The following is a 57,671-nucleotide window of genomic DNA, read 5'->3' as shown; positions in this document are numbered from 1 at the left end:
GTGTGCCGGCCGAGCAATCGGGCGAAGCTGCCCCAGCCGCGCGGGTGCGGGTGCGTGCCGAGGTAGATGCCGTCGCTGCCTCCCATGTGCCTGCTGTCGCGGACGAGCACCGCGAGGTCGTCGACCGGACGCGGGTCGGGTACGGGCATCACCGCGGTGACCGCCAGGTCCGAATCCGCGAGCAGGTCGAGCAGGAACGTGTGCACGTCGGCGTCCACCCGGGCGGCGGCGTCCACGGGGGTCAGGCCGGCGGCCCAGGCGTGGCGCTCCGCGGCGACGAAGGCCAGCCGGAGCCGCCCCTCCCAGCCGGGACCCGTGGCCGGCACCGACGCGACGGACGGCATCCATTCCCTGAGCAGCCAGGCCCGGTAGGCCGGGTCGCGCAGCCGGGCCACGGCCACGTTGACGGGCTCCCTCAACAGGTCCGGTGGGAGCACCGGCATCGACAGCAGCGTGCAGCCCGCGCGGTACGGGTACGCGTCGTACGTCAGCGCGACGCCGTCCACGGCCGCCTCGTCGAGCAGCGCGACGAGCGTGTCACCGGGACCGTGGTAGTGCGAGAGATGCCCGCGGACGCCGCTCGCGCGGCAGATCTCGACCACCTCCGTCACCCCGCCCGCTGCCGCGTGCTCGTAGCCGCCGCGCATGTGGGTGACGTAGGTGCCGCTGGCCTCCGCGACCGGGACGCAGAGGCGGGCGATCTCGGCGGCGTCGGCGAACAGGCCGGGGACGTAGTCGAGGCCGGTCGAGAGCCCGACGGCACCCTCGGCGAGACCGCGACGCACCAGCGCCTCCATCGCGACGAGCTCGTCATCCGTCGGCGCACGGTCGTCGTCGCCGAGCACCTCGTGGCGCACCGTGCCATGTGGCACCAGGTAGGCGACGTTGACCGGCACTGCACCGTCGTACGCCGCGAGCAGCGACGCGACACCGCCACAGCCGTACGCCGGGTGCGGACCGAGCAGGGCACCGAAGTACGTCGTGGCGTACGAACCGTCGCCCGGCGCGTACGAGACGCCGTCCTGCCCGGCGACGACGCTCGTGACGCCCTGCCGGAGCAGCGCACGCTGCACCTCGGACTCGAAGACGGTGGCGTCCGCATGGGAGTGCACGTCGACGAGACCCGGCAGGACGTACCGGTCCGCGCAGTCGACGACATCGGCATCGGCGATGCCGGCGAGACCCGTGCCGACGCCGGCGATCCGGTTCCCCACCACCAGCACGTCCGCGCGGGTCGGTTCGCCGCCGCGCCCGTCGACGACCCGGCCGCCGCGCAGCACGACCGCGGGCAGCCCGGTCACCCGTCACCTCCGGCGATGACGATGTCGTCGGTCAGCGCGACGTTGCCCGCCAGCAGCCCGCCGTCGACCGGAAGCGCGGCGCCGGTGATCCAGGCGGCCTGCGCCGAGCACAGGAAGAGGATCGCCTCGGCGACGTCGGCCGGCGCCCCCACCCGGCCGAGCGGGTACCACTTCGTCACCCGGTCGAGCACCGTGGGATCGACCGCGAGGCGGGTGTCCCAGACCGGCGTGTGGATCGTGCCGGGCAGCACTGCGTTGCACCGCACCCCGCGGCCGCCGTAGCGCACCGCGATGCTGCGGGTGAGGCTCAGCATGCCCGCCTTCGCCGCGCTGTACGCCTCGTTGCCCGCGTACGTCACGGCGTTGACCGACGCCACGTTGAGGATCGCTCCCCCGCCGCGCTCGATCATCGCCGGCAGCGCCGCCTGGGAGCAGAGGAACGTGCCCTTCAGCGTGACCGCCACCTCGCGGTCCCAGTGCTCCTCGGTCAGGTGGGCGAAGTCCGCGTCGTCGCACGCCGCGGCGTTGTTGACGAGCACGTCGACCGGTCCCACGCCGGCCGCCAGCGCCGCGAACGTCTCCCTGACCCGCGGGCCGTCGGTGACGTCGAGGCGGACGCCCCGCGCCCAGCCGTCACGCTCCGCCTGCCGGCGCACCGCCTCGTCGTCGAGATCGGCGCCGACGACGACCGCGCCCTCCGCGACGAACCGCCGGCACAGCTCCGCGCCGATACCACCGACCGCACCGGTGACGAGGACCACCCGACCGTCGAAGCGCACGACGCCTCACCTCCCGGCTCAGAAGAACGTGTGGACGAAGTCGACGACCGTCGTGCCCTCCACGACGGGGATCACCTGCCACCGCTCGAAGGACGTGCACGGGTGCGAGATGCCGCTGCCGACCCAGTCGCCGACATCCAGCTCCGCTCCCTCGCGTATCTCGACGAACGCATGCTGGTCGTTCAGCGCCGTCACTCGCATGCCGCGCAATGGCGTGGGGACGTCGTCGCGCGGCCGGCTGCGCAGCCGCGGGTTCGGCAGGCCCGCGTCGTACGACACGTCCCTGCGGCCCATCGTCAACAGCGCCAGGCCAGGCTCGGGTCGCGAGCACACCTGCCCCCAGGCACGAAGGGCCGGCGTGAAGTCCGGAGCGCCCGGCACGTCCCGAGCGCACGGCGCGAGCCGGGAGTACATGCCCTCGTCGTGGGTCAGGTAGCACCCGCTGCGCAGCAGCACCCGCACCGGGACGTCGAGCCGCGAGCCGACGTCACCGAGCACCTCGACGACCCGGTCGAAGTAGGCGCTGCCGCCGGCGGAGACGACGACCTCGTCGCGCCCGGTGAACAGGCCCGCCTTCGCGAGCCGCAGCACCACGTCGTGCATGCGGTCGAGCATCCGGTCGACCCCCGCCACGGCGCCGGTCACCGTCTCGCCCTGACGACCCCCTCGAACGCGGACACGCCTGCGAGCCGCAACGCCGAACAGCCGGCGACGGCGCGCGCCACCTCCTCCGCGGTGTCCGCGTCGCGGCAGCCCCCACGGCCCGGCGAGGTGCCGAGCTCGACGAGGACGTCGACGGGCCGCGCGGCGCCGCCCGCGCGCAGGCCGGCGTCGGCCTCGTGGACGCCCGCGACCGAGTCGACCCAGAACAGTAACCTGCAGTCCTGGTCGGCCGCCATCTCGGCGGCGAGCCAGCCGAGGCCGGCGGCGCCGGCGATCTCGTTGGCGATCACGACGGTGCTCACCCCGAACGCCCGCGCGACCCGCGCCTGTGCGATGTTCGCGACGGTGATGGCCCACGCCCCCGCGTCGAGCTGGCGCGCCCACAGCGCCGGCGCCATCGTCGTCTTGCCGTGCGGCGCGAGCGAGACGCCCTGCTCCGCGCACCAGCGCGCCATGGCGGCGACGTTCGCCTCGAGCGCCGTGCGGTCCAGCGCCAGCAGCGGGCTGGTGAACCCGCCTCTGAGCAGGTCGCGCCGCTGCGCCGCGAGCTCGGCGTACGTCAGCTCGCCGGCGTCGACCGGCATGCCCTTGACCAGCGGTCCGATCCGCTGCTCCGCCAGCGCGGCGATCCTCGCCCGGTCGATGCTCGCGTTCATCCACACCCCTCTTCGATCGCGCGCAGGTGCGCGGTCATCGCCTCACGTGCTCTCGTGCCGTCGCCCGCGAGGACGGACGCGACGATCTGCGCGTGCGCTCGGTCGCGCAGCTCGTGACAGGTGACCTGGTGCGTCATCGCGACGAGCTGACCGACGAGGGCGACGAGCACCGAGTTGTGCGTCGCCTCCGCGATCGCGCGGTGGAGCCTGTCCGGGTCGGCAGGTTCGTCTCCCGAGCTGATCCCCCGCTGCTCGTCGAGGAGCCGCCGCAGCGCCTGCTCGTCCGAGGTGGTGCGCGCGGACGCCGCGACCTCGGCGCAGAACGGCTCGACCGCGATCCTGGCGACGAATACGTCGAGCGTGCTGTGGTCGCCGACCATCGCGGCCTCCGCACGCATGACCGCGGCCCTGGACCGGGCCTCGCCCGTCACGAACGTGCCCTTGCCGACCCGCACCTCGAGGACGCCGGCGTGCTCCAGGATGCGCAGTGCCTCGCGCACCGAGCTGCGCCCGACACCGAACTGCTCGGCGAGCAACCGCTCCGCCGGCAGCGAGTCGCCCGCGGCCAGCCGGCCGGCACGGATGCCGCCGACGATCTCCTCGACGATGGCGTCGTGCAGCCGCGACCTCGTGATGGTGCCGAAAACGTCCAACGTGTTGATCCCACCAAGCCCGCGCCGGAGCAAGCCGTGACCACGCAGAACCTATCAGGCCACCGGATCCTCCCAGCCGGCTTCGAGGACGTCTTGCAGTGGAAGCCCGTCTCCGATGATGGCTACAGCTCGTCGCACCCGACCGCTGACTTCGAGCGCACATCTTCCGCTCAGCCATCTCCATCCACTAATGTGAATCGAAATTTCATCCCGGTAAACCCTGGCCAGGACCCTGGGACCTGACGGCAGGTCGCCGCTTCGTCGATTCACCGGCGGCGCCCGCTCTGGAGGGTTTATCCCATGAGGCAACGGTTCCTGCGCACACGGCGCATTCTGGTCGTCCTGGTCGCCATCGGACTGATGGCCACCTTGACGTCGAGCATCTATCCGCAAGAGGTTCGTGGATCGACACAAGCTGTTTCCGCGTATGAAACATCGGCCTACACGACGGTCAACGCGGATGGCACCGTCACGGCCGACGGAAAGCGCATGTCCATCGGCGACATCGTCGACGTCGCGAGGAACGGCGCGAAGATCCGGCTCACCTCGGGAGCTCGGCAACGCTCGCTCAATGCCTACTACCTGCTTCTCCAGGGCGCACGAGAGGGCGTGCCCGTCTACTGGTTCAACCGGGCCGCCGGCTCGGGACGGCAGGAAGTGATCTTCTCTGGCGACCCGCTGTCGACGAAGGTCACCTCGGATTCACCGACCTGTCCGACCACCGGACAGCGTTGTTCCAACCGGGACTATCTGCTCCAGAGCCAGCTGAGGAACTTCAGGTCCGGCGCGACCGGAGGATCAGGTCCCGAGGCCAGCCGCGAGGTCGTGCGGGCGATGATGGCCTTCCGCGTCAACACGATGAGCTACGAAGCGGCCAGCCCCCAACTCACGCAGATGCTGGTCGACCTGCTCAACAAGGACGTCACGCCGGTCGTCCAGTCGCGGGGGTCGCCGGGCGAAGGTGACCTGCCGCAGCTCGGCAACGTCGCGGCGACGATGGTGGGAGTCGGGTACGCGTACTTCCACGGCAAGCGGATGACCGCGAAGCGTGCCCTGGCCGAGGCGGGCCTGAAGCCGCTCCAGGACCAGCCCGCACAGCCACTGGCGCCCGGTGCGCCGTTCGCCGCTGACGAAGCCGCCCTCACCAGCAGCAACGCGTACTCGATGGGACAGGCCGCGTTGCACGTCCACGACGCGCAACAGGCACTGAACTGGCAGGACCTGCTCTACGCCATGGATCTCCAGGCGATGAACAGCAGCATCACCCCCCTCGCCGCGCCGGTGCGCGCCATCCGCCCCGACCCGCAATGGAAGGCGACCGCCGCGCGCGTGCTCGACATGATCAAGGGCAGTTACCTCCTCGCCAGGGACGAGGAGTCCGAGGACGGCGTACCGAAGCGGATCATCCAGGATCCGGAGAGTCTGCGTGCGATGAGCCAGCGCAACGCCGCGGCGTGGACCGCCTGGAAACAGCTGCGCGATGCCCTGCTGATCCAGATCAACGCCTCCGACCACAACCCGTCCGTGGCACCGGGCTGGTCGCCGAGTTCGGCGCCCGAGCTCAACGAACCGTGGCTCAAGCAGTACTACGTCAAGGGCGGCCCGAACACCGAGCGCTGTGTGGGCAAGGGCCTCGGCGGCACCGGATGCGGGCACGGCTACATACTCTCCAACGCGAACTGGGATCCCTACCCGGTCGCCAACGAGATCGAGGCGCTGACCAACGCGCTCGCGAACTGCGCGGTCACCGACGCGATGGTGCCGTTGCGGTTCGAGAGCACGTTCTTCACGGTCATCGAGCCCTCGTACGGGCTGACGGCACAGCAGCAGACCCGCGCGGCACCGAGAGCGGACAGCTACGCCCTCGCTGACCTGCTGCAGTCGGTGCACACACACCAGAACCCGATACCGGTGGAGGGGAACTCCATCGTGGCGAACGTCGAGGATCTGCAGGCCTCGACCTCGCTCAAGGTTGCGGCCCTGAAGGCCATGCTCACCGACCTCGGACGGTTGCAGGCACAGAGCCTGTTGACTGCCACGTACTGGCTGAACATCCGGGAGATCCAGGGCGAGAAGCTGAACATGGACCGGTCGTTCGGCACCGCTCCGACAGCGGCATGGAAGGCGTTCCGGAAGGTGGTGCCGTGGCAGTCGAAGAACCGGCCACCGAAGCCGCCGGGCGAGATCGCCTACAGTTTCCTCCGCTCCCACCCCGCGACGACCTACTACCCGCGCGCCGTGTCGCCGCCCTGACGACGACGCCGGTCAGGGGGCGTCAGCGGGACCGGCCGCGGCGCTCCCTGACCCGCAGGCTCAGCTTCACCGGGGTGCCCTCGAAGCCGAACTCCTCGCGTAGCCGGCGCTCGAGGAACCGCAGGTAACCGGCCTCGAGCGGGCCGCTGGTGAACAGGACGAAGTGCGGCGGCGCGATGCCGGCCTGGGTCGCGAACAGCACCTTCGGCTGCTTGCCGCCGCGCACCGGCGGCGGCGTCGCCGCGACGACGTCGGACAGCCACCCGTTGAGGCGCCCGGTCGTCACGCGGGTCTCCCAACCCGCGAGCGCGGTGTCGAGCGCGGTGACGAGGCGGTTGACGTGCCAGCCGCTGCCCGCCGAGAGGTTCACCCGCGGTGCCCACCTGACCCGGACGAGCTGACGGTCGATCTCGCGCTCGAGGAGCTCCTTGCGCTCGTCGTCGAGCAGGTCCCACTTGTTGAAGACGAGGACGAGGGCGCGTCCGGCATCGCCGGCCGCCGACAGGATCCGGAGATCCTGCTCGGCGAGTGGTTCGCTGGCGTCGACGAGCACGACGGCGACCTCGGCGGACTCCAGCGCCTGCTCGGTGCGCAGGTACGAGTAGTACTCGCTGCCCGACGCCTCCCTGACCCGCCGCCTGATGCCCGCCGTGTCGACGAACCGCCAGGTGCGGCCGCCGAGCTCGATCAGCTCGTCGACCGGGTCGCGGGTCGTGCCGGCGACCGCGTCGACCAGCACCCGCTCGGCGCCCGCCAGCTTGTTGAGCAGGCTCGACTTGCCGACGTTGGGCTTGCCCACGATGGCGACCCGCCGCGGGCCGCCCTCCTCCTCGGACATGTCGGGCGGCGGCTCCGGCAGCCGGTCGAACACGACGTCGAGCAGGTCGCCGCTCCCCCGGCCGTGCAACGCGCTCACCGGCACCGGCTCGCCGAGGCCGAGGCTCCACAGCGAGGTCGCGTCGGCCTCGGCCCGCTGGTCGTCGACCTTGTTGGCCGCGAGCACGACCGGCTTGCCGGAGCGCTGCAGCAGGCGCCCGACCGCGGCGTCCTCCTCGGTGATGCCGACGAGGGTGTCGACGACGAACAGCACGAGGTCTGCCATGTCGACGGCGAGCTTCGCCTGGTCGGTGATCTGCGCCGCGAGGCCGCGGCCGTCGACCTGCCAGCCGCCGGTGTCGAGCAGGACGAACCGGCGTCCGCGCCAATCGGCGTCGTACGCGACGCGGTCGCGGGTGACGCCGGGCACGTCCTCGACGACCGCCTCGCGACGGCCGAGGATGCGGTTCACGAGCGTCGACTTGCCGACGTTGGGTCGCCCGACCACGGCGACCACCGGCGCCACCGTCGTCGCGTCTGCCTGCGTTGTCTCAGTCACCGAGTTGCCGCCCTGCCAGCTTCGCCGCGGCCTCGTGGTGTTCCACCAGCCGGACCCGCACGTCCTCCGCTGCTTCGGCGAGCACGCGGCGGGAGGCACGGTCACCGTAGGCCCCGACCTCGAACGCCTCGCCGAACACGACGTCGACCGGGGACCTGAGCTTCGGCAGCTTACGCCCGTCGAGTGACTCGGCGATCCCCAGGCAGACCACGGGCACGACCGGCGCCTGCGCCCGCAGGGCGAGCCAGGTCAGGCCGTGCCGCACCTGACCGAAGTCGCCCTGGCCCCTGGTGCCCTCGGGGAACACGCCAAGCACCTCGCCGCGCCGCAGCCAGCTCATGCACGTGCGCAGCGCGCCGCGGTCGGGAGTGCCGCGCCTGATCGGGATCTGCCCGACCTGGCGGAGGACCACGCCGAGCGCGCCGCTGAACATCTCCGCCTTGACGAGGAACCGCGCGGGGCGCGGGCAGGCGCCGTACACCACCGGGCCGTCGAGGATGTTGCGGTGGTTGATCGCGAGGATGACCGGTCCGCTCGCCGGGACGTGCTCGCGGCCGTGGACGCGCACCCGGTACGTCGCGGCCGAGAGGAGCCTCGCGAACTGCCGGCCGGGCCTGATGGCCCTCGGGTGCTCGGTCTGCCGCAACGGGAGGCCGGTTCCTGTGCTCATGCCGCGTGCACGAGCGAGAGCACGCGGTCGATGACCTCTTCGAGGCCGAGCGCGGTCGAGTCGATCTCGACGGCGTCGCCGGCCTTGGTCAGTGGCGAGGCCGCCCTGGTCGAGTCGAGCCGGTCGCGCCTGGCGAGGTCGGCCTGCGTCACCTCGACCGCGGTGCCGAGGCGTGCGTGGACGTCGTCGGTGCGCCGCGCGGCCCGCGTCCCCTCGTCTGCGACGAGGAAGACCTTGACCGTGGCGTTGGGCGCGACGACCGTGCCGATGTCGCGTCCCTCGACGACGATGGCACCGTTGCCGATCAGCGCGCGCTGCAGGGCCACGAGCCGCCTGCGCACCTCGGGCACGGCGCTCACCGCGCTCACGGCGTTGGTCACCTCACGGGTGCGGATCTCCTCGGCGACGTCGACGCCGTCGACCGTGATCGACGGGTTCGCCGGGTCGGCGGTGACCTCGAGGACGGGGTGGTCGGTGGCAGCCGCGACCGCCGCGGGGTCGTCGACAGGGATCGCACGGTCGAGCATCCACCACGTCATCGCGCGGTACATGGCGCCGGTGTCGAGATAGCGGTAGCCGAGCTTGCTCGCGACACCGCGAGCGACGCTGGACTTGCCGCTGCCGGACGGGCCGTCGACCGCGATCACGACGTGGGACTGGTCGGCGGGCAACGTACTCTCCTTCGACGGACATGCGGGAGGGATGGCGGGCTGGTACGAAGATTACCCGGGCACGTCCCAGCCTGACGCGCGCAGCCCCGCCACCAGGGTGTCTCTGGTCTCCGGCCGCACGCTGAGCTCCACGACACCGACGAGCGCACCTGGCGAGTGCTCGAGCGCGATGTCCTCGACGTTGACACCGGTGGTGTCCGCGTCGTGGAACAGCCGGGCGAGCTGCCCCGGCTCGTCCGGCAGCATCACCGTGACGACGGCGTACGTGCGGGTCGGTCCGCCGTGCTTGCCGGGCAGCGCCATGCGGCCGGTGACACCGCGCTCCAGCAGCGCGCGCACGTCGCCGGCGGCGGCCTCGTCGCCGGTGGCGACCGCCCGCAACGCGACGGCCATCGCGTCGAGGTCGCGCGACGCGGCGGCCAGCGTGTCGGCGACCGCGACGGCGTTGCCGGACAGGATCGAGGTCCACAGCGCCGGATCGCCGTCGGCCACCCGGGTGACGTCGCGCACGCCCTGGCCGGCGAGGCGGGTGTCGGCGTCCGGCAGCCGGGCCGCCATGACGCTCGCCAGCACGTGCGGCGCGTGTGACGTCGCGGCGACCGCGGCGTCGTGGTCGTCCTCGTCCATCACCAGCGGGTCGGCACCCAACGACCGGGCGAACGCGGTCACCACGGCGACGACGTCGGGACGGGCGTCGCCCGGGCACACCGCCCACGGCCGGCCGAGGAACAGGTCGCTCGCGGCCGCCTTCGGCCCGGACAGCTCCCTGCCGGCGAGTGGATGCCCGCCGGCGTACGTGGTCAGGTCACAGCCGAGGGCGCGCGCGTCGCGGCGCGGCCCGGCCTTCACGCTCGCGACGTCGGTGTAGACCGCGCCGGCGTCACGGCGCTGCCAGCGCGCCAGCTCCGCCCCCACGAGGTGTGGCGGCACGGCGAGCAGCACCAGATCGACGGGCCCTGTGCCGTCGTCGTACGGCGTGCCCGCACCCATCTGCGCGGCCAGCGCGAGGTGATGGGGCGTCGTGTCGTACAGGTAGACCTCCGCGCCCGTCGCGCGCGCGGCGAGCGCCGCCGACGTGCCCATCAGTCCCGTACCGACGACGAGCAGCCGCTTGGGCGCGGCGGCGATCGCATCCTCAGGACCACTCACAAGGCGACCTCCTGGTAGAGCAGACCCACTTCCCGGGTCGTCAGGTCACGCAGGGTCCCCGACGGCAGGTCACCGAGCGACACCGGCCCGACCCGGGTGCGGACGAGCCGCGTCACGGGATGGTCGACCGCCGCGAGCAGCCGGCGGACGATCCTGTTGCGGCCCTCGTGCAGGACCAGCTCGACGAGCGTGCGTCCGCTCGCGCGCTGCACGATCCGGAACTCGTCGACCGCGACCGGACCGTCGTCGAGCTCGACACCCGCGCGCAGCCGGTCGCCCAACCTGTTCGGCACCGTACCGGTCACCTCGGCGACGTAGGTCTTGCGCACCTCGTAGCTCGGGTGCGCCAGCCGGTTGGCCAGCTCACCGTCGTTGGTCAGCAGCAGCAGACCCTCGGTCGCGGTATCGAGCCGCCCGACGTGGAACAGCCGCTCGGGTCGGTCGGCGACGTAGTCGGACAGGTCGGTACGGCCCTCCGGGTCGTCCATCGTGCTCACGACGCCCTCGGGCTTGTTGAGGGCCAGGTAGGCGAGGTCGGGCGCCGACGGTATGCGCATGCCGTCGACCCGCACCACCGCGGTGTTCTCGTCGACGCGGGCACCGAGCGCGGCGACGACGCCGTCGACCGTCACCCGGCCGGCGGCGATGAGGTCCTCGCACGCACGGCGGCTGCCGAACCCGGCCTGGGCCAGCACCCGCTGCAGCCGTATCGCCGAGGTGGCGTCGTCGGTCAACCTGCGACGTCCTCGTTGTCGGCGAGCTCGTCGATCGCGGGCAGGTAGGGGGCGATGTCGGGCAGGTCGTCGACGCTCTGCACGTCGATCCGCTCGAGGAAGTACGACGTGGTGCGGTAGAGGATCGCGTTGCTCTCCTGCTCGGTGCCGGCCTCCTCGATCAGGCCGCGGCTGACGAGCGTGCGGATCACGCCGTCGCAGTTGACGCCGCGGATCGCCGAGACACGCGCCCTGCTCACCGGCTGCCGGTACGCGACCACGGCCAGGGTCTCCAGCGCCGCATGGGTGAGCCGCGCCTGCTGGCCGTCGAGCACGAACCGCTCGACGACCGGCGCGCATTCGGTGCGGCTGTAGTAACGCCAGCCGCCCGCGACCTCACGCAGGTCGAACCCGCGGCCGGCGGCGGTGTACTCCTCGGCGAGCCCGCGCAGCGTCGCGTCGACCTCCGCCCGCGGCGTCTCGAGCACCTGGGCCAACTGGACCGTCGGCACGGGCTCGTCGACGATCATCAGGACGGCCTCGAGCGCGCTGGCAAGCGGCGGCAGGTCGCCGCCGACCACCGGCGGGCTCGCCGGCTCCTGCTCGGTGACGGACTCCTCCGCGGGAGCGTCGTCGGCCCCGCCGGCAGGGGTCTCGTCCGCCGGCTGGTCCGCCTCGTCCGCGGTCGGTTCGTCGTGGTGCGGTGCGGTGCCGTTGGTCGACTCGTCCGCGAGCCCGGGCACGGCCTCGACCTGGCCGTCCGGCTCATCCGTGCTCATCACTGTCTCCTCGTTCCTCACCCGCGTCGGACTCGGCCGCGTCGGACTCGGCCGCGTCGCCCTGCGCTGGTTCGTCGTACTCGTCGTCGACCTCGACACTGCCCGCGTCGCTCCCCGTCCACCTGACGTTGAGCTCGCCCAGCGGCGTCACCTGCTCGAACGACACGACGCCCTCGCGGAACAGCTCCAGCAGGGCGAGGAAGCGTCCGATCACCTCGAAGGGTGCCGTGCAGTCCGAGGTGAGCGTGCGGAACGTCGTCTGCCTGCTCTCCCTGAGCCGCTCGACGATGATCGCCGCCTGCTCCCTGACGCTGATCTTCGGGTAGTGGATGTGGTCGACGCCCACGGTCTCGGGCAGCCGCGGCCGCATCGCCGCCGCCGCGAGCTTCGCCAGCTCGTGCGGGCCGATCGCGAGGATCACCTCGGGCAGCATGTCGGCGTACTGGGGCTCCAGGCTCACGCTGCGCGGGAACCTGCGGCTCGCCTCGGCCATCCGCCCGGCGAAGTCGGCTGCGACCTGCTTGTACGCCTTGTACTGCATCAGCCGAGCGAAGAGCAGGTCGCGCGCCTCCAGCAGGGCGAGGTCCTCCTCGTCGTCGATGTCGGCCTGCGGGAGCAGCCGGGCGGCCTTGAGGTCGAGCAGGGTGGCCGCGACGACGAGGAAGTGCGTGGTCTGCTCGAGATCCCACTCCGAGCCGAACGCCCCGATGTACGCGATGAAGTCGTCGGTGACCTTCGACAGAGCGACCTCGGTGACGTCGAGCTTGTGCTTGGAGATCAGCCCGAGGAGCAGGTCGAACGGGCCGTCGAACACGTCGAGGTGCACCTCGAAGGGCGGGCGCGCCATCGGCGCCAGTGGCTCGCCGCCGGGCGAGAGCTGCTCCTCGGTCACGGCAGGCACGGTAACCGACGTATCGAGGGCCGTCATACGCGACCGCCTCCTCGCTCCCCTCCGGAAGGCGCCGCGGCCACGCACGGCGCGGTGCTCGCCACATCGCGGCCCCTACCTCCGGCTCGCTCGTCAGCTCCTTCGCTGATGGCTGCCGTCAACACCCGTCCCGTAGCCGCTGCACGAGGACGCTGTCGGTGCCGTTCTCCTCGAGGTCCTCCAGCAGCGCGGCGAGGGCCTCACGGACGATCCGGCCCCGGTCGACGGGCAGCCCGTGGTGCCGGCGCAGGGTCAGCCGTGCCTGCTCCAGGTCGAACAGCTCGTCGGCCGAGACGTAGACCGTGATCTTCTCGTCGTGCTTCTCTCTGCCGGTCCCCCGCCGCGCCGGCGCGGGACCGGTGGGACGCAGGTCTGCGGCGCGCTCGGCGCCTGGCACGAGCCGGACCGGCGAGGCGCCCTCGGCGCCGGCGGCCTCCGGTTGGGCGACGAGGGCGTGCCGGAAGAACTCGTCCGCGCCGGGGAGGCTCACGCGTCGTGCCATCGGGCGAGCACCTCCTTCGCGAGGTTGCGGTACGCCTTGGCACCGTTGGAGTTGGGTGCGCTGATGTTGATCGGCTCACCCGCGACGCTTGCGTCGGGGAAGCGGACCGTGCGGTTGACGACGGTGTGGAACACCGTGTCGCCGAACGCCTCCACCAGCCGTGCCAGGACCTCCTTGGTATGCAGGGTGCGCGAGTCGTACATCGTGGCGAGGACGCCCTCGATCGCGAGATCGGGGTTGAGCCGCTCCTGCACCTTGTGGATCGTCTCCATCAGCAGGGCAACGCCGCGCAGCGCGAAGAACTCGCACTCCAGCGGGACGATCACGCTGTCGCTCGCGGTGAGCGCGTTGATCGTGAGCAGGCCGAGGGACGGCTGGCAGTCGATGAGGATGACGTCGTAGTGCGGGACCGCCTCTCGCAGCACGCGGGACAGCGCCTGCTCCCTCGCCACCTCGCCGACGAGCTGCACCTCGGCCGCGGACAGGTCGATGTTGCTCGGCAGCAGGTCGAGCCCGGCGACACCGGACGGCTTGATCACCTGGTCGAGCCCGACGTCGCGCTCCATCAGCAGGTTGTAGATGGTGCTGGTGAGGTCGTGCGGATTCGCGCCGAGACCGACCGACAACGCGCCCTGCGGGTCGAAGTCGACGAGCAGCACCTTGCGGCCGTACTCCGCGAGGGTGGCGCCGAGGCTGATCGTGGTCGTGGTCTTGCCGACGCCGCCCTTCTGGTTGCACAGCGAGACGATGCGCGCGGGGCCGTGCTCGGTCAGGGGCGGCGGCTCGGGGAACCGCGGCATCAGCCGGCCGGTGGGGCCGTACCGCGAGGACCTGCGCGGCTGCTCCGTGTCGTTGGCCGGGGCCATGAGGGCCTCGTCCTCCGGCTCGACGGGCAGGGTCGGCGCGGGGATGACGGGACGGTCGAGGACGGGGTCTTCGGGACGGTGCGGGCTCGGTGGCGCAACGCGGGTGGGGTCAGGCAGACCGGCGCGAACGTCGTCCGGATGCTGACCGGTGCGGGAAGGCATCGCTCGTACCTGGCTCGGATCGGTCAAGACGCTTCACCCTCCAGATGCGTGTGCTTCGGGGGCGGATCCCTCTGCACGTGAGACTAGGAACAGCGCACGCGAACGGCGTGGAGGCGCGCCGGATGTCGCGAAGTTTCTCTGTCGACAAATCGATTGAGTGCTAAAGAGCCACGAGCGGCGTGGCCGCCGGGCGGAGACCATGATCACGCAAAGTTGATCTTGAAGCAAATCGGGTACACGTGGCTCAGCGGGCGCGCGGGTGCGAGAGGGCGTAGACCTCGCGGAGCCGGTCGACCGTGACCAGCGTGTAGACCTGCGTCGTCGCGACCGACGCGTGGCCGAGCAGCTCCTGGACGACCCGGATGTCGGCGCCGCCGTCGAGCAGGTGGGTGGCGAACGAGTGGCGCAGCGTGTGCGGCGAGACGCCCTTCAGCCGTGCGCGGCCGGCGGCACGCTGCAGCACCGTCCAGGCGCTCTGCCGGCTGAGCCGGCCGCCGCGCGCATTGAGGAACAGCGCCGGCGTGCCGCGCCCGCGCGGAGCGAGCACTGGTCGCGAGCGGACGAGGCAGGCCTCGACGGCGCGGGCGGCATACGTGCCCACCGGCACCATCCGCTCCTTGCCGCCCTTGCCGCGGAGCAGGACCGAGGCGTTGCCGAGATCGAGGTCGTCGACGTCGAGCCCGACGGCCTCGGAGATGCGCGCGCCCGTGCCGTACAGCACCTCGAGCAGGGCGCGGTCGCGTATCCGCAGCGGGTCGTCCACCTCGGTGGTGTCGTCGCCGAGCCCCCCGGCCGCGACCAGCAGCCGCTCGACCTCGTCCACCCCGATGGCCTTCGGCAGCCGCTTCGGCAGCGCGGGCGGTCGCACCTCGCGTGCCGGGTCGTCGGCGGCGAGGCCCTCGCGGACGGCGAACTTGTGCAGCCCGCGCACCGCGACGACGGCGCGCGCGGCCGAGCTCGCGCCGAGCGCGGGGTGCTCGTCGTCGCCCTCGCGCAGCGCCATCAGGAACGCCGCGACGTCCTCCCTGCCGACCGTGGCGAGGTCGGCGACGCCGCGAGCGGTCAGCACCTCGAGGTACCTGCGCAGGTCGCGCTCGTACGACTGGAGCGTGTTGGCGGCGAGCCCGCGCTCGACGGCGAGGTGGTCGAGGTAGGTGCGCACGCCGTCGGCGAGCGCCCGCGGGGTCTCACGGCCGCTCCCCTCGCCCACCGCCGCCCGACCTGCCTGTGCGCTCACTGCGCGAGCATCCGCGAGGCGTCGACCCACGGCAAGCCGTGCGCCTCGCCGACCGGTCCATAGGTCACCTGCCCGTCGCAGGTGTTGAGTCCCCTGGCGAGGCTCGGGTCGTCGGCGAGCGCGCGCCGCCAGCCCTTGTCGGCCAGCGCGACGGCGTACGGCAGGGTTACGTTGGTGAGCGCGTGGGTGGAGGTGTTGGGCACCGCGCCCGGCATGTTCGCGACGCAGTAGAAGAGCGAGTCGTGCACGCGGAACGTCGGCTCGGCGTGGGTGGTCGGCCTGGTGTCCTCGAAGCACCCGCCCTGGTCGACGGAGATGTCGACAAGGACGCTGCCCGGCTTCATCCGCGACACCAGCTCGTTGCTGACCAGGCGCGGCGCCTTCGCGCCGGGCACGAGCACCGCGCCGATGACGAGGTCGGCGTCGACCACGGCCCGCTCGATCTCGTAGGTGTTGGACGCGACCGTCTGCAGGTGGCCGCGGTAGACGCGGTCGGCCTGGCGCAGCGTCTCGATGTTCCGGTCGAGCAGCAGCACCTCGGCCTGCATGCCGAGGGCGATCGTCGCGGCGTTGCGGCCCGAGACGCCCGCGCCGATCACCACGACCTTGGCCGCGTACACGCCGGACACGCCCCCGAGGAGCACGCCGCGGCCGCCCGAGGCACGCTGCAGGCAGTACGCGCCGGCCTGCGGAGCCATGCGTCCGGCGACCTCGCTCATCGGCGCCAGCAGCGGCAGCGAGCCATCGGGCAGCTGCACGGTCTCGTACGCGATGCCGGTCACCTCGTGGTCGACCAGCTCCTGCGTGCACTCGCGGGACGCGGCGAGGTGCAGGTACGTGAAGAGCGTCTGTCCCGCCCGCATGCGGTGGAACTCCTCCGCGATCGGCTCCTTGACCTTGAGGATCAGGTCGCCGTCGCCCCACACGTCGTCGGCGGTGGGCAGGATCCGCGCGCCGGCCGCCTCGAACTCACCGTTGGTGATCGAGGACCCCGTCCCGGCGTCGGCCTCGATCACGACGTCGTGGCCGTGCCGGACGAGCTCGTGCACGCCGGCCGGAGTGATCGCCACCCGGTACTCGTGTGTCTTGGTCTCCCGGGGGATCCCGACCTTCACGCCGCCACCTCCTCGATCTCGGCCGGAGTCTAGACTCCGGGTGTCACGACGGAGCGTCGGCGCGGGTGAAGATGTGCCCCTTTGTGTGAGATCCTCATCGCCCAACGGGGCCCTCACGCCCCACCGAGGCGGCCGACAGGCCAAGATGGAGCCATGGCAGGACGACACAAGGCCCCCCGTGGCAGGCGCGCCCGCAGCGACGCGCCGCACGTCGACGCCCCTGTCAGCCCGCCTCCCACGCCCGAGTACGGCGCTCCGGCCCCACCCGAGTACGTCGCGCCGGCGCTGCCCGACCAGCACACTCCGGGCCCGCCAGACCATTACGCTCCGTCCCCTCCCTGGGCCGGTGCGTCACCGCCGCACCCACCGGCCCCGCCCGTCGCGCACGAACCGGCACCGGAGACCGCCGCCATCACCGTCACCGTCACCGACGATCGACGCGCCTCCTGGTGGACGACCATGACGGCGGCCACCGGCATCGCCCTCGTCGCGGTGGTCCTGGGTGTCGTGCTCACGATCACCGACGTCGTCGTCGACTGGCGCGAACCGGTCGCCGGCGGGGCGCTCGTCCTCGCGCCGTTCCTCGTCTGGCAGGTCGTCAACCGGGTGCACCGGCGCTGGCTCGCCTTCGGGGCCGCCTACGTCGCGCTCCTGGTCCTCGGCAGCGGCATCGCCCTGCTGGGCGATCTCGTCATCCCGCACACTGCCGCCGGGTTCGCGGCTGCGGCCGTCAGCGTGGTCGGCGGGGGTGTCGCGTTCGTCCTGACGTCCCGGCTGTCGCTGGGCCGCAGGAGCCAGGAGCCGTCGCAGGACGGCCGGCACGAGCAGGTCGAGAGCACCGCCTTCGAGGCACCGCAGGCGCAGCGCGAGACGACACCACCGCCGTTCGGCGAGGTGCACTGGCAGCAACCGCCCCCGACCGGGCGTGCCCCAGACGAGAGCGACACCGACCTGTTGCCCCGGGTGCTGCCCACCGAGCGCAGGAACGAACGCGAGGACGACTCGCTCGCCGGCTGACGCGTACCACCGGTCAGCCGACGGAGGTGTAGGCGACCACCCCGCGGTGCATCGCGCCGACCGCGGCCCGCGCGGCGTCGTGGACGGTGTCGTCCCCGCCCCTGGTCGCATCGGCCACCTGGCCGAGCAGGTCGAGCACCTGCTTGCTCCAGCGGACGAAGTCGCCGGGTGCCAGACCCGTCTCGTCGAGGACGGTGTCGAGTCGCGCTCCGGACGCCCACCGGTACGTCGCCCAGCAGAACCCGAGGTCGGGCTCCCGCTGGAACGACACGCCGTGCTCGCCCTCGACCTCCTCCAGCTCGCCCCACAGCCGCACCATGGCGCCGAGGGTCGCGCGGACGTCGCCGGGCGGCAGCCGCGGCGACGCCGCGTCGTCGGACTGCCGGGACTCGAAGACGAGCGTGGAGACGCAGGCCGCGAGGTCGGCGGGCGACAGGCTCGTCCATAGCCCTTCACGCAGGCACTCGGACGTCAACAGGTCGAGCTCGGCGTAGAGCCGGCCCAGGCGCTCGCCGTCCGCGGTGACCTGGTCGCCGACGAGGTAGCCGAGCCGGTCGAGCACGCCGCAGACCCGGTCGAACGTCCTGGCGATGAGGTTGGTGCGTCCCTCCACCCTGCGCTGCAGGCCCTCGGTGTCGCGGCGCAGCCGGGCGTACCGCTCGGCCCAGCGTGCGTGGTCCTCCCGGTCGGGGCAGCCGTGGCACGGGTGGGACCGCAGGCCCTCCCGCAGTCGGCCGATCTCGCCGTCATCGGCGCCGTCACGTTGGCGACGGGCGGCCTGCCTGGCCTCCGTCACGTCGAACCCCTTGGCCCGCAGCGTGGCGACCAGGTCGCGGCGCGCCTGCGGTGACCGGCGGTCGAAGCCCTTGGGGATGCGCAGCTGCCCCTGCGGCTCCACGGGGACGGGGAAGTCGACGAGCGTCAGGCGCTTCACCTGCCGCTCCGAGGTCAGGACGACCGGTCGCGGCTCGTCGGGACCCGCGGACCTGCCGGGATCGAGGACGACGGCGAGACCCGACCGGCGTCCGGCCGGCACCACGATCACGTCGCCCGGCCGGAGCTTCTCCAGCGAGTCCGCCGCCGCGGCGCGCCGCTGGGCGGCGGACTCCCTGGCCTGGCGCGACTCGCGGTCGGACAGCTCACGGCGCAGGGCGGCGTACTCGGCGAAGTCGCCGAGCTCGCAGTGCATCGCCTGCTCGTAGCCGCGCAGCGCCTCCTCGTTGCGGCTGACCTTCCTGGCGAGACCGACCACGGCGCGGTCTGCCTGGAACTGGGCGAAGCTCTCCTCGAGCATCGTGCGGGCACGGTCACGCCCCACCTGGCCGACGAGGTTGACCGCCATGTTGTACGAGGGCCGGAAGCTCGACCGCAGCGGATACGTCCGCGTGCTCGCGAGCCCGCCGAGCGCCTCGGGTTCGAGGTCGGGGTTGAACAGCACGACCCCGTGGCCCTCGACGTCGATCCCGCGCCGGCCCGCACGCCCGGTCAGCTGGGTGTACTCCCCCGGCGTGATGTCGGCGTGGGTCTCGCCGTTCCACTTCCGCAGCTGCTCCAGCACCACCGACCTGGCCGGCATGTTGACCCCGAGCGCCAGGGTCTCGGTGGCGAACACGGCCTTGATCAGGCCGCGCGCGAAGAGGGTCTCGGTGACCTCCTTGAACGTCGGCAGCATGCCCGCATGGTGCGCGGCGATCCCGCGGGTCAGGCCCTCGAGCCATTCGCCGAACCCCAGCACCTGGCGGTCTTCCTCGGGGATGTCGGTGCACCGCTCCTCCGCGTACGCCCGTACGGCGGCGGCCTCGTCGGCGTCGTTGAGCCGCAGCCCGCCGTACAGGCAGGACAGGACGGCCGCGTCGCAGCCGGCACGGCTGAAGATGAAGTAGATCGCGGGGAGCAGACCCTGCCGGTCGAGGCGCTCGACCACGTGCATCCGGCTCGGCGGCCGGAACCGCCGGGCGCCGCGGTGCTGCCTGCCGCGGCCGCGTCCGCCGCGACCGCGTCCCCCGCCGCGCTCCCACCGCGACGACCGGGAGTCGTCGCGCGCGAGCCTGACCAGGTCGGGGTTGACCTTCTTCTCGCCGGCGTCCACGAAGAGGTCGTACAGCCTGTTCCCGGCGAGCACATGCTGCCACAACGGGACGGGCCGCTTCTCCTCGACGACGACGTCGGTCTCGCCGCGCACCTCCTTGAGCCACTCGCCGAACTCCTCGGCGTTGCTCACGGTCGCCGACAGCGCGACCAGCCGCACGGACTCGGGGAGGTGGATGATGCACTCCTCCCACACGGCGCCCCGGAAGCGGTCGGACAGGTAGTGCACCTCGTCCATCACGACGTAGCTGAGACCGCGTAGCGTGCCAGAGCCGGCGTACAGCATGTTGCGGAGCACCTCGGTGGTCATCACGACGACGGGTGCCTCGCCGTTGATGCTGTTGTCGCCGGTCAGCAGGCCGACCGCGCCGGCGCCGTGCCGGCGGACGAGGTCGGCGTACTTCTGGTTCGACAGTGCCTTGATCGGCGTGGTGTAGAAGCACTTCGTGCCGGTCTCGAGCGCGAGGTGGACCGCGAACTCGCCGACGACGGTCTTGCCGGCGCCGGTCGGGGCGGCCACGAGGACACCACGTCCGTCCTCGAGCGCCTCGCACGCCTCGACCTGGAACGGGTCGAGGCCGAAGTCGTAGAGCTGCTTGAACCGGCCCAGCGTCGTCCTGGCTTCGACGGCCCTCCGCTGGGCAGCGGCATACCGCTCCGCGGGAGAGGTCACCGCTCCAGCCTAGTGGACACTAAGGGGTGATGACCCGCAGTGCGTTCGGGACGACCTCGCAGTGGACCGGCAGCGGCCCGACGCGCTCGCCGTCGGCGTACGCCAGCACCCCCGCGGACGCGAGACCGACCCGGCGCGCCGTGTACGTGCTGACCGCGGGGTGATCGACGTGGGTGCCCTTGTACAGCTTCGGCATGAGGAGCGGCACGACCCGACGGGGCACCGGCGCGATCACCGTCACGTGGAACAACCCGTCGTCGGGCACAGCATCGGGACAGATCCGCAGACCCCCGCCGTACTGCCCGGTGTTGCCGACGGACACGAACATCGCCTCGAGCTGCCGCTCCTCACCGTCGAGCTCCAGCAGGAACCGCAACGGCCGGAACGCGCGCAGCTCGAGCGCGATCGCCACGTTGTACCGCATCCGGCCGCGCGGCCAGCGCATCGTGTTGGTGCGCTCGTTGACCGCGGAGTCGAACCCCGCGTACAGCACCCCGGCGAAGTACTCCGCTCCCACCCGGCCGAGGTCGATCGTACGGACCCGGCCGGCGAGCAGGGTCGCGGTCGCTTCGGCGGTGTCGACCGGCACGTCGAGCGCCCGCGCGACGTCGTTGCCCGTCCCGGCGGGGACGAGGCCGAGCGGGACCTCGGTGCCGGCCAGCGCCTGCACCGCCAGATGGAGGAGGCCGTCGCCACCCACCGCGACCAGCATCTCCGGCTCCTCGCCGGCGACCTTGCGTGCCACGTCGAGCGCCTCGTCGGCGTCACGACCCTGCACCATGCGCACGGACACCCCGGCCCCCCTGAGCCGGTCGGCGGCCTCCCTGGCCACCCGCAGGCCGTGGCCCTTGCCTGACGTGGGGTTGACCAGCAGCACCGCCTCGGAACGCATGGCCGGACTCTATCCGCCCGTCGGTGGGGAGACAGCCCGTGACCAGTCCTCTTTCTCCAGTGCGCTCAGGTCGCGTTCGGCGGCCGGTTCACCACGAGCGCGGGTCAGGCGTCCGTGCGGTTCATCTCCAGGGGGGAGGCCTGGTCGTCGTCGAGCTCGTCGTAGGCAGCCTCGACGCTGCCGACGCCGCGACGCCGGTCGTTGAGGTACGCGAGCAGCACCGACGCCTCGAACAGGACCGTCATCGACAGGCCCAGGGCGAGCATGCTGAACGGGTCCTGGCTGGGCGTGGCGACCGCGGCGAACACGAAGATCAGCAGGATGGCGCGGCGCTGCCACTGCTTGAGCCTGGCGAACGTCAGCACGCCGGCGAGGTTGAGCAGCAGGATCAGCAGCGGCAGCTCGAACGCCACGCCGAAGATCGCGATCATGGCGGCGGTGTAGGTCATGTACTGATCGATGCCGATCAGCGTGCCGTACTCGTCCGGTACGAAGGAGAGGAGAAGGGCGAGGCCCTTCGACATCACCAGGTAGGCGAGCACCGCACCGAGGAGGAACAACGGCACCGCGGTCAGCACGAACGCCAGCGACCACTTCCGCTCGTTGCGCCGCAGCCCCGGGGTCACGAAGCCCCAGATCTGGTAGAACCACACCGGCGACGACACGACCACGGCCACCAGCGCCGACACCTTCAACCGGATCAGGAACGGCTGGAAGATGCTCGTGAAGTACAGCGGACAGCCGGGAGTGCCACCCACGTCCTCGATCGCCCCCGCCGGCGGCGGCTGCACCTGAGCGTCCCCGGACATCTCACAGAACGGCCCGGTCAGGAACCCGAAGATCGGCTTGTAGAGGAACCACGCCACGATCGTCAGCACGAGGATCGCAAGCAGCGCGATCGCAAGCCGGTTGCGCAGCTCACGCAGATGCTCGCCGAGCGTCATGCGCCCCTCGGGATCGCCCGAACGCGGCGAGCGGAACACCCCGAGCAGGCGGACGAGTGGAGAGGCCACCGGGTCCGCCGCCTACCTAACGCTGCTCGGCGGCGCGCTGCGTCTGACCCGACTCCGACGACTGCCCCGGACGCCACTCGTCCCCGGGCTTGGTCTCCGACAGCTGCTGCGGCGACTCGGCGGGCTTGGCGTCCTTGTCCTTCTCCTCGGTCGCGTCGTCGTCCTGCATGCCCTTGACCTCGGACTTGAAGATGCGCATCGACCGCCCCACCGACCGCGCGAAGGTCGGGAGCTTCGTCGCGCCGAAGAGCACGACGAGTGCAACGGCGATGATGATGAGCTCCGGGGCCCCAATGTTCGGCATCTGGTCCTCCAGGTTCGCGGCCCGCAGGTCGCACGATTGCCGGATCTTCATGCTACTCCGCCCCGACGATACCCACCCACCTCGCCGAGTGACAGCACGCAGGGCGAACGTTCGATCCGCGTCTACCTGACGGTACGGCCGTCTCGTGCCTCATACGCGGCAAGCGCGGCGCGCGCGTCATCTCGGACCTGCGCGACGAGGTCCGGCGGGTCGACCACCCGGCCCGTGCTGCCCAACCGCAGGGCCAACCGCCGCACCCATCGCGTGTCGGGCGTGCGGAGTGCGACCTGCAGTCCTCCGTCCTCACTCTCCGTCACGGACTCGCAGGGGTAGTAGTCGGCCACCCACCGCGCCGCGCGGCCGAGCTCGAACGTGACGAGCGTGTCCTGCATGGACGGGCGGAACAGCCCTTCGTCGATCTCCCGCGGCTGCGCGGTCGGGGGGATCTCCGCGGGATCGCCCGTCTCGGCGATCTCGACCACCCGGTCGAGCCGGAACAGGCGGACGTCGTCGACCCTGCGGCACCAGCCCTCGAGGTACGACCTGCCGTCGGCGACGAGCAGTCGGATCGGGTCGACGTCACGCTCGGTGACCTCGTCGCGGCCCGGCACGTAGTACGACAGGTGCAGCCGCCGCTGCCCCTCCAGGGCGCGCCGGACGACCGGGACGACGCGATCCTCGCTCTCGACCTCGACGGCGACCTGGCCGGTCTCGCCCACGGCGTCGGTGGCGGCGCGCTCGAGCTTGGCGACGGTGCGGTCGAGCGCGTCGCGATCGGCGAGGCCGGAGATCTCGGCCAGCGTGCGCAGCGCGACCAGGAGGGCCGCCGCCTCGCCGAGATCGAGACGCAACGGCCTGGCGATCGTGTCAGCGTTGCTGATCGTGATCGCGCCGCCCTCGTAGTCGACCTCGATGAGGTCGGCCGGGGTGTATCCGGGCAGCCCGGACACGAACACCAGGTCGAGGTCGTCGATCAGCTGCTCCTCCGACACGCCGAAGGTGCGTGCCGCGTCGGCCAGGGCCACGCCCTGGTGCTGCTGGAGGTAAGGCACGAGCGCGAGCAGCCGCGCGAGCCGCCGGCTGCTGGTGTCGGACGTCACCGCGCCTCCCCGTACGCCACGGCCTCGAGCCGCTCCAGCACGGCCTTGCGCAGGTCGTCGGGCTCCAGCACGACGACGTCGGCACCGTGTGCGGCGACCATGTCACCGAACCAGTCGGTGCCGGTGAACTCGACGTCGACCTCGTCCCAACCGTCACCCTCGACGAGCCGGGCGGACTGCCGGCGCAGCGCGAAGCCGGCGCCGGCGCGGACCCGCAGGGTCGCGGTGCGCCACGCCGCCCGCTCGGCGTAGTGGCTCACGACCCGCCGGACGTCGGCGCCCTCCGGCACGGTGACCGTGCCCGGCTGACCGGCGCGCGTGACCTCGCCGACGACGCGGTCGAGACGGAACACGCGCTCCGCCGCGCGGTCGCGGTCGTAGCCCGCGACGTACCACCGGCCGCGTCGTGACACGACGCCCCACGGCTCGATCGTGCGGGTGGCGGGCTGCTCGGCAGACGGCCGCTGGTACCCGAACCGCACCGGGTAGCGGTTGAGCACGGCCTGCCAGAACGGGAGGAACGCCGGCTCGCGTGCCCCCACCCTGGGCTCGATGCCGGGCATCGAGGAGTCGACGTCGATGCCGGCGGCCCGCAGCTTGAGCATCGCGCTCGACGCGGCCTGCGCGAGCGTGGCGTGCTGCCAGGTACGGGCCGCGAGCCCGAGGACCGCGGCCTCGTCGGGAGCGAACGTCAGTTCCGGCAGCTCGTAGACGTCGCGCCTGATCCGGTAGCCGGGGTTGCCCTCCCAGTCCTCCACCGTCTCCAGCGGGATGCCCAGCTCGCGGAGCTCGTCCTTGTCGCGCTCGAACATCCGCTTGAACGCGTCGAGCCCGCTGTCGGCGTATCCCTGCACCGACTCCCTGATGTGCTCCGCACTGATCGGCTGCCGGGTCGCGAGCAGGCACAGGACGAGGTTGAACAGCCGCTCGGTCTTCTTCCGCGACGCGACCATCACCCTCCCTCCACCGGCGCAGACTGTGACGCTAACAAAGCTCGCGGCGAGACGCCGGTACCCTTCCGGCGTGGTGCGGTGGAGAAGCGGTCTCGTCGTCGCGCAACGTCGCGAGTGGACGGGTGCGCTGGAGCTCGAGGTCGACGTCCGCGGCGAGGGCAGCCTACGCGCGCTCGCGTACACCGACGTCGTCGGACGTCCGCGACCCGGCGACACTGTCGTGCTCAACACCGGCGCCCTCGCCCTCGGCCTCGGTACGGGCGGGTACGCGCTCGTGGTCGCCGCGCCGGACCGGTTGCCGGCAGACGAGCCGCCGCGGCCCGGCCACCTGGTCAAGGCCCGCTACACACCGTCACAGCAGATCGTCCTCGGGGTCGACGAGCAGGACTCCGCGCACCACGAGGTGCTGCGGGACGCCGACGACCTCGGCGGGATGCCGGTCGTGGTCGCCGACCTCCACTCCGCCCTGCCCGCGATCCTCGCGGCGCTCCGCCTCGACCGCCCGGACCTCAGGGCCGCCTACGTCATGACCGACGGCGGCGCCCTGCCGCTGGCGTTCTCCCGCACCGTCGCGGCCCTGCGCGACGCGGGCTGGCTGGCCGGCACGGTCACGGTCGGACAGGCGTACGGCGGCGACCTCGAGGCCGTGACGGTGCACACCGGGCTGCTCGCCGCGCGCCTCGTGCTCGGCGTCGACGTTGCGATCGTCACCCAGGGGCCCGGCAACCTCGGCACGGGCACGCGCTGGGGATTCTCCGGGGTGGCCAGCGGCGAGGCGGTCAACGCCACCGCGACGCTCTCCGGGCGCCCTGTCGGCACGCTGCGCGTCTCCGCCGCCGACCCCCGCGAACGGCACCGGGGCGTGTCGCACCACAGCCTCACCGCGTACGGACGCGTGGCGCTCGCCGCGGCCGACATCCCGGTCCCCCGGCTGCCCACCGGCGAGTTCGCCACCCGGGTACGCGAGCAGGCGGCGACGCTCGGCGTGCGGCACCGGATCGTGGACGTCGACGTCGACGGGCTCGACCAGGCGCTACGCGCGACGCCCGTGCGCCTCTCGTCGATGGGACGCGGCCTCGACGAGGACCGCGCCTACTTCCTCGCCGCGGCGGCCGGCGGCCGGCACGCGGCGTCGCTCGTCAGAGCTTCGTCAGCTTCGTGACGACGAAGACCTCACCCATCATGCAGTGGCTCACCATGCCCTTGGGCGCGTGGCGGCCGGTGACGCGGACCTTGCCGAGGTTCTCGCTCGAGCCGCCCTTGGCGAGGGCCTTCGCCTCGTCGCCGGCGAGCTCGTAGGTCTTGCCCTTCGCCCGCAGGCCCACGCAGCCGGGCTCGACACCACGGACCGCGGTGCCGGTGATCGTCACGGTCTTGCCGGTGACCGTCGGCTTGGTGTGCGACGGCTCGCTGGGCTCGGGGCCGCTCGACGAGCCGGACGGCCCGGTCGACGGTTCGGTGGCCGATGTCGCCGGCACGGACGTCGAGGCGGACGACGAGGCACCGTCGGCCGATCCGCCTGCCCCGTCCGTCCCGCCGCACCCGGCGAGGAGGACGGCCGACGCCGCGACCGCGACGCCGAACGGCAGAAGTACGCGATGTGCACTCATGCCCACTAGAACGTCCCGCCACCCCGAAATGGTTGTCGCCCCGCTCTGCCCTCGCCGGGGTCCCCAGCGAGGTCAGGGGTTGACGGCGAGGAACAGGAACGCCGCGAGCAGGACGAGGTGGACGCCGCCCTGGAGTCGGGTGGCGCGGCCCGGCACCACGGTGAGGACGCTCACCACGACGGTCAGCGCGAGCAGCACCAGCTGCGTGGCGCCGAGCCCGAGCAACAACGGTCCGTCGAGCCAGATCGACGCCAGCGCGATCGCGGGGATGGTGAGCCCGATGCTCGCCATCGCCGACCCGTACGCGAGGTTGAGGCTGATCTGCACCCGCTGCCGGTGGCCCGCGCGGACGGCGGCGAGGGTCTCAGGGAGCAGCACGAGCAGGGCGATCACGACGCCGACGAAGGAATGCGGGAACCCCGCGGCTCCGACGCCGGCCTCGATCGCCGGCGACTCGACCTTTGCCAGGCCGACGACGGCGACGAGCGCCGCGAGCAGCAGGCCGAGGCTCGCCAGCGTCGCGCGTCCGGTCGGTGGCGCCGCGTGCTCCCCCGCCCCGCCGGTGCCGACGGGCAGGAAGAAGTCGCGATGCTGAACCGTCTGGGTGATCACGAACATGCCGTACAGCGCCAGCGACGCGAACGCGGCGAACGTGAGCTGGGCGGGCGAGAACTCCGGCCCCGGGCGCGAGGTGAACGTCGGCAGCACGAGGCTCAGCACGGCCAGCGTGGTGACGGTCGCGAGCGCGGCGCCGGTGCCCTCGGCGTTGAACAGGGTGGTGCCGTGGCGCATGGCGCCGACGAGCAGCGAGAGCCCGATGATGCCGTTGCACGTGATCATCACCGCCGCGAACACGGTGTCGCGTGCCAGCGACTCCGTCCCCGATCCGCCGAGACCATGAGCGTGACGATCAGGGCGACCTCGATCACCGTGACGGCGACGGCGAGCACCAGCGACCCGAACGGCTCGCCTACCCGCAGGGCGACGACCTCGGCGTGGTGCACCGCCGCGAGCACGCCCCCGGCGAGGACCACGGCGACCAGTCCCACCACGACGGGCGCGAGGTCCCTGCCCCAGCACAGGACGAGGACGACGAGCGCGAGCAGCGGGGCGACGACGGTCCACCACGACAGCGGTGAACGGGTCGCGCCGGCCATGGGGTCACTGTGTCAGACCGGCACGCCATCGCCCGGCGACCCACGCCGACGCACGGTCAGCCCGGTAGCCCCGCACGCCGGCGGTGCCGCGGTCTCACGCCGACCGCGAATCCGCCGAGAGCGAGCGGCGGGCCGCGACGCGGGACGCGGCCCGGGCGAAGGCGGCGACCGCGAGCGACGTGGTGCCCTCCGGCCAGGCCAGCACCAGGGTCGTCGTGGGAGCGTCGCGCACCGGCACGCAGACGACGTCGCGGCGCAGCTGGTCGGCGGCCGACTCGGGCACCACGGCGACCATGCGGCCGAGCGCGACGAGCTGGGCGAGGTGGCCGCCGTCGTGGACGGGCGGGCCGTCGGATGGCCCTCGCCCCGGCCAGACCGGCAGCGGCTCGTCGTCCAGGTCGGCCAGGCTCACGCTCGCCCAGCCCGCGAGCCGGTGGTCGCGCGAGACGACCAGCACCTGGCCTTCGTCCACGAGTTCTTCGGTGTCGAAGCCCTGCAGGTCGTTGCGCGGCCGGTGCAGCAATGCGAGATCGGCCGTGCCATCGCGCAGGAGAGCCTCGCGTTCGTCGAAGCGGCAGACGACGTCGACCGGGTGCGCGTCCGGTTCCCGTTCGTACTCCGCGAGGATGTCCGGCAGCAGGCCCGCGTCACCGCTGGGCTTCATCACCAGCACGAGCCGGCGGGCGACGCGGCCCGCGCGCTGCGTGCGCCGAGCGGCGGCGGCCACGGCGGCCAACGCCCTGCGACCGTCCGTGAGGAGGACCTCGCCGGCGTCGGTGAGTGAGATCCGGCGGCCGCTCCTGTCCACCAGCGGGACGCCGAGGCGCCGCTCGAGACGCTGGATCGCCCGCGACAGGGGCGGCTGCGCGATGCCGAGACGCTCCGCGGCACGGCCGAAGTGCAGCTCCTCCGCGACGGCAATGAAGTACCTGAGCTCGCGCGTCTCGAGGTCGTCCATACCCCCAGGGTATCGGTCCTGACCAGATCGGTCCTGGCTTCTCGCCCGTGCTCGGTGATGGAGTCGAGAGCATGGACGACATCGACATCTCCGCCCCGCGGACCGCCCTGGTCACCGGCGCGAACAAGGGCATCGGACACGAGATCGCCCGTCGGCTCGCCACCCTCGGCATGACCGTCTTCCTCGGCTCCAGGGACCCGGTCCGCGGTGCCGAGGCGGCTGCGGCGCTGCGCGCGGCCGGGCACGACGTGCGCCCGGTGACGCTGGACGTCACCGACCGTGCGATAGTCGACGCGGCCGCCGCACACCTCGCCGGCACCGTCGACCGCCTCGACGTGCTCGTCAACAACGCCGGGGTCGCCGGTGGCAGCGGTGCCCTCGCGCCGAGCACCGCCGTACCGGACGAGGTCGTCGACGTCTTCGCGACCAACGTGTTCGGTGTCCTGGCGGTCACGAACGCCATGCTCCCCCTGCTGCGCAGGTCGGCCGCGGCGCGGATCGTCAACGTCTCGAGCGACGTCGGCTCGATCGGCCAGATGACCGACCCGGACCACTACCTGTCACGCATGCCGGCCTCCGCGGGCTACGCCGTGTCCAAGACGGCGCTCAACGCGCTCACCGTCCAGTACGCCAAGGACCTGCGGGCGGAGGGGATCCTGGTCAACGCCGCGGCGCCCGGCGCGTGCCTCACCGACTTCACCCGGCATCTCGGCCTGCCGCTCACCAGGACCGCCGCCGACGGTGCGGCCATCGCGGTCCGGCTCGCGACGCTCGGCGCCGACGGCACGACAGGCGGGTTCTTCGACGACGACGGACCGGTGCCCTGGTGAGGACGGCGTGGCGGCGGCGCCGTCACATGCCGGCGATGAGCTTCTCGACCCGCTCGTCGACGGCGCGGAAGGGGTCCTTGCACAGGACGGTGCGCTGTGCCTGGTCGTTGAGCTTCAGGTGGACCCAGTCGACCGTGAAGTCCCTGCGCCGCTCCTGCGCCCTGCGGATGAACTCGCCGCGCAGGCGCGCGCGGGTAGTCTGCGGCGGGACCGACTTGGCCTCGAAGACGTCGATGTCGCGGCACACCCGTGCGACCGCTCCCCTGCGCTGCAGCATGTAGTACAGGCCGCGGTTGCGGTTGACGTCGTGGTACGCGAGGTCGAGCTGGGCGACGCGCGGCGACATCAGGGCGAGGCCGTGCTTCGCCCGGTAGCGCTCGATCAGCCGGTACTTGGTGACCCAGTCGATCTCGCGCTCGACGAGGTCGAGGTCGCCACCCGACACCGCCTTCAGCGTGCGGCCCCACAGGTCGAGCACCCGCTCGTCGGTCTCGGACGCGCCGTACCGGTCGACGAAGTCCATCGCGCGCTCGTAGTACTCGCCCTGGATGTCGAGCGCGCTCGCCTCGCGGCCGTTCGCCAGCCGGATCAGCCGCCGGCCGGTGATGTCGTGGCTGACCTCGCGGATCGCCCTGATCGGGTTTTCCAGGCCGAGGTCGCGGATCGACACCCCGGACTCGACCATGCGCAGCACGAGGTCGGTGGCGCCGACCTTCAGCAGCGCAGTCGTCTCGCTCATGTTGGAGTCGCCGACGATCACGTGGAGCCGGCGGAACCGTTCCGCGTCGGCGTGCGGTTCGTCGCGGGTGTTGATGATCGGACGCGACCTCGTGGTCGCCGACGACACGCCCTCCCAGATGTGCTCGGCGCGCTGGCTGACGCAGTACAGCGCGCCGCGCGAGGTCATCAGCACCTTGCCCGCACCGCAGATGATCTGGCGCGTGACGAGGAACGGGATCAGGACGTCGGCCAGCCGGCCGAACTCGCCGTGCCTGCCCACCAGGTAGTTCTCGTGGCAGCCGTAGGAGTTGCCGGCCGAGTCGGTGTTGTTCTTGAACAGGTAGATGTCGCCGGCGATGCCCTCCTCGCGCAGCCGCCGCTCGGCGTCGACGAGCAGGCCCTCGAGCACCCGCTCGCCGGCCTTGTCGTGGACGACGAGCTGGGTGACGTCGTCACACTCCGGCGTCGCGTACTCGGGGTGACTGCCGACGTCGAGGTAGAGCCGCGCGCCGTTGCGGAGGAAGACGTTGCTGCTGCGCCCCCAGGACACCACGCGACGGAACAGGTAGCGCGCCACCTCGTCCGGCGACAGGCGTCGCTGCCCGCGGAACGTGCACGTGACGCCGTACTCGTTCTCGAGACCGAAGATTCGCCTGTCCACGTGCACAGGCTACGTGGTCGAACCGACCGGTGAGGCGCGGCGACGCGATGTCGGCGGAATCTTCGCGCTCTCGTGACCGACGGCCGGCGACGCCTACGAGGTCGTCGGGCCGGTGCCGTTGCCGCCGTCGACGCCACCCTGGTCGTCCTCGCCCGCCGGTGTCTCGTCCGTCCCGTCCTGGGTGTCGGTGTCGGTGTCGGTGGCCTCGGGCTCGGGCTCGGCGGGTTGCGCGGTCTCGGCGAGCAGGCGTTCGAGAGCGGCGCCCTGGATGCGACGGAACGTGCGACCCTGCCGGGTGCGGTCGAGCACCCCCACCTCGAGCTCGTCGGCTCCCAGCTCGCGGCTGCCACCGTTCCCCTGGCTCCCGAGCGCCGTCACCGCGGCACGCAGCACGGCGGCGAGCGACTGGCCGCTCTGGTAGTGCTCGGACAGCGCGGACGCCACCTGGTCGGCCATGCCGCCCATGACGAGGTAGCCGCGCTCGTCCTGGACCGAGCCGTCGAAGGTCAGCCGGTAGATCTGGTCCTCGTATTCGGTCGCGCCGACCTCGGCGACCACGATCTCGACCTCGTACGGCTTGTGCGCGTCGGTGAAGATCGAGCCCAGGGTCTGGGCGTACGCGTTGGCGAGGCCGCGGGCCGTGACGTCGCGCCGGGCGTTGATGTAGCCGCGGACGTCGGCGAGCTTGATGCCGGCCTGCCGGAGGTTCTCGAACTCGTTGTACATGCCGACCGCCGCGAACGCGATGCGGTCGTAGATCTCGCTGATCTTGTGGAGGGTGCGCGACCTGGTCTCCGCGACGAACAGGATGCCGTCGTCGTACTGCAGGACGGCGGCGCTGCGCCCACGGGCGATGCCCTTGCGGGCGTACTCCGCCTTGTCCTTCATCAACTGCTCGGGCGAGATGTAGCCCAGCGGCATCGTCACGGCTCGATCGCTCCTCGGTCCTAGGTCGCGTGGATGGTCAGTCGCTCTCGCGCAACGGCGCGGCGGGGCCGTCGGGCCGGCGCATCCGGTCGTCCAGGATCTCCTGGACGAGGCGACCGATCTCGTCGTCGGCGTATCGCCGGAAGCCGTCGCCGGTGACCGAGACCACGTTGGGGAAGATCCCGCGGGTCATGTCGGGCTTCCCGGTCGCGGAGTCGTCGTCGGCCGCGTCGTAGAGCGCCTGCAGGACGGCGTAGACGGTGTCCTCCTCGCTGGCGTCCTCGCGGAAGAGCTTCTTCAGCGCGCCCCGCGCGAACACCGAGCCGGACCCCACCGAGTGGAACGCGTGCTCCTCGTAGCGGCCCCCGCTGATGTCGTAGCTGAAGATGCGGCCCTTGCCCGACTGCTCGTCGTAGCCCGCGAAGAGGGGGACCACGGCGAGACCCTGCAGGGCCATGCCGAGGTTGCCGCGGATCATCGTCGACAGCCGGTTGGCCTTGCCGTCGATGGACAGCGTCATGCCCTCGATCTTCTCGTAGTGCTCGAGCTCGACCTGGAACAACCGGACGATCTCGAGCGCGATGCCGGCGCTGCCGGCGATGCCCACGCACGAGTACTCGTCGGCCGGGTAGACCTTCTCGATGTCACGCTGTGCGATGACGTTGCCGGTCGTCGCCCGCCGGTCGCCCGCCATGACGGCACCGCCGGCATGGGTCGCGGCGACGATGGTCGTGCCGTGCCGGGTCTCCGTGAGCTCGACGGTGCCGGGCAACGTGCGCTGCCCGGGGAGCAGGTCGGGGTTGTAGCGCCTGAGGAACTCCGCGAACGAGGAGTTCCCTGCCGACAAGAACTCACCCGGCAACCTGCCCAGGCCGTCGAGATAGGGCGACACGTCACTCCTTCCGACCGTGTCCGCAGGGCGGGACACGGGTGAGGTCCGATGGGTGAGACGACCCTATTACCAATCGATTCGAAAGTAGCCTGCAACCCCGCCGCTTCGAGAGAACGGAGCCGCTACTGTCGAGTCGGGTTGGTAATCAGCCAGCACAGCCGGGGTCTACTCGCCGCCCTTCTGGACGTACTGGCGGACGAACTCCTCGGCGTTCTCCTCGAGCACCTCGTCGATGTCCTCGAGGATCGCGTCGACGTCTTCGTTGAGCTTCTCATGCCGTTCCTGGACGTCAGTGTCCGTCTCGGCCTCGACCTCTTCGGTCTCCTCCTTCTGCCGGTTGACGCGTCGCTGACCGCCGGCGGTCTCCTTACCAGCCATGACACCTCCAAGGGAGTCGCACACTCAGACACTATCGACTCGCGCGGCGAACCGGTCGACAACGCGTGGTCGGGGCGCGACTCGATACGGTGACGTGATCCGCCGGGTCAGTGCGGCTCGGTGAGGATCGCGACGAGCTCGCCCGCCGTGTCGCACCTGTCGAGCAGCTCGCCGACGTGCGCACGGGTGCCGCGCAGCGGCTCCATCATCGGCACCCGCTGCAGCGACTCGTGCTCGGGCACGTCGAAGATCACGGAGTCCCAGGAGGCGGCGGCCACCTGGTCGGCGTACTTCGCGAGGCACCTGCCCCTGAAGTACGCGCGGGTGTCCTCGGGCGGGTGCGACTCGGCGTCCGCGACCTCGTCGTCGGTGAACAGGCGCTTCATCGCGCCGCGCCCGACGAGGCGCGCGTAGAGGCCCTTCTCGGGCCGGATGTCGGTGTACTGGAGGTCGACGAGCTGCAGCCGCGGGTGATCCCACTCGAGCTTGTCACGTGTCCGGTAACCCTCGAGCAGCGCCAGCTTCGCCACCCAGTCGAGCTCCTGGCGCAGCTGCATCGGGTCGCTCGCCAGCCGGTCGAGCACGGACTCCCACCGGTCGAGGACGTCGCTGGTCACGTCGTCGACGTCGGTGCCGTAGCGGTCCTCGACATACTTGCGCGCCTGCTCGAGGTACTCCATCTGCAGCTGCAGGCCGGTCATGCGCCGACCGTCGTGCAGGGTCAGCTGGTGGGTGAGCCCCGGGTCGTGCGAGACCGCGTGGAACGCCGAGACCGGCTGCACGACGCTGAGGTCGTCGGACAGCCAGGAGTCCTCGATCATCGCCAGCACGAGCGAGGTGGTGCCGAGCTTGAGGTACGTGGCGATCTCGCTCATGTTCGCGTCGCCGACGATGACGTGCAGCCTGCGGTACTTCTCTGCGTCGGCGTGCGGCTCGTCTCTCGTGTTGATGAGCGGGCGCTTGAGCGTGGTCTCGAGACCGACCTCGACCTCGAAGAAGTCGGCCCGCTGGCTGAGCTGGAACCCGGTCTTGGTGCCGTCCTGTCCCCTGCCGACCCGGCCCGCACCGGCGAACACGGGCCGGCTCACGAAGAACGGCGTGAGGTGCCTGACGATGTCGGCGAACGGGGTCGCGCGGCGCATCAGGTAGTTCTCGTGGCAGCCGTACGACGCGCCCTTGTTGTCGGTGTTGTTCTTGTAGAGGACGATCGGCGGCGCCCCCGGCACCTGGGCGGACCGGCGGAGTGCCTCCAGCATCACCCGTTCGCCCGCCTTGTCCCACAGGGTGGCGTCGCGCGGGTTGGTGCACTCGGGCGCGGAGTACTCAGGGTGCGCGTGGTCGACGTAGAGGCGTGCGCCGTTGGGCAGGATGACGTTGGCGAGCCCGAGGTCCTCGTCGGTGAGCTGGCTGGCGTCGGCCACGTCGCGCTGGACGTCGAAGCCCCGGGCGTCGCGCAGCGGGGTCTCCTCCTCGAAGTCCCACCGCGCGCGGCGCGCACGCGCCGCCGCGGCCGTCGGGTAGGAGTTCACGATCTGAGACGACGTCAGCATCGCGTTCGCGCCCGGCTGACCGGGTACGGAAACGCCGTACTCGGTCTCGATGCCCATCACCCGGCGAACACTCACGCCCGCCTCCTCGTTACCTAGACTCCTAGAGGTACTGCCCCGTGTTGGCCACCGTGTCGATGGACCGGCCTTCCGAGACACCCTCCTTGCCGGAGACCAGGGTACGGATGTAGACGATCCGCTCACCCTTCTTGCCCGAGATCCGCGCCCAGTCGTCGGGGTTGGTCGTGTTGGGCAGGTCCTCGTTCTCCTTGAACTCGTCCACGATCGCCTGGAGCAGGTGCTGGACGCGCAGGCCCTTCTGGCCGGTCGACAGGAAGTCCTTGATGGCCATCTTTTTTCCCCGGTCGACGATGTTCTGGATCATCGCGCCGGAGTTGAAGTCCTTGAAGTACAGGGTCTCTTTGTCGCCGTTGGCGTAGGTCACCTCGAGGAAGCGGTTCTCCTCGACCTCGGAGTACATGCGCTCGACGATCCGGTCGATCATCGCCTGCACGCACGCCCCCGGATCCCCGCCGAACTCCCGCATGTCGTCGGGGTGCAGCGGGAGCTTCGCGGTGACGTACTTCGAGAAGATGTCACGCGCCGACTCGGCGTCGGGACGCTCGATCTTGATCTTCACGTCGAGGCGGCCGGGCCGCAGGATCGCGGGGTCGATCATGTCCTCGCGGTTGGACGCCCCGATCACGATGACGTTCTCGAGGCCCTCGACACCGTCGATCTCGCTGAGCAGCTGCGGGACGATCGTGTTCTCGACGTCGGAGCTGACCCCGGAGCCGCGGGTGCGGAAGATGGAGTCCATCTCGTCGAAGAACACGATGACCGGCGTGCCCTCGGTCGCCTTCTCCCTGGCCCGCTGGAAGACCAGGCGGATGTGCCGCTCGGTCTCGCCGACGTACTTGTTCAGCAGCTCGGGACCCTTGATGTTGAGGAAGTACGACTTGCCGTTGCCGCGACCCGTACGGTCGGCGACCTTCTTGGCGAGGCTGTTGGCCACCGCCTTCGCGATGAGGGTCTTGCCGCACCCGGGTGGGCCGTACAGCAGCACGCCCTTCGGCGGCCGCAGCTCGTGCTCCACGAACAGCTCGCGGTGCAGGTACGGCAGCTCGACGGCGTCGCGGATCTGCTCGATCTGGTTGCTGAGTCCGCCGATCGACGTGTAGTCGATGTCGGGCACCTCTTCGAGGACGAGCTCCTCGACCTCGGACTTCGGGATGCGCTCGTAGACGAAGCCCGACCTGGAGTCCATCAACAGCGCGTCGCCGGCGCGGATCTGCTGATCGCGCAGCGTGTCGGCGAGGCGCGCGATCCGCTCCTCGTCGGTGTGGCCGATCACCAGGGCGCGATCGCCGTCGGCGAGCAGCTCCTTGAGCGTGACGACGTCGCCGACCTGCTCGAACGAGAGGCTCTCGACGGCGTTCATCGCCTCGTTGAGCATCACCTCTTGGCCGGGCCTGAGCTGCTCGACCTCGATGTTCGGACTGGCCGTGACGCGTAGCTTGCGGCCACCGGTGAACACGTCGATCGTGCCGTCCTCGTTGACGCCGAGGAACGCGCCGAAGCTCGCCGGCGGCTGCGCCAACCGGTCGATCTCCTCCTTCAGCGACACGATGTGCTCGCGTGCCTCCCGCAGGGTCGCGGTGAGGCGCTCGTTCTGCGAGCTCTCCTGGGCGAGCGAACTCTCGGTCGCCGCGAGTCGATGTTCGAGTGTGCGAATGCTCCGTGCGGTCTCGGGACTGCGGCTCCGAGACGCGGCGAGCTCTTCCTCGAGGTACGAGATCTGCGCCGTGAGGTCGCGGACCTCCTGCTCGTGGCGCGCCGCGCGCGCTCCGTCCTGCTCGTCAGCTGACACGCGCGTTCACCTCCTCGCTCACACTTCCACCACTACGACCCTACAGGCGCAAGGGCCGTCGCGCAGAGTCTCATCGACCGTCCGTCGCAGATCAAGTCTCCGCTCCGCCCGCGCTGGCACCTTTCGCCGGACGCCTCTTCCTGGGCGGCGGTGCGACGCCCGGAGCCATCCGCCGCGCGGTCACGAGGAAGCCGGTGTGACCGACCATCCGGTGGTCTGGTCGGACGGCCAGACCCTCGACGTGCCAGCCGCGCATCATGGTCTCGGTCGCCGCCGGCTCGTCGAACTCACCGGTCTCACGCAGGGCTTCGACCACCCGGGAGAGCTGGGTGGTCGTGGCGACGTACGCGCACAGCACGCCGCCGGGGACGAGGACGCGGCTGACCGCGGCCAGGCAGTCCCACGGGGCGAGCATGTCGAGCACGACCCGGTCGACCTCGGGCTCGCGCAGACTCGCCGTCAGCTCTCCCACCGTCAGCCGCCATGCCGGGTGCGGACCGCCGAAGAACCGCTCGACGTTCTTCTTCGCGATGGCGGCGAAGTCGTCGCGCTGCTCGTACGACGCGACACTGCCGCTGTCGCCGACCGCGCGCAGCAACCAGCAGGTCAGCGCCCCGGAGCCGGCGCCCGCCTCCACGACCCGCGCACCGGGAAAGATGTCGGCGATCGAGACGATCTGCGCCGAATCCTTCGGGTAGACGACGGCTGCTCCCCTGCCCATCCGCAGGACGTAGTCGGCGAGCAGCGGCCGGAACGCGAGGTAGCCGCTGCCCGACGTGCTCTTCACGACGATCCCCTCGGGGTGTCCGAGCAGGTCGTCGTGCGCGATGGCGCCGTGGTGGGTGTGGAACTGCCTGCCGACCTCCAGGACGAGCGAGTGGCGCCTGCCCTTGGTGTCGGTCAGCTGCACCACGTCGCCCACGCGGAACGGCCCACGCCGATGCGCCAGCCCGGTGGGCTCGCCGGGCTCCTGGATGGGGACGGTCATCGCGCCACCGTATCCACCAGGTGGACGGCACCCTCACCGCGCTCCTCGACCCGTGAGGGGCACCCTCACCGCACCAGGGCACGGTGAGGGTGCCGTTCACGGGTGGGATCACACGGTGAGGGTGCCCCTCACCGTGTGCTGGAGAGCGACCGTGCGGCGGGACGCGGCCGTGCACTCAGGAGGTGGCGACGACCCGTTCGACGTCGGCGGTCGCGATCACGCCGACGAGATCGTCGGTGCCCGGCTCGACGACGAGGTACTCCGGCGACGGCCGCCGCTGCATCGCGTGGACCAGCTCCTCGCCGTCGAGGTCGGCGGTGAGTACCACGGAGTCGTCGACCGAACGCGACAGCGCCGAGACCGCCATCCATGGCCACCGCGCCTCGGGCGTGGCGGCGACGGCCTGCTCGTTCACGATGCCCGTCGGACGGCCGAGCGAGTCGGTCACCACCAGCGCGCGCTTGCCCGCCTCCCTGGCCCGCCTGATCGCCTCACCGAGCGGCAGGTCGCCCGGCACGCTCAGCGCCGGCCGCGCGAGGCTGCGGGCGCGGGCCTTGGGCAGCCGAGACCGCACCTGCTGCACGCGGAGCACCTGCGACGCGCCCGTCCAGAGGAACATCGCGATGAGACCGCCCCAGACGATGTCGAGGACACTGGGCTCGCCGCCGCCGAACAGGGTGCCCCTGCCGACGGCCGCCAGCAGCACCAGCAGGGCGAGGCCCCGACCGGCCCATCCCGCGACCCTCGTGCCCGTCGACCGGCGACCGGACACCTTCCAGACCAGCGACCGTACGAGCGCGCCGCCGTCGAGGGGCAGGCCGGGCAGCAGGTTGAACAGCGCGAGCACGAAGTTGACGAACGCGAGCTGGCCGGCGAGCAGCCCGAGCACCGTGCCCTCGGGCAGCGCGACGAACCCGCCGAACGCGAGCGCTCCGACGACGATCGACGCCGCGGGCCCGGCGCCCGCGATGAGGAACTCCTTGCCTGGGGTGTCGGGCTCGTCGAGTGTGGACACGCCGCCGAGCAGCCAGAGCGTGATCTGGCGGACCTTCAGCCCGAGCCGGAGCGCGACGACCGAGTGGCTGAGCTCGTGCACGAAGACCGAGAGCAGCAGGAACGCGGCGTACGCGAACGACACCGCCCACTTCCACGTGCCGATGTCCGGCAGCCGCGTCTCGACGTACGGTCCGAACGTGAAGGTGATGAGGGCCGCGACGAGCAGCCAGCTCGGCGAGATGTAGACCGGGATGCCGAACGGCCGGCCCACGAGGAAGCCGCCGCCGAGCATGCGCGACGACGTGTCGGGAGCGTCGTCGCGACGGTCGCCGGTGCTGCGGTCAGGTGCGTCTGGCTGAGTCATGCGCGCTCGCATGGAGGTCCATCGCTCAAGGCTACGCGGTCGGCCTGGACGTTCCCTGGGCGCCACCGGTGCCGACACGCCCTGGGGATGGCGGGCGAGTTGTCGGCGTGCGCGCCTATGGTGCTGGGTATGAGCGTGGACATGGCCGCCGAGACGGCTGACGGCGAAGTCGAGGCCGTCGAACCGGTCGAGCCACGGCCGCCCACGCTGTCCCCCAGCCGGGCCGGCGACTTCATGACCTGTCCCCTGCTGTTCCGGTTCCGGGTCATCGACAAGCTCCCCGAGCAGCCGAGCACCGCGGCCGCACGCGGCACCGTGGTGCACTCGGTGCTCGAGCGGCTCTACGACCTGCCGCCCGCCGACCGCACGCTGGCGCAGGCGACGGAGCTGATCGGCCCTCGGTGGGACGCCCTCGTCGAGGCCGAGCCGGGCCTGGCGGAGCTGTTCGACGCCGAGGAGCCGGCCGAGCGCGACGCCTGGCTGGCGGGCGCGCGTGACCTGCTCGCCACCTACTTCGACCTCGAAGACCCCAGCCGGCTCGAGCCCGCCGAACGCGAGCTCTACGTCGAGACCGTCCTGGAGTCCGGCCTGCGGCTGCGCGGCTACGTCGACCGGCTCGACATCGCGCCCACCGGCGAGGTGCGCATCGTCGACTACAAGACGGGCAAGGCGCCGTCCGAGCTGTTCGAGGCCAAGGCCATGTTCCAGATGCGGTTCTACGCCCTGGTGCTGTGGCGTCAGCTCGGCCGCATGCCGCGCCTGCTGCAGCTGATGTACCTCGGCAACGGCGAGGTGCTCAGGTACCAGCCGGACGAGCACGACCTGCTGGCCACCCAGCGCAAGATCGAGGCGTTGTGGCAGGCGATCGAGCGGGCGATGGAGCGTCAGGACTGGCGACCCAGGCAGAGCAGGTTGTGCGACTGGTGCAGCTTCCAGGCGCTGTGCCCGGAGTTCGGCGGCACGCCGCCCCCGCTGCCCACACCGGAGGTGACCGACGCCGCCGACCCCCTCGCCGACGCACCCTCGCCGCGGCGCTCTCCCGACGAGATCTGACCTCCCCCGGCGACGTCGGGGTACGATAGGCCCCGAACAGCGAAGGGGAGTATCCCCGACAACGGTCGTGTCGTCACCACGGCGAGAGCCCGGTGCGGCCGGCCACGTGGCGAGCCGACCAGCCCCTCACGTGGCGGGAGAGACCTTCGACGGATCTACCTGTCGGAGTGATCATGGGGCTGGTCGTGACTTCCCACGCACTGTTCTACGCAGCACTCGCCAGCGGCCTCGGTGCCGCGGTCTACGCACTCACCCGCCTGCTCGCCCTCGTCATCGTCCTGCGCGGCGCGAGCCCGGAGCAGCGTCCCGAGCTCGTGCGCGCGCTGGCCGAGATGTACCGCCCGCCCGGTACGCGCCGGTCAGCCGACGCTCTTGTGCATACCCCCGTCGATCACGTGGTCGGCGCCGGTGATGTTCGCCGCCCGTCGTGAGGCGAGGAACGCGACGAGGTCCGCCACCTCCCGCGGCTCGCTCACCCGTCCCGTCGTGATGCCCATCGACTCGGGGAGCACCCGGTCCATCACGTCGTCGACGGTGGTGTCCGCCTGCGCGGCGAACAGGTGCCCGAACCCGCCCGGACCGGTCCACATCGGGGTACGGACAGGGCCGGGCGACACGGTGTTGACCCGGATACCCTGCGGTCCCAGCTCCTCCGCGAGCGACTTGGTGAAGTTCGACAACGCCGCCTTCGCCGCGCTGTACGGCGCGATCATCGCGGCCGGCAGCCGCGCGTTGAGCGAGCTGATCGTGACGACGGACGCACCGTCGCGGCCGAGCATCGCCGGCACCGCGGCGCGGACGGTGCGCACCGCGCTGAAGAAGCCGACGGCGAAGATGCGGTCCCACTGCTCGTCGGTGAACTCCCCGATCGACGGCGCGGGCTCGCTCACGGCCACGTTGTTGACCAGGACATCGATCCCGCCGTGCGCCTCGACGGCCGCGCGTACCAACCGGTCGGGTCCCTCAGGAGTACCGAGGTCGACGTCGACGGCGACGAGCTCGTGCGACTCACCCAGTCGATCGAGCTCCCGGCTGCCGTGGCGGGAGCCGACCACGACCTTCGCCCCCTCCTCGGCGAGCGTCGTCGCGATCGCCAGTCCGATGCCCTTGCTGCCCCCGGTGACCAGGGCGGTGCGGTCCTTCAGTTCGAGATCCATGACGCCAGCCTGGCCGGAGGCGGGCGCGGTGTCCGGCGAGAATCCGCCGTGAGGTTGAACGGTCAACTCCTTAGTGGATCAGCGTCCTGGTTTACAATACAGTGCAGTGCTGTATCGTAAGAAAATGAGTACTCGCTCTCGACCTGCGGGCCGACCGCGGAGCAAGGACGCCGACGCCGCCATCCTGGGTGCCGCGCTCGACCTGCTGATCGAGCGCGGCGTCGACGCGACCAGCGTCGAGCAGGTCGCCAAGCGGGCCGGAGTCACCCGGGCCACCGTGTACCGGCGCTTCCCGGACAAGACCCGGCTGCTGATCGCGACGATCGAGGCGGCGTACGGCAATCCACCGCGCTCGCCGGAGATCCATGACGTCGAACAGCTGCTGGCCGGCTGGGCGCACGCCCTCGCCGACCCGCGCCAACGCCGCCTGCTGCGCCGGCTCTACGGCGCGATCGACGACTTCCCCGAACTCGCCCGGGCCTACCGCACCGGGTTCGGGGAGTCACGCGACCGCTCCCGCCTGGCCGTGCTCGAGCAAGCCCGCGCACACGGCAGCCTGCCCGCCGACACCGACGTGGACGTCCTGCTGGACACCCTCACCGGCGCGGTCTGGCAGCACCTGGCCACTCGCCCCGATACCGGTACGGCCGCCGATGCCGAGCAGTTCCTGCGTGCTGTGCTCCGCCAGGTCGGCTACCGCCCTGACACTCGTGACCGACATCTCGAGCCGTAACGACCGATGACCGACCGACCGGAAGACAAGGTCGGAGACAAGGAGCAGAACATGCCGTCCGCAGGCATCGAGGCGCAGCTACGCACCCGCGCGTTCGCCCGCGTGATCGGGCCCTACCTCGCCATCTTCACGACCGTCTACGCGATTCGCCTGCCCGAGTTGACCGGGTTGGTCGGCGACCTGTTCGCCCAGCCCGCCCTGATCCTGATGCTCGGCGCGGCGATGCTGGGTGGAGGTCTGGTCATCATCGGCGGACACCGCAACTGGCGCGGCCCGCTGGCCGTCACGGTGTCACTGTTCGGCTGGTTCGTCGCCCTCCGTGGACTCCTCCTCATCGCCGCGCCGACCACGATCGAGTCGGGCGTCGACGCCACGATGCTGTCACCGACAGCGGTCCTCGTGGCGAGGATCTTCTTCGGCTGCCTGGCCGTGCTCGGACTGCTGCTGACTTGCGGCGGCTGGTTCACCAAGCCGGTCGTCGCGACTCCGCCGGTACCCGCGACGGCTAGCCGACCGCGGTGATGCGTCCCTCTCCGCCCTCGGGGTAGTCGGCCGCGGTCACCTGACCGGACAGGCCGGTGGTGAGGTACTCCTGCAGCGCCTGCTGGTAGGTCTTGCCCACCGGCACGAAGTCGAGGCCCGCGAGCGGGTACGCGTCGCCGCCGCGCGCGGAGAAGTCGTTGGTCGCGACGGAGATCGCCGCACCGTCGACGACCTCGCCGCCGTCGACGACCACCGTGCCGTCATCGAGCTCGACGCGCTGCACCCGGGCGCCGGGCGTGGTGATCTCACCCGTCGTCTCGTTCACCACCTGCGCCTGCTGGCTGGTGTCGTACGTGAACTTCGCGCCCGAGATCTGGATGAACGGGCCCGCCGCCTCCGGTGACGCCGCCACGCCGCGCTCGAGCAGCTGGCGGAAGGTGTCGCGCGGCACCTCGGGGATCACCGACACGAAGTTGGCGAACGGCGCCACCTCGTAGGTGTTCAGGGCCGTGACCGGCCCGGTCTGGATCACCGAGTCGTTGCGAATTCCGCCGGCGTTCTGGATGCCGACGACCGGCTCGACGACGCCGTACTCCTCGGCCTGCTCGGCACCGGTCCAGCGCAGGGCGTCGGCGAGCAGGTCACCGAGGTTGGTCTCCCTGCTCCGGACGTTGTTGCGGACGCCGTCGAGCGGAACGTCGGTGTTCGCCACGACCGTCTCGGCGAGCGAGGCGACGTACTCCCCGACCGGCTTCTCGACCTGCGCGAGGGTCTCGGGGTCCTGCGCGACGGCGTCGTCGCCTACGCCGGAGACCCGCACCGGCTTGCTCGCGTCGTCGTCGGCACCGGTCAGCCGGCCCGACTTGTCGAAACCGAGGACGAGGTTGCCGACGTACTTGTAGTCGCCCGTCGTCGTGGCGACGGGCACCCGCGCGCCGGTCGCGTCGTCGGCCCAGAGCGGGTAGCCGCGCTCGGCCTGATCCCCGGGCACCAGAGCGTCGCCTTCGTCCGCGAGGATCTCGCCGCCGCCGGCACCGATGACGGCGTCGACGTTGCGCAACGACGGCACGAGCGCCAGCTCGTTGTCGATGTCCTGCAGGTGGCTGACCAGGACGATCTTGTCGATGCCGAGCTTGGTGAAGTAGGCCGCCTTGCGGTTGACGAGCTTCGCGATCTCGGTCTGCACGACGACGTCACGCGGGCTGCTGATGGTCGGCAGCTCGGGCGTGGTGATGCCGATGACGCCGACCCGCGTGCCGCCGGTGAAGATGATCCTGCTCCGCCTGATGTCACGCGAGTCGACGAGCGCGTCGAGGCGCGGCTCCTTGCTGAAGTCGAGGTTCGTCGAGATGAACGGCGGGTCGCCCTCGAAGCCCTCGATGAAGTCGGCCAGCGTGTCGGGCCCGAAGTCGAACTCGTGGTTGCCGATCGCCGAGGTGTCGAGGTCCATGTTGCGCACGGCGAGGCTGTCGTAGAACGGCACGCCCTTCTCCATGCTCGCCGCGAACTCGGGCCCGCCGAGGAAGTTGTCGCCGCCGCTGACGCTGAGCACGCCGCGCTTCTTCCCCTCGCCCGGGCCGTCGCCCTTGCGCGCCTTGCGCGCCTCCTTGCGGAGCTGGTCGAACATCGTGACGGTGCGCGAGGCGCTGCCGTACGCGTTGACCTCGTCCTCGCCGATCGTGCCGTCACCGTCGGTGTCGCCGTCGACGCCGAGGAGCTGCGACTCGAAGTCGTTGCCGTGGAGGACCGTCAACGTGAAGTCGGTCTTGGCGGCGCGGTCGGGGGCCGCGTTCGCCGTGCCCGGCGTGACCGTCAGGCCGGCGATGAGGGCGACGGCCACGGCGAGCGTGGCGGGCCGGCGGGTTGGGAACATACCCGTTCTCCTTCGGACGTACCTGGCGCGGGGGCAGGTCGAACAGTAGCCCCCACCGGGCGGGCGTACCAGCGGGTCAACTTTCCGTGAGTGACGCCGCCGGCTCATGCGGCGTGATGCGGCCGGCGAGGACGTCTTCGGCATAGTGGCACGCGACGCGGTGGCCGGTGCGCAGCTCGCGCAGCTCGGGTCGCTCGTCGTGGCAGCGGGTCTCCTGCCGGAACGGGCACCGGGTGTGGAACCGGCATCCCGCGGGCGGGTTGGCCGGCGACGGCAGGTCACCGGTGAGGATGATGCGCTGCCGCCGGTCCTCGACGTCGGGGTCGGGGATCGGCACGGCGGACATCAGCGCGATCGTGTACGGGTGCATCGGCGTGCGGTAGAGCTCGTCGGACGGCGCCTCCTCGACGATGCCGCCGAGGTACATGACGCCGATGACGTCGCTGATGTGCCGCACCACCGCGAGGTCGTGCGCGATCACCAGGTAGGTGAGGCCGAGCTGGTCCTGCAGCTGCTCGAGCAGGTTGATCACCTGCGCCTGGATGGAGACGTCGAGTGCGGACACCGGCTCGTCCGCGATGAGCATCTCCGGGTTCAGGGCGATCGCCCGCGCGATGCCGATGCGCTGCCGCTGGCCGCCGGAGAACTCGTGCGGGTAGCGGCCCGCGGCGTCGGACGGCAGGCCGACGATGTCGAGCAGCTCCCTCACCCGCCGGTCGAGGTCGCCCCGTCCGCCGGTCATGCCGTGGGCCTGCATCGGCTCGCGGAGCAGGGAGCTCACGCTCTGCCGCGGATCGAGGCTGGCCATCGGGTCCTGGAACACCATCTGCATGCGTGCCCTGGCCCGGCGCAGCCGCTCACCCGCGAGCTGCGCGACGTCGACGCCGTCGAACACGACCTCGCCCGCGGTCGGCTCGACGAGGCGCAGGATCGCCCGGCCCAGGGTGCTCTTGCCGCAGCCGGACTCCCCGACGAGCCCGTAGGTGGCACCGCGGTGGACGTCGAGGTCGACGCCGTCGACCGCCTTCACGTAACCCACCGCGCGATCGAAGAGCAGCCCGCGGGTGATCGGGAAGTGCACCTTCAGCCCGCGGACGGACAACAGCGGACCGTCGCCCTCGGCTCGCTCGTCAACTTCTGCGTTCACACGCGCGCCTCCTCCCGCTCGACGGGCAACGGGTTGTGGCAGCGCAGCCGGTGGGCCGCGCGCAGCTCGTCGGCGACGAGGTGCGGCGTCGTGGTGCGGCACGACTCGACCTCGTTGCCGCAGCGCGGCGCGAACGCGCAGCCCGACGTCCAGGGCAACGTGTCGCGCGGAGACCCCGGGATGGGATGCAGCGGCTCGCCGCGCGGGGAGTCGAGCCGCGGCACCGAGGCGAGCAGGCCACCGGTGTACGGGTGTCGCGGCTGACCGAACAGCTCGCGCCGGTCGGCTGACTCGACCACACGCCCGGCGTACATGACGTTGACCGAGTCACACAGGCCGGCGACGACGCCGAGGTCGTGGGTGATCATCACCAGGGCCGTGCCCGAGTCGACGACCAGCTCCCTGAGCAGCTCGAGGATCTGCGCCTGGATCGTGACGTCGAGCGCGGTGGTCGGCTCGTCGGCGATGAGCAGCCGCGGCTGGCACGCGAGGGCGATCGCGATGAGCGCGCGCTGGCGCATGCCGCCGGACAGCTGGTGCGGGTAGTCGCGGAGCCGGCGCCGCGGGTCGGGGATGCCGACCCGGGTCAGCAGCTCCTCGGCCTGTCGCTTCGCCTGCTGCCCCTTCATCCCCCGGTGCCGTTCGAGCACCTCGGTGACCTGCACGCCGACGGGGACGACCGGGTTGAGCGAGGACATCGGGTCCTGGAACACCATGGCGATGTCGCGGCCGCGCAGGGAGCGCATCTCGTCGTCGCCGAGGCCGAGCAGGTCGCGACCGTCGAACCGTACGCTGCCCTCGACCCTGGCCCCGCGCTTGGGCAGCAGGCCCATGACCGCCAAGGACGTCACCGACTTGCCGCAGCCGGACTCGCCGACGAGCCCGACGGTCGCCCCCGGCTCGACGGACAACGACACGCCGTCGACGGCGTGGACGTCCGCCCGTCCCCTGCGGTGGAACGTCACACGCAGCTCGTCCACCTCGAGCAGGGCCACCCGGTCACCTCCTGAATTTCGGGTCCAGGGCCTCGCGTAGAGCCTCTCCGAGCAGCGTGAATCCCAGCGCCGCCAGCACGATCGCCAGCCCCGGGAACGCCGCGAGCTGCGGCGCGTACGTCAACGCCTCCTGCATCTCCGTCAGCATCCGACCCCACTCGGGGACCGACGGGTCGGCGCTGCCCAGGCCGAGGAACGACAGGCCGGCCGCGTCGACGATGGCCGTCGCCAGGGTCAGCGTGCCTTGCACGATGACGGGCGAGACGGAGTTCGGCAGGACGTGCTTGAGGGTGATGTCGCGGCGGCGGATGCCGATCGACCGCGCCGCGAGCACGTAGTCGGACTCGCGCTGCGCCAGCATCGACCCGCGCAGCAGCCGCGCGAAGACCGGGACGTTGACCGCCGCGATCGCGATCATCACCGCCTTCAGGCTGGCGCCGATCGCGGCCGCCACGCCGATCGCGAACAGCAGGCCGGGGACGGCGAGCATGATGTCGACGATCCGCATCACGAGGTTGTCGACCCAGCCGCCGAACGCGCCTGCCAGCAGCCCGAGAGTCGAGCCGACCGTGGCGCCCAACAGCAGCGACACCACTGCGACGAGCAGCGACTGCCGCGCCCCGTAGATCAACCGGGACAGCTCGTCGCGACCCTGGGTGTCGAGCCCGAGCCAGTGCTCGGCGGACGGGCCCGGCACGAAGCTCGGCCTGATCGCGTCGAGGTCGGCGGCGTCGGGCTCGTACGGCGCGAGCAGCGGCGCGAAGATCGCCACGAAGAAGAACACCAGCACCAACACCGCGCCGATGATCGCCGCCGGGTTGCGCCGCAGCCTGGTGAGCGCGTCACGCACCAGCCCGCCGCGCGGCTCGTCACCCCTGCCGCCGCTCTCGTCGACCGCGGCTTCGGCCTCGGAGATGCTCACGTTCGCACCCTGACCCGTGGATCGAGCAGGCCGTACGCGATGTCGACCGCGAGGTTGATGAGGACATAGATCACCGAGCTGAACAGGATGAAGCCCTCGATGGTCGAGTAGTCGTGTTTGAAGATCGCGTCCTTCATGAACGAGCCCATGCCGGGTATCGCGAACACCGTCTCGGTCAGGATCGCGCCAGACAGCAACAGGCCGGCCTGCAGGCCGATGATCGTCACCACGGGGAGCATCGCGTTGCGCAGGATGTGCCGCTGCCGCACGGTGCCCCGGGTCAGACCCTTCGCCTCGGCGGTGCGCACGTAGTCCTCGTTGACGACGTCGAGCACCGATGCCCGCGTGATGCGTGCCACGATCGCCAGCGGGATGGTGCCGAGCGCGATGCCGGGCAGGATCAGGTGCTTGAAGGCGTCGAAGGACGCCCCGATATTGCCCGTGAGTAACCCGTCGAGGACGTAGAAGCCGGTCGGATGAGGCGAGTCGAGCCTGATGTCCTGGCGTCCGCTGTCCGGCAGCCAGCCGAACTTCACCGCGAACACGTACTTCAGCAGGTAACCGAGCACGAACACCGGGATCACGACGCCGAGCAGCGACGAGCTCACCAGGACGTTGTCGAGCCACGACCCGTACCGGCGTGCGGCCATGTAGCCGAGCGGGACCCCGATCAGCACCGCGAACAGCAGGCCCGCCAGCGACAGCTCGATCGTGGCAGGGAATCTGCGGTTGATCTCGTCCCACACCGGCTGCTGGGTCTGCACCGACACCCCGAAGTCGAGCCGCACGGCCCGGCCGAGGAAGTTGACGTACTGCTCCCACAGCGGGCGGTCGAGCCCGTACGCACGGTTGAACGACGCGATGGACTCCGGTGTCGCCTTCTCCCCCAGGATCGCCTGCGCCGTCGTCCCCGGCAGGCTGTGCACCCACAGGAAGATCAGGACCGACACCCCGAACAGGATCGGGATGAGCAGCAGGAGCCGCCGGACGATGAACTTCGCCACGAGGCTCCCCTACCCGGTACCCAGGATCATGTGCGCTCGCCTCCCCGGCTCACCACGAGTGGGGGTCGCGGTCGTGCTCGCTCCGCGACCCCCGGCTCCGGTTCGCTCTCGCGTTCTCGGCGCCTGCCGTCACTCCTCGATCGTGATGGTGTTGAACCGCTCGTTGGTCAGCGGGTCGGGCACGTAGCCCTTCACCTTCTTGTCGAGCGGGATCGACCCGACGACGTTGACGTACGGCACGCCTGGCACGTTCTTCATGATCTCGCGGTTGGCGTCCTTATAGATCTCGGTGCGCTTGGCGGGGTCGGTCTCGGTCTCCGCCGCGTTGAGCAGCTCGGTCATCTTCGAGGACTTCTTCACGCCGAACTGCGGCTGGTCACCCTGGAAGAAGGTGCCGATGAAGTTGTCCGCGTCACCGAAGTCGCCGTTCCAGCCCAGCAGGTACATCGGCGCCCTGCCGGCCTGCAGGGTGGTGGTGTAGCCGCTGTCCCACGGCATGCTCTTCGGCTTCACCTTGAAGCCGACCGCCTCCAGGTCGCGCTTGAAGGCCTGGAAGTTCGCCTGCGGGTCGGGCATGTAAGGGCGGGAGACGTTCGTCGGGTACCAGAACTCCACGGTGGGGTTCGGGTCGCCCGACTGCTTCAGCAGCTGCTTCGCCTTTGCCGGGTCGTAGTCGTACGTCGGCACGTCGTCGGCGAAGCCGTTCAGCGTCGGCGGGACGAACTCCTTGGCCTCCTGCGCGCCTGGCGGGTACTTGGCCTTGAGCAGGGCCTTCTTGTTGAGCGCGTGGGCGACGGCCTGCCGTACCAACGGGTCGTCGAACGGCTTCTTCTCCTGCTGGAAGCCGACGTAGGCGACGTTGAAGGCGGGGCGTTCGAGGAGCTGGAAGCCCTTGTCCTTCAGCGGCTGGATGTCGCCGGGGGCCGCGTTGTCGTAGCCGTCGATCTCGCCGGACTCCAGCGCCTGGCGACGAGCGGTGCCGTCCGGGATCGACCGGACGATGACCTTCTCGAGTGACGCCTTCTTGCCCCAGTAGTCGTCGTTGCGGACGAGCGTCAGCTTGTCGCCGCGGTTCCAGCTCTCCAGCATGAACGGCCCGCTGCCGATCGGGTTCTTGTTGCCGAAGGTGCCCTTGAACTGCGGCTGCTCCGGCGACCCGCCGACCTCGTCGGCCTTGTACTTCTCCAACGCGGTCGGGCTCGCGATCGAGAACGACGGCATCGTCATCGCCGAGATGAACGACGCGGAACCCTTGGTCAGGGACACGACGACCGTCGTGGCGTCCGTGGCCTCGCACGACTTGAACAGGCTGTCCTTCGCCTTGTCCTTGAAGCTGGTGAACACGGTCGCCCAGTAGTACGCCGCGGTCTGCTGTGCGGGGCTCTTGAAGCCGAACCACCGCTCGAAGTTCGCACAGACGGCGTCCGCGTCGAGGGCGGTGCCGTCGGTGAACTTGACGCCCTCCTCGAGGTTGAAGGTCCAGACCTTGCTGGACGCGTCGGGCTTCCACGACTTCGCGAGTTGAGGCGCGAGGGTGGTGGTGCCCGGCTTGGTCGTGACGAGCGTGTCGAAGATCTGTCGGATCGGTCGCAGCGACTCGCCGTCGCTGACGTACGCACCGTCCAGCGTGATCGGGTCGGCCGACGCGGCGTACACGAACGTCGACGCGGCGTCGCCGCCACCTTCGCTGCCGTTGCTGCCGTCGTCGCCACCGGCGCAGCCGGCCGCGGTGACGGCCAACAAGCCGGCCAACGCGATCCCGATCATCGCCTTGGACCGGGTCATGATTCGCTGCATAGCTCACCTCGAACTGGACGTGCACCGGATCTCGGCGCGCAGATCTCGCCGCACACTAGTCGGCCGCGCCAGCCGCGGCCAACATGTGGGCAGTCCGTAGTCTGTCCCGATGAGATAACGATTCAACCCACACTGAGGTCGACGTAGCTGTCTCCGCCCACCGGGCCGGCCTTGTACCCCTTCACCTTCGGGTCGAGAGCGATCACCGATCCCGTGCTGGCGTACGGGATCCCGGGCAGCCGCTCCATGATCGTGCGGTTGATCTCCTGGTACATGCCGGTGCGCTTCGCCTGGTCGGTCTCCGAGCGTGCTTCCACGAGTGCTTTCCGTACGTCGGCGCCCGGGTTCATCGCTCCCGGGTCACTGGCCAGGAAGAACGACCCGAGGAAGTTGTCGGGGTCGGGGAAGTCCGCGATCCAGCCGCTGAGCGACATCGGCGCCCTGCCGCCGCTGCGTGCGGTCAGGTACCCGGAGTCCCACGGCGCGGTCTTCGGTACCACGGTGAAGCCGACCGCCTCCAGATCGCGTGTGAACGCCTGGAAGTTCGCCTGTGGGTCGGGCATGTACGAGCGGTTGACGTTGGTTGGGTACCAGAACTCCAGCGTCGGGTCGCGGACGCCGGACTCCTTGATCAACTGTTTCGCCTTGGCGGGGTCGTGGGCGTACCGCTGGACCTTCGGGGCGTAGCCGAACAGGTCCTTCGGCAGGAATTGGTCGGCCACCACCGCGCTACTGCCGTACTTCGCCCTGATCAGCGCCTTGCGGTCGATCGCGTACGCGATCGCCTGGCGGATCTTCAGGTTGTCGAGCGGCTTCTTCTTCTGGTTGAAGCCGATGTACGCGACCGTGAACGCCGGGCGCTCGAGCATCTGGAAGTCCTTGTCGCGCAGCGCCGACACGTCACTGGGCGGCACGTCCTCGTACCCGTCGATCGCACCGGTCTCCAGCGCCTGCCGGCGTGCCGCGTTGTCGGCGATCGGCTTGAGCACGACCTTCGCGAGCCTCGGTTTGCGACCCCAGTAGTCGTCGTTGCGGACGAGCACCAGCTTGTCGCCGCGGCTCCAGCTCGCCAGCTTGAACGGGCCGCTGCCGATCGGGTACTTGTTGCCGAAGGTGCCCTCGAAGCGGGGCTGATCGGGCGAGCCGCCGACCTTGTCGGCCTGGTACTTCTCCAGCGCGGTCGGGCTCGCGATGGCGAACGCGGGCAGGGTGAGCGCGGCCAGCAGCGACGCGGACGGCCTGGTGAGGTTCAGCGTGACGGTGGTGGCGTCGTCCGCCGCGCACGACCCGTAGATGCCGTCGGCCTTCTTGTCGGCGAACGCGCCGAACACCGTCTGGAAGTACGAGGCGGACGTCTGCGTGACCGCGTCGCGGAAGCCGAACCAGCGGTCGAAGTTGGCGCACACCGCCTCGGCGTCGAGGGTCGTGCCGTCGGTGAAGGTGACGTCGTCCTCGAGGTGGAACGTCCAGGTCTTCCCGCCCCTGGAGTTCTCCCACCGCTCGGCGAGCGACGGCACGACCCGTGCGCCGCCGGGCTCGTGGGTGACGAGCGTGTCGAAGATCTGCCGGATCGGCCGCATCGACTCACCGTCGGTGACGAACGTGCCGTCGAGCGTCACCGGGTCGGCCGCAGTGCCGAGCACCAGGGTGTCGCCTGAGTCGCCTGCCCCGTCGCCACCCACGCCGTCGCCGCCCGCGCATCCCGCCACGCCCGCGACCAGGGCGGCGACCGCGACGAACACCGCGGACCTCGCCCTGACCCTCCGACCGACCAGCATCGACGACCACCTCCGTCCCCGACCAGCGACTGGACGATCGGTAACGTACCGGCCTGGTGGTCGTCGGGCGAGACGTGAGACGGAGCGTTCGTCTCGGACGGTGGCCAGACGGTCACTCATCCCGACCTCGTGGAGGACTCTCATGACGTCGCGACCCGGTGAGCTCGCCAGGCGGCTCGGCACCGGTGACGCGGTCGTCATCGGGCTGAGCTCGATGATCGGCGCCGGCGTCTTCGCGGTCTTCGGTCCCGCGGCGGACGCGGCGGGTGCCGGCCTGCTCGCCGGCCTCGCGGTCGCAGCGTTCGTCGCGTACTGCAACGCCGTCTCCTCCGCCCAGCTCGCCGCCGCGTATCCCGTGTCGGGCGGCACGTACGTCTACGGCCGCGAACGCCTCGGTCACTGGTGGGGGTTCGTCGCAGGCTGGGGCTTCGTCGTCGGCAAGACCGCCTCGTGCGCCGCGATGGCGCTGACCTTCGCGTCGTACGCCGTCCCCGGACCCGACTGGCTGCGTCGCGGGGTCGCGCTCGTCGCCGTGATCGCGTTGGCGGCCCTGAACTACCGCGGCGTCACCCGGACGGTCACCGCGGCGCGGATCCTCGTCACCTGCACCCTGCTCGCCCTGGCGGTGTTCGTGGCGGCGATGCTCGGCAGCGGTACGGCGGACGCCGGCCACCTCGCGGAGTGGCGGCCGGGCGGTCCGGCCGGCGCGTACGGGATCCTGCAGGCGGCAGGCCTGCTGTTCTTCGCGTTCGCCGGGTACGCGCGGATGGCGACGATGGGCGAGGAGGTCCGCGACCCGGCGACCACCCTGCCGCGGGCGATCCCGCTCGCCCTGCTCGTCGCCGTCGGCGTCTACGCCGTCGTGGCGGTCGCCGCGCTGCTCGTCGCCGGTCCCGACGGGCTCGCCGGCACCGCGTCACCGCTCGCCGCGGCCGCCGGCACCGCGGGTGTCCCCGCGGTCGAGCCCGTGGTCAGGGTCGGCGCGGCCCTGGCGGCCCTCGGCGCGCTGCTGGCGCTCATGGCCGGCGTCGGCCGTACCGCGCTGGCCATGGCCAGGGAACGCGACCTCCCCCACCGCCTCGCGGCGATCCACCCCCGCACCCACGTGCCGCACCGCGCCGAGGTCGCACTCGCCGCGGTGGTGGGGGCGCTCGTGGTCTCCACCGACCTGCGCCACGCGATCGGCTTCTCGTCGTTCGGCGTGCTCGTCTACTACGCCGTCGCGAACGTCGCCGCGTTCACCCAGCCCGCCGACCAGCGCCGTTGGCCCCGCGCCCTCAACGTGCTCGGCCTGCTCGGCTGCCTGGGCCTGGCCGCGACCCTCCCGCGCACCGCGGTACTAACGGGCCTGGCCGTCTTCGCCGTGGGCCTGGTGGTCCGCGCCGTGACCCTCACGGTCCGCCGCCGCCGCCCTGGCGCCCCTCGGAAATGATCACGTTAACCCAGCGAACGTGGACCTCACCTCGTCCCGGCACGAGGTGAAGTCCCCGTTGATCACGTTAACGTGATCAACGGGACAAGGCGGGGACAGGAGAGCGAGCGGGTCAGCGGGCGTTGAAGTACTTCGCCTCGGGGTGGTGCAGGACGATCGCGTCGGTCGACTGCTCCGGGTGGAGCTGGAACTCCTCCGAGAGCTCGACGCCGATGCGCTCCGGCTTCAGCAGCGTGACAATCTTCGCCCGGTCCTCGAGGTCGGGGCACGCGCCATAGCCGAGGGAGAACCTGGCGCCGCGGTAGCCGAGCTTGAAGAACTCCTCGACGTCGTCAGGGTCCTCGGCGGCCAGTGCGGTGCCGTCGGGGAGTTGCAGCTCCTGGCGCATGCGCCGGTGCCAGTACTCCGCGAGGGCCTCGGTCAGCTGCACCGAGAGCCCGTGCACCTCGAGGTAGTCGCGGTAGGCGTTGGCGGCGAACAGCTCGTTCGCGTACTCGCTGATCCTGTTGCCGACGGTCACGAGGGTGAAGCCCACGACGTCGCGCTCGCCGCTGTCCTCGGCGCGGAAGAAGTCGGCGAGGCACAGTCGGCGCTCACGACGCTGCCGCGGGAAGGTGAACCGGCAGCTCTCGCCGCCGTCCTCGGTGAGCACGACGAGGTCGTCGTCCTTGCTGACGCACGGGTAGTAGCCGTAGACCACGGCCGCCTCGAGGACGTTCTCGGTCTGCAGCCGGTCGACCCAGTAGCGCAGTCGCGGGCGGCCGTCGGTCTCGACGAGCTCCTCGTACGACAGGCCCTTGCCGCCGCGCGCGCCGCGCAGGCCCCACTGGCCCATGAAGGTCGCGCGCTCGTCGAGCAGTGCCGAGTAATCGGCGAGCGCGACGCCCTTGACGATCCGGTCACCCCAGAACGGCGGGGTCGGTACGGGGTTGTCCACCGCGACATCGGAGCGCTTCGGCAGCTCCGTCTCCTCGGCCTCCTCCGCCGCGCGACGTTGCTCGGCGATGCGCTTCGACCGTTCACGCCTGGCGCGGCGCTCCTTGGCCTTGCCGTCGTCACCGCCGCCCGGCATGGCCTCGGGGGGAACATGACCGCGGCGGACGGCCATCAGCGCGTCCATCAGGCGCAGGCCCTCGAACGCATCGCGCGCGTAGCGCACGTCGCCGTCGAAGACGTCGGCGAGATCCTGCTCGACGTAGCCCCTGGTCAGCGCGGCGCCGCCGAGGAGGACGGGCCACCGCGACGCGACGTCGCGGGTGTTCATCTCCTCGAGGTTCTCCTTCATGATCACGGTCGACTTCACCAGCAGCCCCGACATGCCGATCGCGTCGGCGTTGTGCTCGTCGGCGGCCTGCAGGATCGCCGACACCGGCTGCTTGATGCCGAGGTTGACGACCGTGTAGCCGTTGTTCGACATGATGATGTCGACGAGGTTCTTGCCGATGTCGTGCACGTCGCCCTTGACGGTCGCGAGCACGATCGTGCCCTTGCCGTCGTCGTCGGTCGACTCCATGTGCGGTTCGAGATAGGCGACCGCGGTCTTCATCACCTCGGCCGACTGCAGCACGAACGGCAGCTGCATCTGACCGGAGCCGAAGAGCTCGCCGACGACACGCATGCCCTCGAGCAGCTCGTTGTTGATGATCTCGAGCGGCGAGCGGTCCTTCATCGCCGCGTCGAGGTCGTCCTCGAGACCCTTCGCCTCACCGTCGATGATCCGGCGCTGCAGCCGCTCCCCCAGCGGCAGGCCGGCGAGCTCCTCCGCGCGCGACGCCCGCTGTGCCTGGGCGTCGACGCCGGTGAACATGTCGAGCATCACCTGCAGCGGGTCGTAGCCCTCGCGGCGACGGTCGTACACGAGGTCGAGCGCGACGTTGCGCTGGTCCTCGGGGATGCGCGCTATCGGCAGGATCTTGCTGGCGTGGACGATCGCCGAGTCGAGGCCTGCCTGCACGCATTCGTGCAGGAACACCGAGTTGAGGACGATCCGCGCCGCGGGGTTGAGCCCGAACGAGATGTTCGAGACACCGAGCGTCGTCTGCACGTCGGGGAACCGCTTCTTGACCTCCTTGATCGCCTCGATCGTGGCGATCCCGTCGCGCCGGGTCTCCTCCTGGCCCGTCGCGATGGGGAAGGTCAGGCAGTCGATGATGATGTCCTCGGTGCGCATGCCCCAGTTCTGGGTGAGGTCCGTGATCAGCCGCTCGGCGACCCGCACCTTCCACTCGGTCGTGCGCGCCTGGCCCTCCTCGTCGATCGTCAGGGCGACGGCCCCTGCACCGAACTCACGGACCAGCGGCATCATCTTCGCGATGCGCGAGTCGGGTCCGTCGCCGTCCTCGTAGTTCACGGAGTTGATGACGCACCGACCGCCGAGCATCTCGAGCCCGGCCTCGACGACCGCCAGCTCGGTGGAGTCGAGGACGACGGGCAGCGTCGACGCCGTCGCCAGCCGGCCCGCGACCGCACGCATGTCGGCGACGCCGTCGCGGCCGACGTAGTCGATGCAGACGTCGAGCAGGTGGGCGCCGTCACGGATCTGGTCGCGCGCGATGTCGACGCACGCGTCCCACCGGTCCTCCAGCATCGCGTCGCGGAACTGGCGCGAACCGTTCGCGTTGGTGCGCTCACCGATCGTGAGGAACGTGGTGTCCTGCCGGAAGGGCACGTGCTGGTACAGCGACGACGTACCTGCCTCGTGCCTTACCTTGCGCGTGGCGAGGTCCTTGCCGCGTACCCGCTCGACGACCTGCCGCAGGTGCTCGGGTGTGGTGCCACAGCAGCCACCGACGAGCGAGAGCCCGAAGTCACGGGTGAACGTCTCGTGCGCGTCGGCGAGCTCCTCGGGGCTCAGCGGGTACCACGCGCCGTTCGGACCGAGCTGGGGCAACCCGGCGTTCGGCATGCAGGACAGATCGACTCGCGAGTGCCTCGCGAGGTAACGGAGGTGCTCGCTCATCTCCTGCGGGCCGGTCGCGCAGTTCAGGCCGATCAGGTCGACGTCGAGTGGTTCGAGCGCGGTGAGCGCGGCCCCGATCTCCGAGCCGAGCAGCATCGCGCCGTTGGTCTCGATCGTCACCTGGACGAAGACGGGGACGTCGGCACCCGCGGCGGCGATCGCCCGCTTCATGCCGATCACCGCGGCCTTGGCCTGCAGGAGGTCCTGGGCGGTCTCCACCAGCACGGCGTGCACGCCACCCGCGAGCATGCCCTCGGCCTGCCGCTGGTAGGCGTCGCGCAGGACGGCGAACGGCACGTGACCGAGCGTCGGCAGTTTGGTGCCGGGACCGACCGAGCCGATCGTCCACCTCGGGTGCTCGGGGGTCGACCAGGCGTCGGTCGCCTCGCGTCCGATGCGCGCGCCCGCCTCGGCGAGCTCCTCGATGCGCTCGGGGATGTCGTACTCGCCGAGGTTGCCCAGGTTGGCGCCGAACGTGTTGGTCTCGATCGCGTCGACGCCTACCGCGAGGTACTCGTCGTGCACCGATCGCACGACGTCCGGCCTGGTAACGTTGAGGATCTCGTTGCAGCCCTCGTGACCCTCGAAGTCGTCGAGGCTCGGATCCGCCGCCTGGAGCATCGTCCCCATCGCTCCGTCGGCAACCACCACGCGTTCGCGCAGGGCGTGTCGAAGGTCGGCTGCGGTAGGAGCGGGCACGATTCTCCTCGGTGTCGTGGACAGGGCAAGAGTTCAGTTTAAGGGGTCAGGGAAAAACGAGCCCCGGGAACGATGCCCGACGGTGACGCCCCGTCCCGGCGTAGGGTGGCCCGGTCGAGCGGATCGCGACGATCGGAGGAGGGCCGTTGATCGAGGTCGAGGGTGGACTGCCCGAGCTCGTCGAGCCGACCCTCATCTGCGCGTTCGAGGGGTGGAACGACGCGGCCGACTCCGCGACGGGAGCGGTCGAGCACCTCGAACAGACGTGGAAGGCGCAGCCGTTCGCGGCGCTCGACCCCGAGGACTACTACGACTTCCAGGTCAACCGGCCGCAGGTGTCGCTCGAGGACGACGGCGTCACCAGCACCATCGCGTGGCCGTCCACCCGACTGTCCGTCGCCCGGCCGCCGCTGGCGCCACACGACATCGTCCTGGTGCGCGGCATCGAGCCCTCGATGCGCTGGCGGCAGTTCTGCGCCGACATCCTCGGGCTCGCCGAGGAGCTCGGCGTCCACACCGTCGTCACGCTCGGTGCGCTGCTCGCCGACGCTCCGCACACCCGCCCGGTGCCCGTCACCGGCAACACGAGCAACGCCGACCTCGGCACGTCCCTGTCGCTCGAGCCCTCCAGGTACGAGGGCCCCACCGGCATCGTCGGCGTCCTGCAGAGCGCGGCGACCGACGCCGGACTCCGTGCCGTGTCGTTCTGGGCGGCCGTCCCGCACTACGTCGCGCCGCCGCCGTGCCCCAAGGCCACGGTCGCCCTCCTGCGCCGCATCGAGGACCTCGTCGACACGCCGATCCCGCTCGGCGAGCTGCCCGAGCAGTCCGAGGCCTGGCAGCGCGGCGTCGACGAGCTCGCCCGCGAGGACGCCGAGGTCCGCGAGTACGTCGAGGCCCTGGAGGAGCAGCGCGACGCCGCCGAGCTGCCCGAGGCCTCCGGCGAGGCGATCGCCAAGGAGTTCGAGCGCTACCTCAAGCGCCGCCAGCACGGCGACGGACGCGGCTACGGACTCGGCGGCCCCACCAGCCCGATCTGACCGTCGGTCCGGGTCCTTACGTCCGAATAGCCGGCGGCCATGGCCACCACCTAGATGAATGATTCCGTGAAGCTGCTGGTCAGTGGTCGTAGGCGGTGAGTGATCGTTTGCTGGTGACGCCGGTGGTCCAGTTGTGCCAGATCCCGGCGGCCATGGCCAGCAGGCGTTGGGCGACTCGGGTGAATACCC

General features: G+C 71.0%; 49 protein-coding genes and 2 pseudogenes (1 of these 51 running past the window's edge). 10 read left to right on the top strand and 41 right to left on the bottom strand.

Translation table 11 applies throughout. The features are described from left to right. The 4 genes and pseudogenes from GEV10_10925 to GEV10_10910 form a co-directional block, all read right to left on the bottom strand. A protein-coding gene (locus GEV10_10925) for an amidohydrolase family protein (protein MQA78970.1) crosses the window boundary here: on the bottom strand, window positions 1–1,292 show its 5' portion. It extends 280 nt beyond the left edge of the window; 1,292 of the gene's 1,572 nt are visible here — the first part of the coding sequence; its start codon is at window positions 1,290–1,292; the stop codon falls past the left edge of the window. A gap of 5 nt (window positions 1,293–1,297) precedes the next feature. Further along, window positions 1,298–2,080, bottom strand: a complete 783-nt coding sequence (locus tag GEV10_10920; GenBank protein ID MQA78969.1) for an SDR family oxidoreductase — start codon at window positions 2,078–2,080, stop codon at window positions 1,298–1,300. An 18-nt stretch (window positions 2,081–2,098) separates the two neighbouring features. Continuing rightward, a pseudogene (locus tag GEV10_10915) lies at window positions 2,099–3,399 on the bottom strand (amino acid deaminase). Beyond that, complete coding sequence (locus GEV10_10910; protein MQA78968.1) at window positions 3,396–4,052, bottom strand: GntR family transcriptional regulator; 657 nt, start codon at window positions 4,050–4,052, stop codon at window positions 3,396–3,398. Before GEV10_10910 ends, GEV10_10915 begins: the two are co-directional and overlap by 4 nt. Before the next feature lie 300 nt (window positions 4,053–4,352). On the opposite strand from GEV10_10910, the gene GEV10_10905 reads away from it, so the two are divergent. Then, window positions 4,353–6,305, top strand: coding sequence for an aromatic amino acid lyase (locus GEV10_10905; protein MQA78967.1), 1,953 nt, complete (start codon window positions 4,353–4,355; stop codon window positions 6,303–6,305). Window positions 6,306–6,327: 22 nt separating this feature from the next. Here GEV10_10905 and GEV10_10900 read toward each other — a convergent pair whose 3' ends face one another. From GEV10_10900 to ald, 10 genes are all read right to left on the bottom strand, one after another. Further along, window positions 6,328–7,779, bottom strand: a complete 1,452-nt coding sequence (locus GEV10_10900; protein MQA78966.1) for a ribosome biogenesis GTPase Der — start codon at window positions 7,777–7,779, stop codon at window positions 6,328–6,330. Then, entirely contained in the window at window positions 7,673–8,350 is a 678-nt protein-coding gene (locus GEV10_10895; GenBank protein ID MQA78965.1) for a 1-acyl-sn-glycerol-3-phosphate acyltransferase, read from the bottom strand. Before GEV10_10895 ends, GEV10_10900 begins: the two co-directional genes overlap by 107 nt. Then, window positions 8,347–9,021, bottom strand: a complete 675-nt coding sequence (locus GEV10_10890; protein ID MQA78964.1) for a (d)CMP kinase — start codon at window positions 9,019–9,021, stop codon at window positions 8,347–8,349. Before GEV10_10890 ends, GEV10_10895 begins: the two co-directional genes overlap by 4 nt. Window positions 9,022–9,072: 51 nt before the next feature. Beyond that, window positions 9,073–10,104: a prephenate dehydrogenase/arogenate dehydrogenase family protein gene (locus GEV10_10885; protein MQA78963.1), complete on the bottom strand. Its 1,032-nt coding sequence runs from the start codon at window positions 10,102–10,104 to the stop codon at window positions 9,073–9,075. 62 nt (window positions 10,105–10,166) lie between these two features. Next, on the bottom strand, window positions 10,167–11,243 hold the full coding sequence (locus GEV10_10880) for a pseudouridine synthase (protein ID MQA78962.1): 1,077 nt from the start codon (window positions 11,241–11,243) through the stop codon (window positions 10,167–10,169). Between the two features lie 405 nt (window positions 11,244–11,648). Beyond that, a complete protein-coding gene (locus GEV10_10875) occupies window positions 11,649–12,590 on the bottom strand; it encodes a segregation/condensation protein A (GenBank protein ID MQA78961.1) in 942 nt (313 codons plus the stop codon). Between the two features lie 118 nt (window positions 12,591–12,708). Next, entirely contained in the window at window positions 12,709–13,092 is a 384-nt protein-coding gene (locus GEV10_10870; GenBank protein MQA78960.1) for a hypothetical protein, read from the bottom strand. Continuing rightward, window positions 13,077–14,120, bottom strand: a complete 1,044-nt coding sequence (locus GEV10_10865; protein ID MQA78959.1) for an AAA family ATPase — start codon at window positions 14,118–14,120, stop codon at window positions 13,077–13,079. The genes GEV10_10870 and GEV10_10865 overlap by 16 nt, the downstream gene beginning before the upstream one ends. 244 nt (window positions 14,121–14,364) lie before the next feature. Further along, complete coding sequence (locus tag GEV10_10860) at window positions 14,365–15,282, bottom strand: tyrosine recombinase (GenBank protein MQA78958.1); 918 nt, start codon at window positions 15,280–15,282, stop codon at window positions 14,365–14,367. Window positions 15,283–15,353: 71 nt separating this feature from the next. Beyond that, window positions 15,354–16,472: an alanine dehydrogenase gene (gene ald / locus GEV10_10855; protein MQA78957.1), complete on the bottom strand. Its 1,119-nt coding sequence runs from the start codon at window positions 16,470–16,472 to the stop codon at window positions 15,354–15,356. A gap of 153 nt (window positions 16,473–16,625) precedes the next feature. Between ald and GEV10_10850 the strand changes: the two genes are divergently transcribed. After that, window positions 16,626–17,489 carry a hypothetical protein gene (locus tag GEV10_10850; protein MQA78956.1) on the top strand — a complete coding sequence of 288 codons (864 nt, stop codon included), beginning with the start codon at window positions 16,626–16,628 and terminating at the stop codon, window positions 17,487–17,489. 13 nt (window positions 17,490–17,502) lie between these two features. On the opposite strand, the gene GEV10_10845 is transcribed toward GEV10_10850, so the two are convergent. The 6 genes from GEV10_10845 to GEV10_10820 all read right to left on the bottom strand — a co-directional run bounded on the left by GEV10_10845 (window position 17,503) and on the right by GEV10_10820 (window position 24,512). After that, window positions 17,503–20,250 (bottom strand): DEAD/DEAH box helicase, encoded by a 2,748-nt coding sequence (locus GEV10_10845; GenBank protein MQA78955.1) that lies wholly within the window; start codon window positions 20,248–20,250, stop codon window positions 17,503–17,505. A 19-nt stretch (window positions 20,251–20,269) separates the two neighbouring features. Next, the gene (locus tag GEV10_10840) at window positions 20,270–21,142 is read right to left on the bottom strand and encodes a YegS/Rv2252/BmrU family lipid kinase (GenBank protein MQA78954.1); all 873 of its coding nucleotides are present in this window, start codon (window positions 21,140–21,142) and stop codon (window positions 20,270–20,272) included. Window positions 21,143–21,246: 104 nt separating this feature from the next. Further along, the gene (gene tatC, locus GEV10_10835; GenBank protein ID MQA78953.1) at window positions 21,247–22,086 is read right to left on the bottom strand and encodes a twin-arginine translocase subunit TatC; all 840 of its coding nucleotides are present in this window, start codon (window positions 22,084–22,086) and stop codon (window positions 21,247–21,249) included. Between the two features lie 85 nt (window positions 22,087–22,171). Beyond that, on the bottom strand, window positions 22,172–22,459 hold the full coding sequence (gene tatA / locus GEV10_10830; protein MQA78952.1) for a twin-arginine translocase TatA/TatE family subunit: 288 nt from the start codon (window positions 22,457–22,459) through the stop codon (window positions 22,172–22,174). A gap of 122 nt (window positions 22,460–22,581) precedes the next feature. After that, window positions 22,582–23,559, bottom strand: a complete 978-nt coding sequence (locus tag GEV10_10825) for a WYL domain-containing protein (GenBank protein MQA78951.1) — start codon at window positions 23,557–23,559, stop codon at window positions 22,582–22,584. Further along, entirely contained in the window at window positions 23,556–24,512 is a 957-nt protein-coding gene (locus GEV10_10820) for a WYL domain-containing protein (GenBank protein MQA78950.1), read from the bottom strand. Before GEV10_10820 ends, GEV10_10825 begins: the two co-directional genes overlap by 4 nt. Between GEV10_10820 and GEV10_10815 the strand changes: the two genes are divergently transcribed. Beyond that, on the top strand, window positions 24,424–25,674 hold the full coding sequence (locus GEV10_10815) for a DUF3866 family protein (GenBank protein MQA78949.1): 1,251 nt from the start codon (window positions 24,424–24,426) through the stop codon (window positions 25,672–25,674). The two genes, GEV10_10820 and GEV10_10815, sit on opposite strands and share 89 nt — an antisense overlap. Here GEV10_10815 and GEV10_10810 read toward each other — a convergent pair. The 3 genes and pseudogenes from GEV10_10810 to GEV10_10800 form a co-directional block, all read right to left on the bottom strand. Continuing rightward, window positions 25,652–26,122, bottom strand: a complete 471-nt coding sequence (locus GEV10_10810; protein MQA78948.1) for a hypothetical protein — start codon at window positions 26,120–26,122, stop codon at window positions 25,652–25,654. The two genes, GEV10_10815 and GEV10_10810, sit on opposite strands and share 23 nt — an antisense overlap. A gap of 72 nt (window positions 26,123–26,194) precedes the next feature. Then, a pseudogene (locus tag GEV10_10805) lies at window positions 26,195–27,279 on the bottom strand (ionic transporter y4hA). A 94-nt stretch (window positions 27,280–27,373) separates the two neighbouring features. Then, the gene (locus GEV10_10800; protein ID MQA78947.1) at window positions 27,374–28,237 is read right to left on the bottom strand and encodes a LysR family transcriptional regulator; all 864 of its coding nucleotides are present in this window, start codon (window positions 28,235–28,237) and stop codon (window positions 27,374–27,376) included. A gap of 71 nt (window positions 28,238–28,308) precedes the next feature. On the opposite strand from GEV10_10800, the gene GEV10_10795 reads away from it, so the two are divergent. Then, window positions 28,309–29,067, top strand: coding sequence for an SDR family NAD(P)-dependent oxidoreductase (locus GEV10_10795; GenBank protein MQA78946.1), 759 nt, complete (start codon window positions 28,309–28,311; stop codon window positions 29,065–29,067). Between the two features lie 22 nt (window positions 29,068–29,089). On the opposite strand, the gene pafA is transcribed toward GEV10_10795, so the two are convergent. The 8 genes from pafA to GEV10_10755 all read right to left on the bottom strand — a co-directional run bounded on the left by pafA (window position 29,090) and on the right by GEV10_10755 (window position 38,338). Next, window positions 29,090–30,448 (bottom strand): Pup--protein ligase, encoded by a 1,359-nt coding sequence (pafA, locus tag GEV10_10790; protein MQA78945.1) that lies wholly within the window; start codon window positions 30,446–30,448, stop codon window positions 29,090–29,092. Window positions 30,449–30,541: 93 nt separating this feature from the next. Next, window positions 30,542–31,375, bottom strand: a complete 834-nt coding sequence (gene prcA / locus GEV10_10785; GenBank protein MQA78944.1) for a proteasome subunit alpha — start codon at window positions 31,373–31,375, stop codon at window positions 30,542–30,544. A gap of 37 nt (window positions 31,376–31,412) precedes the next feature. After that, complete coding sequence (gene prcB, locus GEV10_10780; protein ID MQA78943.1) at window positions 31,413–32,267, bottom strand: proteasome subunit beta; 855 nt, start codon at window positions 32,265–32,267, stop codon at window positions 31,413–31,415. 165 nt (window positions 32,268–32,432) lie between these two features. Continuing rightward, window positions 32,433–32,645, bottom strand: a complete 213-nt coding sequence (locus GEV10_10775; protein MQA78942.1) for a ubiquitin-like protein Pup — start codon at window positions 32,643–32,645, stop codon at window positions 32,433–32,435. A 107-nt stretch (window positions 32,646–32,752) separates the two neighbouring features. Next, window positions 32,753–34,270 carry a proteasome accessory factor PafA2 gene (locus GEV10_10770; GenBank protein ID MQA78941.1) on the bottom strand — a complete coding sequence of 506 codons (1,518 nt, stop codon included), beginning with the start codon at window positions 34,268–34,270 and terminating at the stop codon, window positions 32,753–32,755. 25 nt (window positions 34,271–34,295) lie between these two features. Next, window positions 34,296–36,062 carry a proteasome ATPase gene (gene arc, locus GEV10_10765; protein ID MQA78940.1) on the bottom strand — a complete coding sequence of 589 codons (1,767 nt, stop codon included), beginning with the start codon at window positions 36,060–36,062 and terminating at the stop codon, window positions 34,296–34,298. A 91-nt stretch (window positions 36,063–36,153) separates the two neighbouring features. Further along, window positions 36,154–37,050 (bottom strand): tRNA (adenine-N1)-methyltransferase, encoded by an 897-nt coding sequence (locus GEV10_10760; protein MQA78939.1) that lies wholly within the window; start codon window positions 37,048–37,050, stop codon window positions 36,154–36,156. A gap of 175 nt (window positions 37,051–37,225) precedes the next feature. Beyond that, complete coding sequence (locus GEV10_10755) at window positions 37,226–38,338, bottom strand: site-2 protease family protein (GenBank protein ID MQA78938.1); 1,113 nt, start codon at window positions 38,336–38,338, stop codon at window positions 37,226–37,228. Window positions 38,339–38,551: 213 nt separating this feature from the next. Between GEV10_10755 and GEV10_10750 the strand changes: the two genes are divergently transcribed. Both GEV10_10750 and GEV10_10745 read left to right on the top strand, forming a co-directional pair. Further along, window positions 38,552–39,463 carry a Dna2/Cas4 domain-containing protein gene (locus GEV10_10750; GenBank protein MQA78937.1) on the top strand — a complete coding sequence of 304 codons (912 nt, stop codon included), beginning with the start codon at window positions 38,552–38,554 and terminating at the stop codon, window positions 39,461–39,463. Window positions 39,464–39,648: 185 nt separating this feature from the next. Beyond that, window positions 39,649–39,894 (top strand): hypothetical protein, encoded by a 246-nt coding sequence (locus tag GEV10_10745; protein ID MQA78936.1) that lies wholly within the window; start codon window positions 39,649–39,651, stop codon window positions 39,892–39,894. Here the strand turns inward: GEV10_10745 and GEV10_10740 are convergent. Further along, window positions 39,823–40,620: an SDR family oxidoreductase gene (locus GEV10_10740; protein MQA78935.1), complete on the bottom strand. Its 798-nt coding sequence runs from the start codon at window positions 40,618–40,620 to the stop codon at window positions 39,823–39,825. The two genes, GEV10_10745 and GEV10_10740, sit on opposite strands and share 72 nt — an antisense overlap. 124 nt (window positions 40,621–40,744) lie before the next feature. On the opposite strand from GEV10_10740, the gene GEV10_10735 reads away from it, so the two are divergent. Then, the gene (locus GEV10_10735; GenBank protein ID MQA78934.1) at window positions 40,745–41,353 is read left to right on the top strand and encodes a TetR family transcriptional regulator; all 609 of its coding nucleotides are present in this window, start codon (window positions 40,745–40,747) and stop codon (window positions 41,351–41,353) included. A 51-nt stretch (window positions 41,354–41,404) separates the two neighbouring features. Further along, window positions 41,405–41,875, top strand: a complete 471-nt coding sequence (locus GEV10_10730; GenBank protein ID MQA78933.1) for a hypothetical protein — start codon at window positions 41,405–41,407, stop codon at window positions 41,873–41,875. On the opposite strand, the gene GEV10_10725 is transcribed toward GEV10_10730, so the two are convergent. The 7 genes from GEV10_10725 to GEV10_10695 all read right to left on the bottom strand — a co-directional run bounded on the left by GEV10_10725 (window position 41,859) and on the right by GEV10_10695 (window position 51,352). Further along, window positions 41,859–43,709 (bottom strand): bifunctional metallophosphatase/5'-nucleotidase, encoded by a 1,851-nt coding sequence (locus GEV10_10725; protein MQA78932.1) that lies wholly within the window; start codon window positions 43,707–43,709, stop codon window positions 41,859–41,861. The two genes, GEV10_10730 and GEV10_10725, sit on opposite strands and share 17 nt — an antisense overlap. A 76-nt stretch (window positions 43,710–43,785) precedes the next feature. Continuing rightward, window positions 43,786–44,856: an ATP-binding cassette domain-containing protein gene (locus GEV10_10720; GenBank protein MQA78931.1), complete on the bottom strand. Its 1,071-nt coding sequence runs from the start codon at window positions 44,854–44,856 to the stop codon at window positions 43,786–43,788. After that, on the bottom strand, window positions 44,853–45,851 hold the full coding sequence (locus GEV10_10715; GenBank protein MQA78930.1) for an ATP-binding cassette domain-containing protein: 999 nt from the start codon (window positions 45,849–45,851) through the stop codon (window positions 44,853–44,855). Before GEV10_10715 ends, GEV10_10720 begins: the two co-directional genes overlap by 4 nt. Before the next feature lie 4 nt (window positions 45,852–45,855). Further along, window positions 45,856–46,773, bottom strand: a complete 918-nt coding sequence (locus tag GEV10_10710; protein MQA78929.1) for an ABC transporter permease subunit — start codon at window positions 46,771–46,773, stop codon at window positions 45,856–45,858. After that, complete coding sequence (locus GEV10_10705; protein ID MQA78928.1) at window positions 46,770–47,777, bottom strand: ABC transporter permease subunit; 1,008 nt, start codon at window positions 47,775–47,777, stop codon at window positions 46,770–46,772. Before GEV10_10705 ends, GEV10_10710 begins: the two co-directional genes overlap by 4 nt. A 129-nt stretch (window positions 47,778–47,906) precedes the next feature. After that, window positions 47,907–49,574 carry an ABC transporter substrate-binding protein gene (locus tag GEV10_10700; GenBank protein MQA78927.1) on the bottom strand — a complete coding sequence of 556 codons (1,668 nt, stop codon included), beginning with the start codon at window positions 49,572–49,574 and terminating at the stop codon, window positions 47,907–47,909. Between the two features lie 122 nt (window positions 49,575–49,696). Beyond that, on the bottom strand, window positions 49,697–51,352 hold the full coding sequence (locus GEV10_10695; protein ID MQA78926.1) for an ABC transporter substrate-binding protein: 1,656 nt from the start codon (window positions 51,350–51,352) through the stop codon (window positions 49,697–49,699). 142 nt (window positions 51,353–51,494) lie between these two features. Here GEV10_10695 and GEV10_10690 point away from each other — a divergent pair, with 142 nt between their 5' ends. Further along, on the top strand, window positions 51,495–52,784 hold the full coding sequence (locus GEV10_10690; GenBank protein MQA78925.1) for an amino acid permease: 1,290 nt from the start codon (window positions 51,495–51,497) through the stop codon (window positions 52,782–52,784). Between the two features lie 112 nt (window positions 52,785–52,896). On the opposite strand, the gene metH is transcribed toward GEV10_10690, so the two are convergent. Beyond that, window positions 52,897–56,373, bottom strand: coding sequence for a methionine synthase (metH, locus tag GEV10_10685; protein MQA78924.1), 3,477 nt, complete (start codon window positions 56,371–56,373; stop codon window positions 52,897–52,899). Between the two features lie 215 nt (window positions 56,374–56,588). On the opposite strand from metH, the gene GEV10_10680 reads away from it, so the two are divergent. Further along, complete coding sequence (locus GEV10_10680) at window positions 56,589–57,482, top strand: PAC2 family protein (protein MQA78923.1); 894 nt, start codon at window positions 56,589–56,591, stop codon at window positions 57,480–57,482. Window positions 57,483–57,561: 79 nt separating this feature from the next. Here the strand turns inward: GEV10_10680 and GEV10_10675 are convergent. Next, on the bottom strand, window positions 57,562–57,671 hold a 110-nt coding region (locus GEV10_10675), incomplete at its 5' end, for an IS982 family transposase (GenBank protein MQA78922.1).

The sequence above is a fragment of the Streptosporangiales bacterium genome, assembly GCA_009379955.1.
Classification (GTDB): domain Bacteria; phylum Actinomycetota; class Actinomycetes; order Streptosporangiales; family WHST01; genus WHST01.
The sequence above is the reverse complement of the archived record's forward strand: the minus strand, read 5'-3'. Positions and strand labels throughout refer to the sequence as shown.

What these genes read in the sequence shown, in the direction of transcription:
- GEV10_10905 (MQA78967.1), top strand. Translation starts at nt 4,353, where the DNA reads ATGAGGCAACGGTTCCTGCGCACACGGCGCATTCTGGTCGTCCTGGTC.
- GEV10_10895 (MQA78965.1), bottom strand. Translation starts at nt 8,350, where the DNA reads ATGAGCACAGGAACCGGCCTCCCGTTGCGGCAGACCGAGCACCCGAGG.
- GEV10_10885 (MQA78963.1), bottom strand. Translation starts at nt 10,104, where the DNA reads ATGGGCACGTCGGCGGCGCTCGCCGCGCGCGCGACGGGCGCGGAGGTC.
- GEV10_10880 (MQA78962.1), bottom strand. Translation starts at nt 11,243, where the DNA reads ATGCGCGCCGGTCGTCGAGCGGTTCGTGCTCGACGGCCAGCAGGCGCG.
- GEV10_10875 (MQA78961.1), bottom strand. Translation starts at nt 12,590, where the DNA reads ATGACGGCCCTCGATACGTCGGTTACCGTGCCTGCCGTGACCGAGGAG.
- GEV10_10870 (MQA78960.1), bottom strand. Translation starts at nt 13,092, where the DNA reads ATGGCACGACGCGTGAGCCTCCCCGGCGCGGACGAGTTCTTCCGGCAC.
- GEV10_10865 (MQA78959.1), bottom strand. Translation starts at nt 14,120, where the DNA reads ATGCCTTCCCGCACCGGTCAGCATCCGGACGACGTTCGCGCCGGTCTG.
- GEV10_10850 (MQA78956.1), top strand. Translation starts at nt 16,626, where the DNA reads ATGGCAGGACGACACAAGGCCCCCCGTGGCAGGCGCGCCCGCAGCGAC.
- GEV10_10840 (MQA78954.1), bottom strand. Translation starts at nt 21,142, where the DNA reads ATGCGTTCCGAGGCGGTGCTGCTGGTCAACCCCACGTCAGGCAAGGGC.
- tatC (MQA78953.1), bottom strand. Translation starts at nt 22,086, where the DNA reads ATGACGCTCGGCGAGCATCTGCGTGAGCTGCGCAACCGGCTTGCGATC.
- tatA (MQA78952.1), bottom strand. Translation starts at nt 22,459, where the DNA reads ATGCCGAACATTGGGGCCCCGGAGCTCATCATCATCGCCGTTGCACTC.
- GEV10_10815 (MQA78949.1), top strand. Translation starts at nt 24,424, where the DNA reads ATGTGCTCCGCACTGATCGGCTGCCGGGTCGCGAGCAGGCACAGGACG.
- GEV10_10820 (MQA78950.1), bottom strand. Translation starts at nt 24,512, where the DNA reads ATGGTCGCGTCGCGGAAGAAGACCGAGCGGCTGTTCAACCTCGTCCTG.
- GEV10_10810 (MQA78948.1), bottom strand. Translation starts at nt 26,122, where the DNA reads ATGAGTGCACATCGCGTACTTCTGCCGTTCGGCGTCGCGGTCGCGGCG.
- GEV10_10800 (MQA78947.1), bottom strand. Translation starts at nt 28,237, where the DNA reads ATGGACGACCTCGAGACGCGCGAGCTCAGGTACTTCATTGCCGTCGCG.
- GEV10_10795 (MQA78946.1), top strand. Translation starts at nt 28,309, where the DNA reads ATGGACGACATCGACATCTCCGCCCCGCGGACCGCCCTGGTCACCGGC.
- GEV10_10775 (MQA78942.1), bottom strand. Translation starts at nt 32,645, where the DNA reads ATGGCTGGTAAGGAGACCGCCGGCGGTCAGCGACGCGTCAACCGGCAG.
- GEV10_10760 (MQA78939.1), bottom strand. Translation starts at nt 37,050, where the DNA reads ATGACCGTCCCCATCCAGGAGCCCGGCGAGCCCACCGGGCTGGCGCAT.
- GEV10_10755 (MQA78938.1), bottom strand. Translation starts at nt 38,338, where the DNA reads ATGCTCGGCGGCGGCTTCCTCGTGGGCCGGCCGTTCGGCATCCCGGTC.
- GEV10_10750 (MQA78937.1), top strand. Translation starts at nt 38,552, where the DNA reads ATGGCCGCCGAGACGGCTGACGGCGAAGTCGAGGCCGTCGAACCGGTC.
- GEV10_10740 (MQA78935.1), bottom strand. Translation starts at nt 40,620, where the DNA reads ATGGATCTCGAACTGAAGGACCGCACCGCCCTGGTCACCGGGGGCAGC.
- GEV10_10735 (MQA78934.1), top strand. Translation starts at nt 40,745, where the DNA reads ATGAGTACTCGCTCTCGACCTGCGGGCCGACCGCGGAGCAAGGACGCC.
- GEV10_10730 (MQA78933.1), top strand. Translation starts at nt 41,405, where the DNA reads ATGCCGTCCGCAGGCATCGAGGCGCAGCTACGCACCCGCGCGTTCGCC.
- GEV10_10725 (MQA78932.1), bottom strand. Translation starts at nt 43,709, where the DNA reads ATGTTCCCAACCCGCCGGCCCGCCACGCTCGCCGTGGCCGTCGCCCTC.
- GEV10_10700 (MQA78927.1), bottom strand. Translation starts at nt 49,574, where the DNA reads ATGCAGCGAATCATGACCCGGTCCAAGGCGATGATCGGGATCGCGTTG.
- GEV10_10695 (MQA78926.1), bottom strand. Translation starts at nt 51,352, where the DNA reads ATGCTGGTCGGTCGGAGGGTCAGGGCGAGGTCCGCGGTGTTCGTCGCG.
- GEV10_10690 (MQA78925.1), top strand. Translation starts at nt 51,495, where the DNA reads ATGACGTCGCGACCCGGTGAGCTCGCCAGGCGGCTCGGCACCGGTGAC.
- metH (MQA78924.1), bottom strand. Translation starts at nt 56,373, where the DNA reads ATGGGGACGATGCTCCAGGCGGCGGATCCGAGCCTCGACGACTTCGAG.